The organism is Mucilaginibacter sp. 22184 (assembly GCF_052045695.1).
GTDB lineage: Bacteria > Bacteroidota > Bacteroidia > Sphingobacteriales > Sphingobacteriaceae > Mucilaginibacter.
In genome coordinates, this window is sequence record NZ_JBQEPI010000012.1 from 115,344 (window position 1) to 173,014 (window position 57,671).

The window sequence follows — 57,671 nt, forward strand, 5'->3', positions numbered from 1 at the left end:
TTAACCATGCCTATTAATAAGGCTGCCTGGTCTGGTGTAAGTTTATCCGGGGTGGTATTAAAGTAAGTACGTGCAGCCGATTTAATACCATAAGTATTATAGGCACCAAAATCAACCGTGTTGAGGTACATGGTCAGGATCTCTTCTTTGGTATAATGACGTTCCAGCTTAACGGCGGTTACCCATTCCTGCATTTTTTGGACAATACGTTTAAATGGATTGGCCGCTCTCTCTGAGAACAGGTTTAGCGCCAATTGCTGAGTAATAGTGCTGCCGCCTTGTTTCTGCCCGATCAATAAATGCAGAAAGATGGTAAAGCTGCGACCAAAATCAATACCGGAGTGATCAAAAAAACGCTTGTCTTCGGTAGCAACCAACGCGTTAACTACATTGGGTGATAGCTCTGCATAGGTAACGTTCGACCGGTTTTGTATGTAATAGGTACCCAGTACCTTTTTATCAGATGATATTACTTCGGATGCCTGGTTACTCTTTGGGTTTTCCAGATCGCGGAAAGAGGGTAGCTGACCAAATACATCAAAAATAGTTAGTGCTATCATCAATCCAACAAATACAAAACCGGCTATTACGGTACGCCATATGTACCAGTTATATCTTCTTATATCCTGTTGTGTAAGCTTGGGCTTAGTGGTTCTCATTTCAATAATTTTTCTGGTAATAGTCAATATAACTATCCACCGCTTTTTGATCGGCTAATTTATCCAGATTTTCCTTGGTAATGATAAAAAAACTGTATTTATCCTTAGGTACCTTCATAATATCGGGTAATACCGGGATAATGCTCTTGGCATATTTGCGGGCATCACTCAGGGAAAAAAACCTTCCGATATAAATGATCTGGTCATCCGGTCCGGCAGTCATAAGCTCGTGCTTAAAGCCATAGCCAAAAAAGCGTATGCGGTTAAATTGTCCTATACCAAAACGTGATGAGGCCAGATTAGTTGTACCCGAGGTTACATTTATAGCAAAATAGTAATGGGTGCTATCTCGCTTTGAAAATATGGAGGCAATGTTTTGTGCTACAATTACAGGCGGGGCTATTGTTGTAGTCACACTATCGGGGTTGGCCTGGTTGGCTTGCTGCAATACATAGGCAGGTTGTTGGATATGATTATCACTCAATTTGCCTTGTGGTGCAGTTAGCTGCGTGTTGATTTTTGTTGTAACTGAGGTCAGCCCATTCAGAGGCGCGTTAACCGGGTGGCGATATTCTGGTGCCTGTGGCGATGGAATATAGGTTTTTCGATACTCTGTTTGTTTTTGATAAGCCACTGGCGGGGTGAACGGGATCTCATTCGGATCTTCGTTATTAAGTACTATAGGTCGTGCGGCCACTTCGTCGATGTTGGCATGAATGTAAGCCAGGTGTTGCTGGGCCAACGGGGTTATCAATATGTCATCCGGGTATTTTGCAACTATTTCCTGCATATCAGTTAAAAATGGAGGCAGTTTTTCCTGGTGACCCGCAGCTATGGCCTTTAAGTAAAATAACTGTGCCGAGAAGCGATTGTCCGGATATCTTTTTAACAGATCCTCCGCGGCGCTAACCACCTGCGCGTATTGTTTTTGTTCATAAAGGTCATATACCTGGTTATAAAACACATTAAACCCGGCGTTGGCATCGTTTAGTTTTTTGCTGTACTCCGGATCAAGAATTATTTTGGCAAATGCGGTTTGCGGGTAGTCCTTCAGGATAAGGTTTTTATACATGTCGGATTTGGTCGCGTCGATATCCGTATATAAACGGTACAGATTATAATATATAGCGGGTTTATCCGGATTGTTCGGAAAGCGGGCCAGCATTTTCTCAAAGGCTGCTATGGCCTCTTTTTTATCTTCCAGCACATCGCGATACAGGTTGCCCAGGTCGAGATAAGCATTGTAGATCCGGATATTGGACTGACTGATCAGATCGGGCGTTAATGGCAGATCGTGAATGAGCTGTTGTTTGTACTCCACGTTTCTGACCGAATCGGCAGCTTTACCCGTAAGGCCCGCGAGTTTGTCGGTAGTGGTATTAGGGCCTGTGGTAGGACCGGCGTTGGTAGGCATGCCCGCGTTTGAGCGTTTACTACGGCGCCAGTTATCTTCCAGTTTACGGTTGCCCCATTGGCGCTTAAAGGCAGTATAGCCCTGGCTTACCGCGTTGGTGTTATAAAAATAGAATGAACTCACTATGTTTTGCCCATTTTGCCCATTCTGTCGGTTCTGCCCATTTTGCAGCATCTGCGCGTCTGGGTTACTTAACGTAAAACTGTTACTAAATGGATCGCCGTTATTGGCGCTGGCTGCTGCTGCCGCGGCTTCTGCCGCCGCTGCTTTTTCTTTGGCGGCTTTACGGGCAACCATCGCGTCAATATGCGTCATTCGCGTTTTTTCATCGAGCCCAGCCAGCATCTGCAGGGTATCTTCCCGGGCTATGGTTTGCAGCAGACCTGTGAGTATTTGCAGGTTGTTGCTCTTTTTAACAATAAGCTGATAACCGGGATAGCTGGGCGACAGATCATTAAGCGTGCTGTCGTAATATAATTTAGCACCCTCGTAATCAGCTTTGTTTTTAAAGTCGATATCGGCAATGCGTAAATAAGATACGCCCCGTTGGTTTTGGTTTTTGGTGCTATGGCGTATAGAGAGCTTGTAGTTTTTGACGGCATTATCAATATCGCCTGTGGCATAGTATTGCTGCCCGATGTGGTAATATATCTGGTCAAAAAAGTCAATGTTGTCGTGGTTCTTCAATAATTTACGCAACTGGTCTATCTTGCTTATCTTAATACCATCGCGGTTATCCTGTATCCTGATGCGATTTAAATTGGCGTTGAAGGCCATCTCAAACGATGCGTTGCTTTGCACAATACGGGTGTAACTATTGTAAGCCTCGGCGGGTTTTAGGTTAAGCTCCTGCAGTTGGGCCAAAATAAAGATCCAGCGCAGCTTTAGCCTGCTTACCGAACAAAATTCTATAGCCTGCTTGGCATCTTCCTCGGCTTCGGCATAATTTTGCGTGTTGATGTTGTACTGCATGCGGGTAGCATATACATCGGCCGTGAAACTTTTGCCAGGTTTTTTGGGGTTGATGTTTTGTACAGCCGAATCAATAACGAGCTTGGCTTTGGGGAGATTATTGAGATATAAAAGCGAGCGCCCTTCCCAAACCATGGCTTCCTGGGCCAATGGGAAATTATTTCCGAATGAACGTACTACGTAGCTAAAATATTCCACCGCGTCAAAATAGCTGCCCTCCAAAAAGCGGGCTTTGCCCAAAACCAGGTAGGCATTGCCAATGTAATGGCTTTGCTCTTTAATATTGATGATGGTATTGGCTTTGGTAATGGCCAATTCCATATCCTTATCCGGCGAACCACTCTGGCTGGTAGTATCGGGATAGACATTCAATAATTCGGTATAGGCATCAGGGAAGGAGGCTGCATAACTTTCCTGCTTGCGCCGTAGCAATTCATTGGCATTGAATAGTATATTATAATGCGCGGTGAGATTTTGCATAGAGCGGTTAAGACCGCTTTGCTTTTCGAGCGAGCACCCCGCGATAATAATGATAAGGGCAAACAGTAAAAAATTACTGTTTTTGTACATGGAAGATATAGGTAGTTGCCTCAAAATAAGTTGTTGGTTTTAAAAGCATCGCTAAAATACTAAACATTATACGATTTCGGATTTAGGATGTTCGATTTTAACCGTTGTTAGTTTTTGATGATACCGATAATTTCAGGTGTTAGATCTCAGAATGTCGTAACTCAGATTCATTATTCTGTTAATTCTTTAATTCCGATAATTCTGGTGCAGACCACCAGCTTTTTATAAATTTGCACATGGCTAAAAAAGAACAGCAGGACGATGAATCCGGAATTGGTAAAGAGATGAACAGCTATGCCAAATTCAGCGGTGTGGCTTTTCAGATGATAGCCGTTATTGGTCTGTTTGCTTTTGCAGGCTATAAAATTGATGAGTCCATGGCGCACCAGGTAAAATGGGTAACAGCTGTGCTATCGCTTATCGGGGTATTTATTGCATTGTATATTGTTATCAGATCTGTAAAAAGTTGAAAGTACTACCTACTGTATTATCCTACTTATCGTTTATTATTATCATAGCGGCGCCCCCATTGGTATTGCCGCACCTCGGCTACGGTAACTTACTCACGCCAAAGTTTTGGCTTATGTTTTTTTTCTTTTCGGCGCTTACCTTTTTAACGGTAATTGCTATCCTGATGGTGGCCAAAATCAATAAAGAAATGTATGCACAGGCGTTTTTGGCCGCTACAACGGTTAAACTGTTGGCTTGTATGTTTTTCGTTCTGATTTTTCTGTTAAAAAACAAGGTAAACAAGTACGTTTTTGTGGCCGATTTTTTTTATATATATTTCTTAAATATGGGTTTTGAAATTTATGGTTTGTTACGTAACTTGCGCAACCAAAAAATAAGGTAGAAAACTTCATCTAGATGAATAATAGCTCGATTTTGAACTCAAAAATATTTAAACCATTACTGATTTCCGCGCTTTTTTTGCTTTTCTGTGTTAAGCCAACATTATCTTTTTCACAAGAAAAGGCTGCTGAAGCAAGCGAAAAACGATTTGATCCTAAAGAGTTGGTATTTGAACATATCGGCGACTCTCACTCCTGGCCGGTATCTGTACCGTTTATGAGCGAGCATTTTGTTGCTTTGCCAATTATTCTGTACACAGATAAGGGTCTGGAGATTTTTTCTTCTGAAAAATTAGGCTTTCATCATGGCGAGGGTCACGAAGCCCCGGTTTACAAAGGCGAACATTACAGCTATAAACTGGAAGGTAAAAAGGTAGTTGCTGTTAACGAAACAGGCGAAATTAACAAAGAAGCCAAGGTATATGATTTTTCTATCACCCGTAATGTGATCAGCATGTGGATGGGGATGATCGTATTATTGATCATATTTTTCGCTGTGGCATCAGCTTATAAAAAACGTTCTGGTAGGGCTCCAAAAGGTTTGCAGTCATTACTGGAGCCGGTGATACTTTTTGTAAGAGACGATGTGGCTATACCTAATATAGGTGTGAAGTATGCTAAATACATGCCTTTACTGTTAACCATCTTCTTCTTTATCTTGATCAATAACTTATTAGGTTTGGTTCCTTTCTTCCCGGGAGGTTTTAACTTAACTGGTAATATTGCGGTAACATTGGTATTGTCTTTTATTGTTCTGATCGTTATTAACTTTAGCGGTAACAAATATTACTGGAAACACATTTTTGCGCCGGGTATTCCATTGTGGTTATATCCTATCATGGTTCCGGTTGAGATCATCGGTATTATTTCAAAGCCATTTGCGTTGATGATCCGTTTGTTCGCCAACATTACAGCCGGTCACATCATTGTATTAAGCTTAATATCTTTAATATTTATCTTTAAAACCGCATGGATGTCGACAGTTTCTGTTCCGTTCGTGGTGTTTATGGATTGTATTGAATTGCTTGTAGCGTTTTTGCAGGCCTTTATTTTCACGATGCTTACATCCCTGTTTATCGGGATGGCTGTTGAAGAGCATCACCATTAATCTGAATTAATTATAATTATATACACGTTAAATTATCAAACAATGATTGGAATGATTGGAACAATTGCACAAGCAGCCGCTGCTTCTGGCCTTGAAAAACTTGGTGCAGTTGGTGCAGGTTTAGCTGTTATCGGCGCAGGTATTGGTATCGGTCAAATCGGTGGTAAAGCCGTTGAAGGTATCGCCCGTCAGCCAGAAGCTGCCTCAAAAATTCAAACTAACATGATCATCGCTGCGGCCCTTGTAGAAGGTGTTGCTTTGTTTGCTGTGGTAGTTGCTTTGCTCTAATATTTATTAGAGAAAAAGAAAAAGAACAACCCGGGGCGATTGGCTCCGGGCTTGTTTTAATCTGCTGAAAAAAGAATAAACATATAAAGTAAATATCTATACAGAATTATGGAATTAGTTACACCCGATCTTGGTTTGGTTGTCTGGACGACATTATCATTTTTGATCCTGTTATTCATATTAGGAAAATTTGCCTGGAAACCTATTTTAGGAGCCCTTAATGATCGTGAACGTTTTATTGAAGATTCATTGTCAAAAGCCGAAGCTGCTAAAGATGAAATGGCCCGTTTAACCAACGAGAATGAGTCGTTACTGAAACAAGCCCGTGCCGAGCGCGATCAGATCCTGTCTGACGCCCGCAAAGTTAAGGAGCAAATGATAGCTGATGCTAAAGAGCTTGCCCACAAAGAAGGTGCACGTATGATTGAATTGGCCCGTGTGGAAATCAACAATCAGAAATCAATAGCTATGGCTGATGTTAAAAATCAGGTAGCTACACTGTCATTACAAATTGCTGAGAAAGTATTACGCAAGCAATTTGAAGATCACCAGAAACAAGACGAACTGGTAAGCCAACTATTAAAAGAAGTGAAATTATAGTGATTTCGAATTTCGGAATTGTTATTTCGGATTTTTGAAATTGTTATAATTTATATAAAGAGTGAATTTGAATTTATCCATCGGGCAGAAATCCGAAATCGAAAATCCCAATTCCCAAATAAAAAAGATATGTCAGAATTAACAGTAGGAACCAGGTACGCCAAATCATTGATTGACCTTGCACAGGAACAAGATATTGTTGATGTGATCAAGGCCGATATGGATCTGTTTTTACATACCCTTAAGGCAAGCCCCGAACTTAAAGCTGTTTTAAGTAACCCGATCATCGCCCACATCAAAAAAATAAAGATACTGGACGAGGTATTCGCGGGAAAGGTGAACAAGGCTACTATCGCGTTTTTTAAACTGATGGTTAATAAAGGCCGTGGTGAGGTTTTATATACTACCGCGCTTGAATACATTAACCTGTATAATATCAAGAGGCATATCACCAAAGCAAAAGTTGCTTCGGCCACCGAGCTTTCTGCAGCTAACAAACAAACGCTGGTTGCCGAATTGCAAAAGACAATTGGCGGCACAGTAGAACTGGAAGCTAAAGTTGACCCATCACTGATTGGTGGCTTTGTGCTAACCGTTGGCGACAGGCAGGTAGATACCAGCATTGCAGCCAGCCTGAGAAAATTAAAGAAAGAATTTGCCGAACAGGCAGTTTAATATTAACACTAAAACTCTAAATAAATTTTAAACAATGGTAGAGGTAAGACCAGACGAAGTATCGGCAATTTTGCGTCAGCAATTGGCAGGCTTCAAGTCAGAATCTGAATTAGAAGAAGTGGGTACTGTACTCCAGGTGGGTGACGGTATTGCACGCGTTTATGGATTGACAAAAGTACAATCAGGAGAGCTTGTAGAATTTGGCACAGGATTGCAAGGTATCGTGCTTAACCTTGAAGAAGATAACGTGGGTGTGGTATTGTTAGGTAAATCTGACGATATTAAGGAAGGTGATACCGTAAAACGTACCAACCGTATCGCGTCTATCAACGTAGGTGAAGGTATGTTAGGTCGTGTTGTGGATACCCTGGGTAACCCAATTGACGGTAAAGGCCCAATCACTGGTCAAACTTACGAGATGCCATTGGAGCGTAAAGCACCTGGTGTAATCTATCGTCAGCCGGTAACTGAGCCTCTGCAAACTGGTATCAAAGCTATCGACGCGATGATCCCTATCGGCCGCGGACAACGTGAGCTGGTAATCGGTGACCGCCAGACTGGTAAAACCGCTGTTTGTATCGATACCATCATCAACCAAAAAGAATTTTATGATGCCGGTCAGCCGGTTATCTGTATATATGTAGCTTGCGGTCAAAAAGCAAGTACAGTAGCTAACATTGTACGTACACTGGAAGAAAATGGTGCTATGCCATACTCTATCATTGTAGCTGCAAACGCTTCAGATTCTGCAACAATGCAGTTCTTTGCTCCGTTTGCTGGTGCTGCTATCGGCGAGTACTTCCGTGATACCGGAAGACCAGCTTTGATCATCTATGATGATTTATCAAAACAGGCTGTTGCTTACCGTGAGGTATCGTTGTTATTACGTCGTCCACCGGGCCGTGAGGCTTACCCGGGTGACGTATTTTACCTGCACAGCCGTTTATTAGAGCGTGCCGCTAAAATCAACGCTAACGATTCTATCGCGCAGCAAATGAACGATCTTCCTGAGTCTATCAGGGGTATCGTAAAAGGTGGTGGTTCATTAACCGCTTTACCTATCATCGAAACACAAGCTGGTGACGTATCTGCTTATATCCCAACCAACGTAATTTCTATTACAGATGGTCAGATATTCCTGGAATCAAATCTGTTTAACGCGGGTGTTCGTCCGGCTATTAACGTAGGTATCTCGGTATCACGTGTGGGTGGTAACGCGCAGATCAAATCCATGAAAAAAGTAGCCGGTACCTTGAAACTGGATCAGGCTCAATACCGCGAATTAGAAGCATTCTCTAAATTCGGTTCGGATTTGGACGCTTCAACCAAAACGGTACTGGACAAAGGTGTGCGTAACGTAGAGGTATTGAAACAAGGTCAGTTCTCTCCTGTATCTGTTGAAAAACAGGTTGCTATCATCTATTTAGGTACTAAAAACCTGATGCGTAGTGTACCTGTAAAAGATATCAGGAAATTTGAAGCTGAGTTTACCAGCCAGTTAGAAGCTCGTCACCCAGAAACATTAGCTGCACTTAAAGCAGGTAAATTCGACGATCAGATCACCGGCGTATTAGAAACTGTAGCCAAAGAACTGGCAAGTAACTATTAATTAGTAGTATCAAGTAGTTAGTATCAGGTATCAAGTACTTTTGAAAATTTGATACTAACTGCTTGATAAAAAATATAGGTACCATTAGTAAGCGTGTTCAGGTACAAAAATCTTGATACTCGATACTTGATACTAAAAAAGAAGAATGGCTAATTTAAAAGAAGTAAGAAACAGGATAACATCTGTATCATCAACCCAGCAGATCACCAAGGCCATGAAAATGGTTTCGGCGGCTAAGTTGAAACGTGCTACAAATGCTATTGTACAATTGCGCCCTTATGCCAATAAGCTAAAGGAATTACTGGCTAACTTATCTGCAAGTTTAGAGGATGGCTCATCACCTTATTTGCAGGAGCGCGAGCCCGTGCGTGTATTGGTGGTTGTAGTAACCTCAAACCGTGGCTTGGCCGGTGCCTTTAACACCAACGCGATAAAAACAGCTAACAATCTTATTGCCGAAAAATACAGCAAGCAATTGCAGGCCGGTAATGTTTCGATAGTGGCTATCGGTAAAAAAAGCCAGGAGTATTATGAGCGTCGTAAGTACAACGTAATTGGTAACAATAACGATCTGTACAATGAGCTTAACTTTGAAAATACTTCCAAAATTACCGAAAGCATTATGGCAGGTTTTGTTAATGGCAAGTATGACCGTGTTGAGCTGGTGTATAACCACTTCCGTAACGCCGCTGTACAGTATTTAATTGCCGAGCAACTGTTGCCAGTGCCAAAACCTGAGAAAAAGGACGAGGTAAAAGCAGCTAATGTTGATTATATCCTGGAACCTTCGCAAGAAGAAATTGTGGAGCAACTGATACCTAAAAATATCAAGATCCAGTTATACCGTGCTGTGTTAGACTCTAACGCATCTGAACATGGTGCCCGTATGACCGCTATGGATAAGGCTACCGAAAACGCAGGCGAATTGTTAAAAGCCCTTAAGCTTTCCTACAACCAAGCCCGCCAGGCAGCCATCACCACCGAGCTTACCGAAATTGTGAGCGGTGCCGCGGCTTTATCTGCACAATAATAGTTTATAAAAGAGTTTATAGTAAAAAGGCCTTCTTGTTTAAGAAGGCCTTTTTTTGTTGCCTGTAAATTTCTCTTTCGCCTTACCCGCTCATTTGAATTAACGTGAGTTCGATATAAGAAAACCTCCATGTCATTTCGACAAACAGCGACGGACAAAGTGATGGGGTGAGGAGAAATCTTTTACTCAATGCCTTTTAAATCAGTGTATCGCAAAAGATTTCTCCTCGTACCTCGTTTGAAATGACATTTTTTTATTGGTATTGCGCTACATTTCTTATATCGAACTCACGTTTAATTATGAAGAATACATGTATTTTACTTAATCATGATTACTAACATTTTAAGGCTTATATCTTTTATCATACCTTTGCCAATTCAATTTTCAGGATATTAATGCAGGAAAGTAATTTAAATAACACGCAGGCCCCGGTAAACTATAACCGCCCCGTTATTTATTTTTTATTGCTTTGGACGGCATTGAATGTATTGCAAGCCGCTACCCTGGAGATACACGCCGACGAGGCCTATTACTGGATGTACTCGCGGTTTTTGGATTGGGGTTATTATGATCACCCGCCCATGGTGGCCCTGTTCATCAAAGCCGGCTACAGCCTCATGCATAATGAATTTGGTTTGCGGCTGTTCACCGTACTCAGCAGTTCGATATCATTATACCTGATATGGCTGATGCTGAAAAAATACAAGGTAAGCGCCAAAGCCTTTATCCTGGTAATACCCGGGATATTTGTTTTCCATATCTACGGCTTTACCACCACTCCCGATGTGCCGCTGTTATTATTTACTACCCTGTTTTTCTTTTTCTACCAGCAGTATGCCGAAAGGGATAGCTGGCCGCTCGCGCTGATACTGGCACTAATTGTTGCAGGCTTGCTCTACAGCAAGTATCATGGTGTTTTGGTTGTAGGATTTACGCTGCTATCAAACCTGAAGTTATTAAAACGGCCATCATTCTGGGGTATTGTAATATTAGCTGTGGCTTTTTACGCACCTCATATTTTGTGGCAGGTTAACCATGATTATCCATCCATCAAATACCATCTTTCCGAACGTTCGGCCGAAACTTACGATTTTTCCTACTCCTATCAGTACCCTTTAGGGCAACTGGTGATGGCCGGACCGCTCATCGGTTGGTTTTTATTTTATAAAAGCTTTACCGTACGTATTAAAGATACCTTTATGCGCACCCTGCTGGTGAACAGTATAGGCATATTGCTTTTCTTTTTCCTCACCTCATTTAAAGGCGAGGTACAATTGCACTGGACACTTATTGTATATGTGCCTATATGTATGCTGGTGCTTATTCATTTCGCGCAAAGCGGCTGGCCTACATGGTTCAATCGCCTGGCTATAGTCAATATGGCTTTGATCGTAACGCTTAGGTTGCTGATTGTATGGGGGCCTTCATTTATAATGGAAGTTGGGGCTATCAGAAGCTTTTTCGGTTTTAAGGACTGGGCCAAAACTGTACGCGATAAGGCTGGCGATAATTATGTGATATTTTGTGAAGGCTTTCAGAATCCGTCGAAATATAATTTTTATAACAATACGGTCAAGGGACTCAATTACGATGCGCGCTATTACCGCCGTACCCAATATGATATATGGCCCATTGATGATAGTATACAACATAAAAAGGCATACCTGGTGATGGAAGATCGTATACCAGGAGTAACTCCCGATACCATTAAAACGCCGGTTGGCAACTGGTATGCCGGTTGGGTAAATAATGTGCGTACCTACCAGAAAATTGATTTCAAACCTTCGTCGTATAAGGTAACCGCGTCGCCGGGACAGCGGCTCACCTTTGACCTGTCGTTTAAAAATACCTATAGCTTTCCCATTAATTTTGGAAATGGACCTGGCGAGCCGCCTGTTTATTTGGAGGCCTGCTTTTTTGAAAATTCAGATCTGGTCAATACGCAGAAAGCCAGCGACAGCTTTTATCATATTGCCTTGCAGCCAGGACAAACCACACCATATAAATTTACACTTACGGCGCCCCTTAAAAAGGGGCGCTATGATCTGCTATTTTCGTTACGCACCGAGCCCTTTGCCGGAGGACGAAACAGCGGTATGATCACTTTTACTGTTAAATAAATCATCACCCCATGTTTAAAAAACTATACTTAGTTGCAATTATTATCTTCATAGGCAGTACCGCTGCCCGGGCACAAAATAGCCTCGACATCCATTTTAACGGGATGGGTTTTCTTGATAACCGCGAGTATAAACCTTTTACAGAGCGGTCACACACCTACTCTGGTGTGCGTACCGAGCTTGATCTGGGCTTGAATATCGATAGCGTACATCATTTTGTGGTAGGTGCCAACGCTCTGCATGATTTTGGCGGACAGTCTTATTTTGCAAAGGTTAACCCTGTGGCTTACTATAGCTATACCGGCAAAAGCTGGTTGTTTAACGCCGGTGCTTTCCCGCGCGAAGGCTTGCTTGACGATTATCCCCGTGCTTTGCTGAACGATACCCTGCGTTATTATCGCCCCAACGTAGAAGGCTTATTGGCCCGCTATCATAACGAGCACTTTACCGAAACCGGCTGGATTGACTGGGTGAGCCACCAAACCGATACCCAACGTGAGGAGTTCCTGTTTGGCTTTTCGGGTAAATACCGCCCATCACTTTTTGGCCCTTTTTATGTATCGCATTACTTTTTATTGTTGCATGATGCTGGTCCCGGTGTGCCTATCCCCAATGATCATATCCAGGACAATGGCGGTGGCCAGATCCGTTTAGGTTTAGATTTCAGTCATAAAACCTTTTTAGATTCGTTATCAGTAGAAGCAGGCGGCATGATGTCGTTTGAGCGAGTTCGTGGGGTTGATGGTTTTCAAAAACCAGCAGGCTTTATAGCCAACGCTTATTTTGGCTGGCATCAGTTTGCTTTGTATGATGAATTTTATAAAGGCCAGGGCAGCCACATTATGTACGGCGATTCGTTTTATCAGTTCAAAACCTATAACCGTTTGGATATTATTTATACCGCGTTTTTAGCTAACAGGATAAAAGGGCAGTTTATTTTGAGCCTTCACCAGGTACCAGGGTTTCAGATGAGTAATCAGGAAGCCTTTAGGGTAACGTTTGATTTGGGCAGGAAGGTTCTGGCCAGATTCAAGGATTAAAGAGAAAGAAATTAACCTTAGTTAGGTATCAAGTAGCTAGTATCAAGTATCAAGACCGAAGTAAAATCTTGATACTAGCTACTTGATACTAATTTTAACACAAATCACATATACTATGCAATTAAAGCACAAATTACTGGTTCTGTTGGTGTGCCTGTTTATAGCACCTGCAAGGCTATTGGCACAAGAGAATCAATTTTCGGGCTGGGCAGCCTGGTTTCACAGCCAACGCCTGTCTGAACACTGGGGCTATTCGTTCGACGGACAATTTCGCTCGCATGACGATCTGAGCTATTTAAAACACACCCTGTTGCGCCCTTCGGCCAACTATTACTTTGCCAATAACAAGGTAGCCGCTTTGGGTTATGCCTACATCGCTACTAACGGCCGTACCGCTGATGGTAGCAAAACCTTCAGGCCTGAACACCGGATATGGCAGCAGTACACTTACTCGCACAAGTTGGGTAAACACATTGCCGTAGCACACCGTTTCCGTTTGGAGCAACGCTTTTTGGGGCAAACTGCCAATAACAAAAACGACGATTACTTTGCCCAGCGTTTCCGGTATTTTGTAAGAGGAATAATTCCGTTTAAGAATGATTCGGCGGTATTTGCCAAAGGTCCCTTTCTGGCCTTGCAGAACGAAATATTTTTTAATGTTCAGAACAAAAACAGGGTAAACAAACATTTCTTTGATCAAAACCGGGCATACGTTGCACTGGGCTACCGCGTGAGCAAAATGTTTGATGTGGAGGCCGGTTATTTAAACCAATACATTAACCTGGCCGAAGCCTATACGCTGAACCACGTGGCTCAGATAGCTTTTTATACGAGGTTTTAAAGCCTCATCCTGCCCTCTCCAAAGGTGAGGGTTCTTTACTTGAATATTGGCAAAAAAAGAGCGATAGCATTAATGCTATCGCTCTTTTTTAATTTTTAAACTCCGTGCTAATCAGAAATTCTCTCCTTTGGAGAGGGCAGGGTGAGGTTACAGTCTTGAAATATCGCCGCTGCCTGCTTTGGAGCTGCTGATATTTTTGGCGCCGCCGGTATAGCGAATATCGCCCGAGCCACTTACAGAGGCATCAACTTTATTGCTGGCATTTACGGTGGCATCGCCAGAGCCTGCTACACGTACCGCGGTGCTTACGGTTACCAGATCGCGGGCCTTAAAATCACCAGAGCCAACTACGCTTACGCTGGAGTCATCGGCACGGCCCGACAGGCTCATATCACCAGAACCTGATATTCTGCTTTCCAATTTCTTCACATTCACTTTGCCCTGTATATCGCCCGATCCGGTGATGTTTAATTTTAAGGAGTTGGTGCTGATACCATCTTTAAAAAAGATATCGCCCGATCCGGTTACCGAAACGCCATTCAGGTCCTTCGCGGTTACATAGATCACCATTTTTTTATTGCCGAAGCTCCAGTTATTCCAGTTGGAATCTTTTTTACTGTGTATTTTTAATACGCCATCTTCTACTTCGGTAACAATACGATCGATAACGTTAGCCGGTGCTTCCACCTTTACCGACTCTGTAGAGCCCTGGGTAATATAAACATCAAAAGAACCAGCCAGGTCAATAGCCCTGAATCCTGATAAATGACGATCCTGTGTACTTTGTTGTATGGTTTTAACAGTAGTAACAGGTGCAGCATAAGTATAGCCGGTAGTGCCTGTTGCTAAAGCTGCAAGTAGTAATAGTTTGGTTAGTGATTTCATGGTTAACGTTAATTATTTGTTTATAAGACGCAACATGCGCCGATTGGTTGCACTGTTTTTGAAATAAATAAGCTTTTACAACTTATTTGTCATCCTGAGGAACGCATGATCTATTATAGATCATGCATTTCCACTAACAGATCCTTCGCTATCGCGCAGGATGACAAACAATATTTTAACCTAATACAACTTAATTACGTGCTACCCCTATGTAATAATTAAAAGTATCTACTTCGATATTATCTTCGGTAGCACCCTCCAGTTTTAGTGGCGTTAAGCTGGTTGTAGGGGTAATGAATTTGTAATCGCCCCCCTTTACTTTAACCTTTACCGGCATGTTGAACTTCTTGCTGCTTACATTTATCCAGCGGCAAAGTATTCTGCCTTTGATGCTCACAAACTCCAGGATAGGAATGTTTTTATAATGCAGGTACTGATCGAATATAGGTGCCAGGTTCATGCCGCTTTGTGTGGTGATATAATCAACCACCTGGTCGTAAGTAACGGTTTGATGGTAGAACGTTTTGTTGAGCCCGCGCAGAATATTGCGCCATTTTTCATCGTCGTTAATCACAGTGCGGATCATGTTGAGCAGGTTGCCGCCTTTATAATACATATCGCCAGATCCCTCGCGGTTTACGCCGTATGGGCCAACAATGGGCCTGTCATTTTGTATAGCCAAACGGGTGCCATGTACATATTCCTGCCCGGCCTGTTTTCCGTAATAGGTTTCTATAAATAACGATTCGGAGTAATTGGTAAAACTCTCATGGATCCACATATCGGCTACGTCTTTGGAGGTGATGTTGTTACCAAACCACTCGTGCCCGCTCTCGTGAACCACAATAAAATCCCATTTTAAACCCCAGCCCGTACCCGAAAGGTCGCGACCGAGGTAACCATTCTGATAATGATTGCCGTAGGCGGTACCGCTTTGGTGTTCCATGCCCAGATGCGGGGTTTCTACCAGTTTATAACCATCCTCATAAAACGGATAAGGGCCAAACCAGTACTCAAATGATTTGAGCATTCTGGTAGCATTTTCATTCCATTGTTTTTTAGCCTTGTTCAGGTTATAGCTTAGCGGCCAGTAGTCCGTGGTCAGTTTACCTTTTTCTCCTTGATAAACGCCATCGTAGTGTACATAATCGCCAATGTTGGCTTCAATATCATAGTTGTTGATGGGATTGGCTACAAACCAGTCAAACCGGGTATAGCCATCTTTTAATTTGGTTACCTTACGTAAACGGCCGTTTGATACGTCTTTTAAACCTTTAGGTACACTGATGCTGATGAGGGCACTGTCCACCTCGTCATACTGATGATCTTTAGTAGGCCACCAGATGCTGGCGCCAATACCCTGGCAGGCAGTAGCCACCCATGGTTTGCCTAAAGAGTCGGTGGTATATACGATGCCGCCATCCCAGGGAGCGTGTTTGGCAATGGTAGGGTTACCGGAGTAAAATACGGTAAACTCATCGGCGGTGCCTTTGGTGATGGTTTGCGGGAAAGTGATAAACACGGCGTTAAATTCGCGGGTATAAGGCAGCTCCTGACCTTTATAAACTACCTTGTCTATTTTGAGATTCGCAAACAGATCGAATTGGAGTTTGGTAAAATCCTGGGTGGCTGTAAACTTAAACTGGTTACTGCCGCTGATATATTTTTGATCGATATCAAACTTCACATCCAAGTGGTAGTAATTGATATCGTAACAAGTGCGTAGCGGTGTTAAACTGCCGCGCAGGCTATCGGCACGGGTAAAAGTTTCGCGGTTTGCACCAAGTTGGGCACGGACAGGTAGAGTAAACGCGGTCAGCATCAAGACAGCCGACGCGATGTTATATAAATATTTTGTTTTCATGTTGAATTACTGTGCGTATAAATTAATCAACTCGCGGGCCCCAGATATTCCTTCTCCAAAGCTCCTGGGCATATTTTCTGAATAGCTCGGGACCTGTTTTGAAAGCCTCATCAAAAGTATATTTGCCGCCATCATAATCGCCAGGGCCCACTTTAACTTTGTTTTGCCCTCTTATGGCATATTTGTTACCGCCCTCATGCATAATGATCTTCATTTCGCCGGGGCTGATATCACCGGCGCATAATGTTTTGTACATCAGCCATACTTCGGCCTTACCATTCCTGTCCAGGTCGGTAACCGCAAATGACCCCGGAATATATATCGCTTCCAGGTCGACCTGGCAATCCTTCACAAAATCAACCATTTGCCAGTTTAGCTGCAGGCTGCCAGTGCTTTTTACAGTGTATTGATAAGCATAAAGTGCCGCATCGCGTCCATTGCCGTCTTCGCTGTCACCTCTGGGGTCGGTTATTCCTGTTTCGGTGGTGATTAGTAAATGCTCACCTTCGTTGTCTGTAAAGCGTACCGCGTTAACAATATCTCCTTTATATTTAATTGACGCGGGTATCGATCTTTTATTAAGCTTAACCACGCTGACCTGTGCCATAGCCATTTGCACTGCAGATAAAAATATCAGCAAGGCCATGATTTTGATGTAATGCATGCTCATACTAATCTTTCAGGATACCGATATAGTAGTTAAATGTATCAACTTCAATATTATCAATAGAGGCACCTTCAATAGCAACCGGGCTAAAGCGGGTGGTAGGCGTAATAAATTGATATTCGCCGCCTTTAACCCTTACCAATACAGGCATGGTAAAGCCAGTGGCATCAGCTATCCAACGACTAAGCAGTTTGCCATCCCTTATAGCAAACTCCAGTGTAGGCAGGTTTTTATAATGCAGGTACTGATCAAACACAGGCAATAGTTTTTTACCCGATTGTTCGGTGATGTAGTTTACTACCTGGTCATAAGTCACTGTTTGATGATAAAAAGTTTTGTTGAGGCCACGCAATATCCCTCGCCATTTTTCATCATCGTTGATGATAGTGCGCACCATATTAAGTAATACCGCGCCTTTGGGATACATATCGCCGGAGCCTTCTTTATTTACATTGTAAACTCCTACAATAGGGCTGTCATTACTGATGCCCGACCGAAGGCCTTTATTGTATTCCTGGCCGGCTTTTTTGCCCCAGTTGTTTTCAATGAATAATGACTCGGAATAGCAGGTAAAGCTTTCGTGGATCCACATATCGGCCAGGTCTTTACCGGTGATGTTGTTGCCAAACCACTCGTGCCCGCTTTCATGAACGATGATATAATCCCATTTAAGTCCCCAGCCGGTGCTTGACATGTCATAACCCAGATAGCCATTCAAATAGTGGTTGCCATAAGCGGTGGCGCTCTGGTGCTCCATACCTAAATGCGGCGTTTCTACCAGTTTGTAGCCATCCTCGTAAAAAGGGTAAGGGCCAAACCAGTGTTCAAAAGCTTTGAGCATGGGTTTCACGTTTTCGGTAAATTGTTTTTTGGCTTTGGCCAGGCTGGCGGGCAATACCCAGTAATCTAAAGTGAGTTTGCCTTTTTCGCCATCATAAGTATCGCTGAAGTGGGTATAATCGCCAATATTGGCGGTCACATCGTAATTGTTAATAGGATTGGCCACAAACCAGTCAAACCGGGTATAGCCATCTTTAAGCGGGGTAACTTTACGCAGCCTTCCGTTGGATACATCTTTTAATCCTTTAGGCACGCTGATGCTGATCATCATACTGTCAACCTCATCGCTCAGGTGATCTTTATTGGGCCACCAGATGCTGGCGCCAATGCCCTCGCAAGCCGTAGCCACCCAGGGTTTGCCCAGGGAGTCTTTTTTAAATACCAGGCCACCATCCCAGGGAGCGTTAACCGCTACAGTTGGTTTACCCGAATAGTACACGGTGAACTCATCCTTGCTGCCTTTGGCAATCGGTTGCGGGAAGGTAACAAAAACGGCATTAGCCTCGCGGGTATAAGGCAGGGTTTTACCTTTATACACCACTTTATCTACATTCAGATTAGCAAACAGATCGAACTGTAGTTTGGCGAAATCTTCTGTGGCCGTAAATTTAAATTGATTGCTGCCGCTGATAAATCTTTGATCGATATTAACCTTAACATCCAGATGGTAATAGTTAATATCATAGCAGGAACGTAGAGGTGAGAGACTGCCGCGCAGTGTATCTGCATGCGTATACTTTTCTTTTTCCTGTAAAAGCTGGGCTTTGGTAATAGCCGGGAGACATAATAAAATTGCCCCCACTATAAACTGAAAATTCAGTTTAATAAATGATGAGTTGTTCATTGTAACGGATCAGTCAATGTTTAAATGAACCTAAATCTACAAATATCTTATGATTAAGTATATTTTTAGAGATAAGTTGACTTTAAATTCACCCTAAAAGGGGGGCGTTTTAATAAAAAAGCCCCTCTCCGTAAGGAGAAGGGCTGGGATAGTGTTTTATTTCAATACTTGCACATCAATAAAACTATCGTTATAAACAGTTTCGGTGGCTTTGATGTAATCGCTTTCGTCGGCCTTGTAAGGGTTTTCCACAAATTTTTGCGGGTTACGTGCTATGATCGGGAACCAGGTGCTTTGTACCTGGATCATGATGCGGTGACCTTTTTTAAAGGTATGCAACACATCCTGCAGGCGGAAGTTAACATCCGTTTTTTGATTAGCTACCAAAGCCTCTGGTTTCTCGAAGCTATTGCGGAAACGTGCTGGCATCACTTCCGAGCGTACCATTTGCCAGTAATTGCTCAGGATGATATTCTTGTTGGGCATGTACGGGTTGTTGGGCTCATCGGCAGGGTACACGTCAATCAGTTTTACGATGAAATCGGCATCGGTACCGGTGGTGGCTATTTTGAGATGCGCCATGATCTCGCCGCCAAGGGTTACATCGTCATTCAATACGTCGGTCTGGTAAACCAGCACATCCGTGCGCCTGCCGGCAAAACGCTGATCCTCGCTCATATAGTTGTGCGGGGTAAAGCCCATAGTGGTAGTATTATCTTCGGTATAAGGAACCGGTTTCAATGGATCGCTCACAAATGATACCGAGCCTGCTGTGCCTGGTTGCGCATCAGCCAGTTTACCATCGGCACCTAAATACATTTTTTGGTGAACCGCGTTTGGAGCCGGCCATTTATCAAAAGTGGCCCATTCTTTTTTGCCGGTATTGTACATATAGGCATTTGGCAGACCAGAGTTTTTATCGCCATTACCCTTCAGGAAATGGTTAAAGAATTTGGCCTCGATATTTTTCTGATAAAAAGTAGCTATGCTATCGCCAAAGTAAACGTTGCTGTGCATGGTGTGCCCGGTTTCGCGCGACCAGCGGCCATGCCCGAACGGACCCATCACAATGGTATTATAAGCATTGGGATCGGTTTTGTTGATGGTTTTGTAAATAGCCAGGGGACCGGTCAAATCCTCCGCATCAAACCAGCCACCTACCAGCATTACCGCAGGTTTTACTTTACCAAAGTGTTTTAACAAGCCACGTTTTTGCCAGAATTCGTCATAATTTGGGTGGTTGACGGTTTCCTGCCAGAAGAAATTATCATGGTAAAATTTATCGGCATTTTTTAGCGGACCCATATCCAGCAGATATTGGTAGCCGTCTTTGCTATTAGGCTTAAGCATGGTGTACCAGGGTTTGCTGGTGGTATCGGTTTTTTGAACACCAAAAACCGGGAAGGTGAAAAAGTAACCTTCAATAAAAGCACCGTTATGATGAAAATCGTCAAAAAAGAAATCAGATATAGGAGCTTGTGGTGACGAAGCTTTGAGGGCCGGATGGTTTGACAGGATACCTGCCGCGGTGTAAAAACCCGGATAGGAGATACCATACTGACCGACTTTGCCATTATTGCCGGCTACATTTTTAACCAGCCAGTCAATAGTGTCATAAGTATCAGAACCTTCGTCAACATCGGTTTTGCTTTTTTTGTTATCAATAACCGGGGTCATGTTGGTCCAGGTGCCTTCGCTTTTCCAGCGACCGCGTACATCCTGGTATACAAAAATATAGCCCTCTTTCATGGTGATTTCCGACGGGCCCAAACGTGCCGGGTATTTATCCTCGCCGTATGGCGCCACGCTGTAACAGGTACGCTGCATCAGGATAGGATACTTGTTTTTGGCCGAAGCATCTTTGGGTGTGTAAATGGAGGTGAAAAGCTTTTTACCGTCGCGCATGGTGATGTACACGTCTTTTTTGGTAAAATGTTCTTTCACATAATCGCTTTGAGCAAAAGCGTTAATGCTGCACATCAATAACAGTGCAAAAAGTGAGTAAACTTTTTTCATGAGATCAGTCAAATTAAACGCCTAATTTAGCAAGTAAATCGTTAATTCAATTTATTGTTGCATCATTGTTGCAATAAATTTAAATAAAAGCTGGTTACTATCTCTTTTTTATAATTATCAACCTCTGCCATGACACCATTTCCCGCCCAGTATTCCACATTATCGGCCCTTGCCTTAAAAGATTATATAACGGCGGCGTATGGTATAAACCTGGTAAGCTGCAAGTATTTACTGCGTGGCGTAAGCGATACCTATGTTTTAACCGCCGCTGATGCCCGGTATATTTTAAAAATTTATCGCGACCAGCACCGTTCACTAAGCGAGATACAGGGCGAAGTGGAATTGCTGAATATGCTGAAAGAGTATGGGGCAAAAGTATCGTACCCACTGGTTGATATTTTTGGTGGGCAGATACAAAAGTTTGATGCCGCCGAAGGCACCCGTTATGGCATTGTACTTTCCTACGCGCAAGGTAAACCCGTATTGGATCTTGATGATGAACAACTAAAAACCGTTGGCCGCGAAATGGCCGCGGTTCATAACATCACCGCGGTGGTGAAGCTAAACTATGCCAGAAAAGCTTATACTACGGATACCACGCTAACCGTTCCTTTGAACGTTCTGGAACCGGCTTTTGCCGATCTTCCGGATGAGTACAATTATTTAAAGGAGACAGCCACGCGGGTAATTCAAAAGCTGGATACGTTTGATACGGAAAAATTTAGCTATGGCTATTGCCAGTATGATTTTTTGCCGAAGAATTTTCATTTTGACGACAAGGGCCAGATCACCTTTTTTGATTTCGACTTTGCGGGGCAGGGCCATCTGGCAAACGATCTGATGTCGTTTTTTGTGCATTTTTTTATGCATGTATTTACGGGTAAGCTGACCGACGAAGAAGCCGACCGTATGTACCAGGTTTTTATAGCAGCTTACCGCGAAGTGAGGCCGGTATCAGTTGAGGAGATCAATGCCATTCCATACCTGGGCGTAGGCTTCTGGATATTTTACCTGGGCTTTCAGTACGAAAACTTCGACGATTGGTCGAACCTGTTTTTCGGTCCTAAATTTATAAAGGACAGGGTAGCGCTGATCAAAGTGTGGGTAGATAAGTATTGCGAATTTTAAGCATGATAAAATATATCTTTAGGGTCAACAACTATGAGGAAATTTACCTTAGCTCAATTGGAAATACGGCGTTTGGATGGGTTAGATATTTTATTGCTGTTGCTTTATGCGGCTTTGGTTGCTTTAACATATAGTTTAAAAACACAGCTTCGATCTTATTTTTTGTTAGAGTTGATCACCTGTACCTTTTGCACGGAGCTAATTATTCTTTTACCCATTGGCCTTAGATTAAGGAGTGTATACTTCTCTATGGTATGGTTGTTATTAAGTTTGCTATTTATGTTCAATATACATTCAATAGCTTGGATCCCGATACTTGACTTTCTGTTATATCACATGATAAGGTTAGTCTTTTGGACTAAGTATGATCGGGAATTTATACCTTTTATAGCTGGCCGGGGTTCATTACACCGGCATATCAGTAAAATTGAACACATGGGAGGCTCATCCATTGATAAAGGATATATGAAGCTATTAGTAACGCTTGGTGTAATAGTTAATTTTATATGTCTTATGGGGTTGATAGGCGTAAAAACCTGATAAGGGGCAGTGATAATTTTGACCATTAATCTATAAAATAATAGCCTAATAACCATTAACTTTGCCAACCACAAAATAGACTACTATGCAATATGATGTTATCGTTATCGGTTCGGGCCCGGGTGGCTATGTAGCCGCTATACGTTGTGCCCAGCTTGGTTTAAAAACCGCGATTGTTGAAAAATATAATACCCTTGGCGGTACTTGTCTTAATGTAGGCTGTATCCCATCAAAAGCTTTATTGGATTCGTCTGAACATTACCATAACGCTTCCCATGCCTTTAAAACGCATGGTATCAACCTGGATAACCTGAAAATTGATTTCGGCCAGATGATCAAACGCAAGCAGGAAGTTGTTGATGCCAATACCAGCGGTATCACTTACCTGATGAAAAAAAATAAGATCGATACCCATCATGGTGTTGGATCTTTTAAAGATAAAAATACCATCATCGTTAAAAAGAGCGATGGCACAGAAACCGAGATCACCAGCAAAAATGTGATCATAGCTACCGGTTCAAAACCATCGGCGCTGCCATTCCTGAAGATCGATAAAAAACGCATCATCACCTCAACCGAAGCTTTAACCCTCACCGAGATACCTAAACACCTGGTGCTGATTGGCGGTGGTGTTATTGGTTTGGAGTTGGGTTCTGTTTACGCCCGCTTAGGCGCTAAAGTATCTGTAATTGAGTTTATGGATGGCATTATCCCAACTATGGATAAAGCTTTGGGTAAAGAACTGCAAAAAGTATTGACCAAATTAGGCATGGAGTTTTACCTGAACCACAAAGTTACCGGCGCTACCGTAAAAGGTAAAGAGGTGACTGTAACTTTTGATACGCCTAAAGGGGAAAAACAGGAGCTTAAAGGCGATTACTGCCTGGTGGCTGTTGGTCGTGTGGCTTATACCGATGGTTTAGGTTTGGATAAGATAGGCATCACTGTAGAAGAACGCGGCAGAAAAATTACCGTTAACGATCACCTGGAAACCAGCGTGAAAGGTGTATACGCTATTGGCGACGTAATTAAAGGCGCCATGCTGGCCCACAAAGCCGAAGACGAAGGTACTTTAGTTGCCGAGATCATTGCCGGTCAGAAACCACACATTGATTATAACCTGATCCCGGGCGTAGTATATACCTGGCCCGAAGTTGCCGCCGTTGGTCAAACAGAAGAACAGCTGAAAGCAGCCGGTGTAAAATATAAAACAGGATCGTTCCCATTCAAAGCCAGCGGCCGTGCACGTGCCAGCGGTGATCTGGATGGTTTTGTGAAAGTACTGGCTGATGCTACTACCGACGAGATCCTGGGCGTTCACATGATTGGCCCGCGGGCTGCTGATATGATAGCCGAGGCTGTTGTAGCGATGGAATACCGTGCCAGTGCCGAAGATATTTCGCGCATGAGCCACGCCCATCCAACTTACACCGAAGCTATGCGCGAAGCCTGCTTAGCCGCTACCGACAACAGGCCGATACATATGTAGTTTATTTGTTGTAAGGTTGGAATGTTTTAATGTTGTAACGCTGTTTGAGTAAGTTTCAAAAGTTTGAAGATTTAGATATCTGGAATTTAGCTGTTTCAATTGCAGTTGAAGTTTATTCACTGTGCGATACTGAGCCTCTGAAATCTGATTGGGGAATGAAAGATCAGATAAGAAGAGCAGCTTGTTCTATGTCTGATAATATTGCAGAAGGGTTTGAGTATAACAACAACCCTGATTTTATCAGATTTTTAAACTATGCAAAAGGTTCATCCGGCGAGTTTAGAAATAAATTGGTGATTTTATACAGATCGGGTAAGATCAATGGTACGGTGTATAATGATTTGTATGCAAAAAGTATTGAATTCTCGGGTAAAACGAAATCACTAATTGATTATCTAAAGAAGTTTGAGGCCGAAAAGAAGAAAAAGTAACATTTCAACCTTGCAACATTTCAACTTTACAACGGTATTTTTAAACATTGGTATCGTGTTGCTTACCATAGTCCTGATGGAATTATTATCCTGGGCTATGCATAAATACCTGTTTCATGGGCCGCTGTGGTTTATTCATAAAACGCACCACCAGGAAAGGCATGGCTGGTTTGAGCTGAATGATCTGTTCAGCATTGGTTTCGCCGCCTTTGCTTTATGGCTGATGTGGATAGGGCACATTGATCTGGATTATCGTTTCTGGATAGGCACAGGCATCAGTATATACGGTATCATCTACTTTATTTTTCATGATTGGTTTATCCATAATCGCTTTAAAGCATTTAAAAGCAATAACCGCTACCTGGCAGGTATTCGCAGAGCGCATAAAATACATCATAAATCCACACAGAAAAATCCTTCGGAAGAGTTTGGTTTGCTGGTGGCGAGCAGGAAGTGGTTTAGGAAATAGTATCTGAACCATGATTTTTAGGATTTAAAGATGGGCATGATTATTTTTAAAAAAATCAAGGTAATCCTAAAATCCCCAAAATCAAGGTTCAGAAAATCTTACACCGCTATCACATGTTTCCCTTTCTTATACCCAATAGCGGCAAAATAAAGTATGAACAAGTAAATAGGCAACAGGATCCAATACGAGGTTTGCGCTGCTTCTTCGGGGCCGAGGCTTGTTTTAAAGCTGTCGACCAGGAAGCCATAAATAGGTGGGAAAACCGCTGCGCCTGCAATACCCATCACCAGTAATGACGAACCGATCTTGGTGAACCGGCCTAGGCCAGACAAAGCCAATGGCCATATAGCAGGCCACATTAATGAATTGGCCAGCCCCAAAAGAGCAATACAAGCCACAGAGGCATATTTAGGAACAATTAAGGCAACCGCGGTTAAAATCACTCCCAACACGGCCGAGTATACCAGCGCCTTTTGCTGTGAAATGTAACGAGGGATAAATAAAATACCCGCTATATAACCTATAACCATACAAGCCAATGTACCAGAAGCAAAATATTTGGCGGTAGATAGTGGTATATGATGCGCAACACCATAGCTGATGATAGAGTCGCCGGCTATAACTTCGGCACCTACATACAGGAACAGGGCAATTACACCCAATATCAAATGTGGAAACTCGAATACGCTGGTTTTGCCCGAGTTGGCAGCCGCTACAGTTTCGTCTTCATGATCTGTATCAATTTCTGGCAGGCCCGAAAAATAGATCAGCACGGCCAATACTGCCAATACAATAACAATAAGTACATAAGGCAAAATTACCCTGGAAGCCAGTTCATTCAATTCGGCTATTTTTTGAGTGGCATCCAATTTGGCCAGGTTAGCTGTAAAAGCGTCGATGTTTTTTAACACTACGGCACCTAATGCAATTGGCGCCAGCACACCGGCAAATTTATTACAGATACCCATAATGCTGATACGTTTGGCAGCGCTTTCGGGCGGGCCAACTATAGTGATATACGGATTTGAGGCAGATTGTAAAACGGCCAATCCCGAACCCTGTACAAATAGGCCGATCAGGAAAATAGCATAAGTGCGCGTTAATGCCGCTGGGATAAATATGAGTGCGCCAACCGCCATAATGAGCAAACCTACAGCCATGCCATTTTTAAAGCCAAATAGTTTAAGCAGCCAGGCCGATGGGTTGGCCATTAACAAATAGGCAATGTAAAAAGCACTCGCAACTAAAAATGATTCGATGTTATTAAGCTGGCAGGCAATTTTTAAGTAGGGTATCAATACCGAGTTTAACCAGGTTACAAACCCGAAGATGAAAAATAACGCGCCTATAATAATGATAGGGTTGATCCCTGAGCTTTTTACTGCCGCTTTTTCGGCTTTGATAACAGAATCCATTTCTTTTAGTTGAATTGTTAAGAACTTAATGAAGTTTCTAAAATAATTAAAAAAGTTGGGAGATTATATTGGTAATGTGAAAATTAGTAAAATTAAATGAAGATATATCTTCCTTATTTGGATGATTTACGTCATTTGTGTGGTTTTTTTGGGTAAATTTTCTTTAAAAAAAGAGTTGATAACCTATTTTATTGATTTATCAAACGTTTGCGTAGTGGTTTTTACATGCATTGCTTATAAAACTCAAGATTTATAAATAAAATTCAATTTATTGCAAGGTTTTAGCGCACACGGCGATTGATGTCGGAAATTTCCAATCCAAATTAAAATTCCGAAATTCGGGCGCTTACATTCATCGCCTGCATGAAAATATTAATCGTAAACAATACTGTGATACCGGCTGCCAAATATGGTGGTACCGAAAGGATGATCTGGTGGCTGGGCAAAGAGCTTAACCGCCTGGGCCATGAGGTTACTTACCTGGTGAGTGCGGGCTCCACTTGTCCCTTTGCTAAAGTATTGGTTTATGACCCTGCTGTGGATATGAACCAACAGGTGTCGGATGATGTGGATGTGGTGCACTTCCATTTTCAGGTTAGCGGATTTACAAAAAAGCCATACCTGGTTAATGTACACAACAATCCCGGCTACGGCCAGACACTTGATCAAAATTCAGTATTTGTATCGGCTAATCACGCTGCCCGCCACGGGTCATCCATGTATGTGCACCACGGTCTCGATCCTGATGATTACCCTACTCCTGATCTGCAGCAAAAACGCACCCATGTCCACTTTTTGGCTAAAGCGGCCTGGCGCGTTAAAAACGTAAAAGGAGCTATTGATATAGCCACTCAAAGCCACAGCAAGCTGGTGGTACTGGGCGGCACACGTTTAAACCTGAAGATGGGGCTGCGCTTTACGCCAAATTTAAATGTACGGTTTAAGGGCATGGTTGATAATGACCAAAAGTCGGTAGTGTTGAATGCTTCCAAAGCTTTGCTGTTTCCTGTTTTATGGCATGAGCCTTTCGGTTTGGCCATTATCGAAAGCCTGTATTTTGGCTGCCGGGTATTCGGCACACCTTATGGCTCGCTGCCGGAATTGGTACCGGCGGAGGTTGGCTTCCTGAGCAATAGCAAAACTGCGTTAACAACAGCGCTTAAGGATGTGGATTCTTTTAATAACCAGCATTGCCATGATTACGCCATGGAATATTTTACCGTTCAAAAAATGGCGCAGCGCTACCTGGAGTTATATGAAAAGGTACTCAACGGTGAAACCCTAAACCTGGTTAGCCCAACTTTGAAAGAAGCATCACCCAAGTATTTGCCCTGGAGGGAGTAAAAGCCTCTATTGGGTTGTTTACAACATAAGCATTTGTCATGCTGAACGGAGTGAAGTATCTATTATTGAACTTTTTAGTTGTAGAGATAGATCCTTCGTCCTTCAGGGTGACAATGTTTATGATATATTTTTAATTCCCTCCCCTCGGGCGGATGGTTGTGATGTGATTAAGTTAGGCTTTTTTGTAAACCCCATCGGGGTTAAAGCTTTGTAGGGAAATTTCGATAGCAAAACCAGTGCCGTAGGTACTGTACTTCGGTTGCATACCTACGGCATGCTAAATACTTATTCTTTGTTTTCTACAAAGCTTTTACTCCTACGGAGTAACCTTAAATAATGACATTGTTCCTTTCTGAGGGAAGGAATCGCACATGCCCCTGCCTTTAAAAAAACGATAAAGTAGAGCGGGTAAAAATAATTGTCATCTCGAACGGGGAGAGATCTTATACGCGGATAAGCTCATCGTAAAAGATCTCTATCTGCGATCGGGACGACTATGGTTTTCCTTTTCGTTTTATAATGTGTTATTTTGTACCCTAAATATCCCCTGGTGAACAGTTCAGTAAGCACTTTATCTTCCGCGTATAAAAAGCCATACATCGTAGTATTGGCATTGGGCATACTGGTGAATATAGCCGGCATTGGCATCAAATACTTTACCGATGATCCCAGTTTGTACAGCGTACTGGCCCGTGGTATGGCCCAAAGCAATAATTTTACTGATATTATTTATCATGGTAAGGACTGGCTCGACAAACCGCACTTCCCTTTTTGGATGGCTGCTTTGAGCTTTAAGATCTTTGGCATCAATACCATAGCCTATAAGTTACCCGCCCTGTTGTTTTTCCTGATGTCGGTGCTATATACCTATAAACTGGCCCGCAAGTTTTACGATCAGGAAACTACCCTTATTGCGGTACTGATATTGCTTACCGCGCAGCACGGACTCATGTCGAACACCGATGTGCGGGCCGAGCCTTATATTATGGGTTTGCTGATGGGGTCCGTATATCACTTTTATCAACTCAAAGAGCGCTTTGGCTGGGCCGATATTTTACTCGGCGCCCTGTTTACCGCCTGCGCCGTGATGACCAAGGGCATTTACCTGCTCATCCCCATTGGCAGCGCCATCATTGGCGATTACCTGTTTAAAAAAGATATTAAAAGCCTGTTCCACTGGAAATGGCTGCTGGCCTTTGTACTGGTTTGCGTGTTTACCCTGCCCGAAATTTATACCTTATATATACAGTTTGATATGCACCCCGAAAAAGTGGTGTTTGGCAAAACAGGCATATCGGGTATTCATTGGTTTTTATGGGATAGCCAGTTCGGTCGTTTCAATAACAACAGTTTTATCCGCAACAGTCATGGCAGCGTGTTCTTTTTTCTGCATACATTATTGTGGGCCTTCGCGCCGTGGATGCTGGTGTTTTATTACGCGCTTATCAGGCATATCGGCAAAATGATCAAAGGAGTAAAGCTGCCCGAGTATATCAGCATCAGTGGTTCGGTGGTGATGCTGCTGATATTTTCGATATCCAAGTTTCAGCTGCCCTTTTATACCAATATCCTGTTTCCCTTTTTCGCTATCATCACAGCTGGTTTTGTTAGGGAGGTGATCCAGAACAAAAACAAGTTCTTCACCATCGCTCAGTATACTATTGTGGTATTGCTCATCATCGCGGTAACGCTGCTCAACTTTGTTTTCGCACCCGAGCGCTGGCCCGTATTTGTAGCGCTCAGTATCTTGCTTATTGGCATTACCTTATATATTTATAAAAACAGCGGCAACCGGGAACGGGCCTTGTTTTTATTAACGGTGATAATAGGTTTATGGGTTAACGCTTACCTTATAGGCGTGGTTTATCCAACACTATTGAAATTTAAAGGCGATGTGCACGCTGCCGAATACATCAACCAGCATTATCCTAACGACGAAATCATCGCCGCTTTTGATGTGCCCAATGCCTTTGATTTTTACACCCACCAGCCGGTAACTTTTATGAGTATGGCCCAGGCGGCCTCGCATAGCAAAGCCCTTATTCTTATTGACGATGGCCTAAAGACCGAACTGGAAAAGAACCATACCGATTTCCGGATAGTACAGGCATTTTACAACTATCCCCGCGAAAACATTATCCTGCCATTCATCATCAAAACCAGCAGGTTGGGTACTTTGGAGCGGTTTTATTTGGTGAGGATAGGTAAGGGGTTATAAGTTTCTGTTAATGGTGCGGTGATAACACCGACCATGGGCTAAATTGAACAGTTTTGTCATCCTGAACGGAGTGAAGGATCTATTCTGCGATTGGAAGGTTTAATGATAGATGCTTCGTTCCTCAGCATGACAAACGTGTTTGGGTTTTTATGTAAAGACCCGGCAGTCGCTCGGCTCCAGCCCAAAGGTGTTGGGAAGATGAAAAAGTTGTCATTTCGACGAGGTACGAGGAGAAACTATCTCTTGAGCGCAGCGAAAAATCTTATACGTCGAGATAAGCAAATCGTACAAGATTTCTCTTCGCCCTCCCGCCCAGGCCTCAGCTTCTGCTCATCGAAATGACAACGTTCGGTATAAATTTATGTCTTCCCAACACCTGTCGGCTCCAGCCGAGTGACCATTATTAACTGGCCTCCGGCCGCTGTAGAAGACAAAGTGATATTTAATCGCGGGCCAGAGGCCTGCAAATAGTTGTCACGCGGCAGGAGCCGAGCGGCCGCGAAAAGCAGGGCGTATGAACCCCTCCCTGCCACCGCTCCGACCAGCCGCACCCCTCCCGTGGGGAGGGAACTTTAGCTTCGTCTCGGGGGACAAAAGCCATAAACAAAAAAAGCCCGGGGTATGTGCGATTCCTTCCCTCGGGAAGGGGAGGAAGGGGTTTCTTTAACAGATATAAGAATTCATCGCTTGACATCCCATACTATTATACCTACATTGCACTTGTAATTATCATTATCATGTTACCATTCAATTCGGTACTTCCTCCACCAGTTGTTGTTGCTTAAGCGGCGCAACCGGTTATTGCTGTAACATACAGCTTTAGCATATTCCTGCATCAGGCGGTTGTTTCGCGCTATCTCATTTTTTAGCCATTCTATTTTCTTATTTCAACCGCAACAATGAACAAATATATGTTTATGGTATTTGCCGGGGCATGCAGCTACGGTATACTTTCTACTTTTGTAAAACTGGCTTACCAGGCCGGCTACACCATCCAGGAGATCAGCGTTACGCAGGCTTCCATCGGTTTTATCGTGTTAAGTACATTAACGTTAATCCAGAGGTACAATAAAAAACCAGGAGGCGCCTCCATACCGGCATCAACCTGGCTTTACTTATTGCTTACCGGGTGCTGCATTGGCCTAACCTCCTATGTGTACTATCTTTCTGTAAAATATATCCCGGCTTCGGTGGCTATTGTATTACTTATGCAATTTACCTGGATAGGTATATTTTTGGAGTGGGCGTTTTTTAATAAAAAGCCAACGGCCATTCAATTGCTGATCATCGGTGTTATCTGGATAGCCACCATTATGGCCAGCGGGATGCTGGGCTCACAAAATGGCCATCTGCCGGCTATAGGTATATTGTATGGTATGTTATCCGCCTTATTTTACGCTGGTTTTATTTTGATCAACAGCAGGTTAAAATATGAGGGATCTTCTTTAACCAAAAGCTCAGTCATGATCCTTGGCTCGGCTGTTTCGCTGATCATTCTTACCGGTCATCAATTATTGGCCGTTCACCATTTTAATATACAACTGCTCAAATGGGGTGCGTTCCTGGCTCTTTTTGGTACTATTATCCCGCCGCTGCTATTTGCCGCGGGCATACCCAAAACTGGTCACTTTAAAAGCTCGGTGCTCATGACCGCGGAATTCCCGGTGGCCATGTGCTGTTCCTGGCTTTTCCTGGGCGAAAAGATAAGTTTGCTGCAATGGGTGGGGGTTGTTGTCATGCTGATGGCTATAGTGGCTATAAAACGGAAAAAAACGTAGTTTTTTTGTTGCCTGACTTGACTGTAGTTCTCCTTGGGGTAAAGCCCATGATCAGACCTTCGTGGGTAATAACATGACGCAGAGTCGACTCATCCAGTCTACGCTTCGCTATACCACCCTATCTTCGCCTGCGGCGGAAAGAAACCTCACCCCGACCCCTCTCCAAAGGGGAGGGAGCTAAGAAACTTTTAAAGCTAAGTCCTCTCCTTTGGAGAGGACTTAGGTGAGGTCTTATGCGCGAAGCGGAGAGAGGGGTTGACAAGCGCAGCGATGTCGGGGTGAGTCGATGCCATGCGCTGTGGTGAAAAAAATCCGTCGCTTGTCCTATTCCCCAAATCCCGATCGTCATCGGGGTAATAACATTAAACAACATGAAAAACTTTGTATTAACCCTATCAAACCCATTATTAAAATGAAACAGATACTTCATATCCTATCAAGCGCGAGCGGCCAGGCTTCTGTAAGCATTCAATTGGGAAATGCCATTGTTGAAAAGATCATGCAAACCTATCCCGGTAGCGTGGTAAAAAAACGTAACTTATTGGAAAGCGAACTTCCGCATTTGGCAGAAAACCATGTTATCTCTTTTTTTACACCACCCGAAAACAGGACACCCCAAGATCTGGAAGCCATTATTCATTCTGATGAAGTAATAAGGGAAGTGAAAGAGGCGGACATCATCGTGATCGGGGCCCCGATGTATAATTTTTGCATCCATTCAAACCTGAAAGCCTGGATAGATCATTTAGTTAGGGTGGGACTTACTTTTAGATACGATGATAAAGGAAACCAGATAGCCCTGATAGAAGGGAAAAAAGTTTATCTGGCCCTTACGTCTGGTGCTGTTTATTCTGAAGGCCCCATGCGTCCGGCCGATCATGTAGAGCCCTACCTGAAAACCATCCTGGGCTTTATCGGCCTGACCGATATTACCTCTATCCGTGTGGAGGGATTAGCCATACCAGGTATAAAGGCCACTGCGCTGCAAAAAGCTATCGGCAGTATTTGTATCAGTTAAAGAGTACCTCAAGCCATTCAGGGTTTGGTTTTGCCTGTTAATTTGTTCAAAGCATCACCGCTTTCATGATCATTGGGATTCAGTTCAAGGGCCTTTTGATAAGCGGTGATGGCTTTTTCCTTTTGACCATATTCGGCAAGCGTTAAAGCATAATCTTTAAAAGCTCCGGTGCTTTTAGGGAATAGTTTGATGTGTGTTTCGGCAATTGCCAAAGCCTGGCTTTTTAAGCCTGCACGGCGAAACTCTAATGACGCACGGTTAAGGTCACTCTCGGTTATAATATAGTTTGTAGTATCGGTACAAAGTTTTTCAAGTCGGTCATCTGCATATACCCGGCCGTTTTTATACAGGTCTTGCGCGTAAGTAAATGCCAGGGAACTATGATATGGAACAGCTTTTCCGCAAAGCATATCCAATGCTTTCAAGTCATTAAAAGAGTTACACTTTCTGTTACGCAGCACAATCATGCATTGGTTTTTGTTGATATTACTGGCAAAAAAACTGATGGTACCAGGGTTGGCGCCAGAGCCCCAGATGATCTTTCCACAGGAGGTATCCTTAAAAATAAACCATCCCAATCCGCAGTATGTTAAATCAAAGGGCTGCGCCGGTTGCCCATTGTTCAGCCGGTAAGGGGTGCAGGCTTCTTCAAAGGTTTTTTGTTTTATTAATTTTCCTGCTTTCAGCGCCTTATCAAAGCGGAGCATATCTTCGGTAGTGCTGATGATGCCGCCACCGCCCGTTTCGAGGGCAAGGTTATAGGTCCATTCGCGCCAATCGCTCAGGGTGTCTGCCCATTGAAGTTTCATCTCAAAATGGTTGTTGTACTGGTAATTTTTAGCCCGGTTGGCTTCACTTTTTTGTGCCATCGATGTTTGTACATAACTGTGTGCCATACCAGCCACTTTAAAGATATGATCCCGGGTATAGTTTGCCAGGGTTTGCGCACTGAGTTTTTCTACCAGCAGGCCCAGCAGGTGATAGCCCAGGCTCGAATAGCCCCATTGTTCGCCTGGCTGAAACTTTAAATCATGATTACGACTGTACAGCAACACATTTTGCAGATCGTCATGAATGGTGAATTGCTTGTCGGGATTGGCTGTAAGCAGGGGATCTATCACACTCTCGATGTCGGGCAAGCCGGAGGTATGCGCCAGTAAATGACGAACGGTAATGGTAGGATAAGGAAACTCCGGGAAGTAATGTGCGAATGGTGTATCGAGATCAAGTAAGCCCTGTTCTTTTAATTGCAATATAGCTGTGGCGGTAAATAACTTCGAGATGGAGGCTAATTCAAATTGTGTTTGCTCGTTATTGGGCTTTTGGTTAGCCTCATCGCGTAAGCCGAAAGTTTGTTGATAAATAACCCTGCCTTTTTCGGCCACGGCTATATTTCCGTTCATTTCACGATCATGATAAAGGGCTTTATAATAACGGTCAAAGTTTTGAGATATTGACTGAGCCGAAACGTTTAAGGTTACTGCTTGTGTAAGGATAACGATGGTAACCAGGACTGTAATAAGACGCATAGTTTATCAAGTGAAGGTTTACTTAAATATAATTGGAGACATCAAACAGCGCTTAATAGTTACAGTTTTGTAAAGCGGTTAGGGTTAGTGTAGTTTCCTTTTTGAATGTCAGCAGATTTTCGTATATTTATATCAATCAACAGCCCGGTTCTCTTTAATCAGAGAACCGGGCTGTTTGGTTAAGGATAAAACAGATCAAAAATAGGCTGTTTTTTATTTAGTTATTTGACAATCAATTTTTTAAAACTTTTTAAAGTTTTTAAAACCCATCAAAAATTTGTTAAAAAGTGTTAAAATGGAGGTTTTTGAATAATTTTTAAGCTGTTTTGGGCCTGTTTTGATCCGTTTTTGAGTAATAATTTGTTAAAATTCAGGGTTTAAAAAGTTTTTTATATTGTTCGTCGGGTCATTACTTCAGTGGTTCGTTAGTATAAGTTCAGTAATAAAATAAAATTCCGAAATTCGCCCCCAATAAATCCGACATCGAACATCCGATAGCTGACATCAAAAATATGCTGCAAATACAGGAAAACGTATCCCTTAAAAACTTCAACACTTTTGGCATTGATGCTTATGCCCGTTATTTTGTGGAGATAAGCCACGAAGATAACCTGGTTGAACTGTTTGCCGATCCGCAATGGCAGCAAATGGATCGCCTGGTATTGGGCGGTGGTAGTAACCTGCTGTTGGTGAACAATTTTGAGGGCCTGGTGATCCGTATGAATATAAGGGGGATAGAACACCGCATTAGTCACAATGATGTTTTTGTAGAAGCCGGCGCTGGCGAGGTGTGGAACGACCTGGTAAACTTTTGCGTGGCTCGCGGATATGCCGGTATCGAAAACCTGAGCCTGATTCCCGGTTCGGTAGGGGCATCGCCCATTCAAAACATCGGTGCCTATGGTGTGGAGCTAAAGGATGCCTTTTTAAGCTGCCGCGCTTTTGAAATAGCCACGGGCACTTTTAAAATATTTACCAAGGCCGATTGCCAGTTTGGTTATCGGGAAAGTGTATTCAAAAATGAACTCAAGGGTTTATATATTATCGTGTCGGTCAAATTCCAGCTATCGCTTATTCCTAATGTCAACACGCAGTATGGTGCCATAGGACAGGAGTTGGCTAACCGGGGTATTACCGCGCCTACCATTAAAGATGTTTCGGAAGTAGTATCGTACATCCGGGTATCCAAACTGCCCGATCCATCTACTATAGGTAACGCCGGTAGCTTCTTCAAAAACCCGTTGATCACCCAGGATGAATTCAGCACGCTGTTGGCAAAATTCCCGGATGTGGTTAATTACCCGGGCGGTGATGGTTTGGTTAAACTGGCGGCAGGCTGGCTCATTGAGCAATGCGGCTGGAAAGGAAAAGTGGTGGGAAATACGGGTACCTGGAAAAATCAGGCGCTGGTATTGGTAAACCATGGCGGTGCCACCGGAACCGAAGTGTACAGTTTTTCGTCGCAAATCATAGACAGTGTGTACACTAAATTTGGCGTTATGCTACAACGTGAGGTGAATATTATTAGTTAAATAATTTTATTCTAACTAAAACTTCGCTTTCGTTTTACGTTAACTGTATAACATTCTTGTTACAGAAATAAATTTCATTGCTTTTTCATTTAGTTGAAAACTTTCATTTAATCTTCTGTTTTTCAGGGTATTGATTGCATTAATAGTGTAACTTTTACACTGTTGTGTTTTTTATTGAAAATCGCCTTCGTTGAAGTTTTGGCAAAAAAAACAATTTTTAAGTGGCATCATGGTTGCCTAAGTGTTGATACAAAACTTTAACAAAATGACAAAGATTGAGTTTAACACCCTAGTACTACGTCAGGCAAGTTCATTAAGGTCTTATGCCCTTCATTTTACTCATGACGCAGATGATGCTAACGACCTTGTCCAGGATACAATGTTGAAGGCCATAACTTATTACAATAAGTTTAAAGAGGGTACTAATTTAAAAGGATGGTTGTATACCATCATGAAAAATACATTCATCAACAATTATCGCCGTTTTGTTAAAATGAGCACTTTTGTTACCAAATCTGACGAGATCTCTTCTCCAAACCTGGTATACAGCTCGACAAAAAATCAAGGCGAGGCGAAATTTGTGATGGACGACATCAAAAGAGCACTTGACCGCTTACCCGAAGATTATTATGTACCCTTCACTATGTACTTTGAAGGTCATAAATACCACGAAATTGCCGATCACCTGGATATCCCGATCGGTACTGTAAAAACCCGCATCCACGTAGCCCGCAAGTTATTGAAAAAGAACTTGAAAGCTTATGATAACGGTATTGCCAAACCCGTTTACGCAGAGAATTAATACGATTAAACTCAAATATATATCATAGAAAAACCCGCTTTTTAGGCGGGTTTTTTGCATTTTTTGAACCTGGTGAAGAATCGCTATACCGGGAGCCCCGTTTGCAGATCATAAGTATAGGTAACACCGTTAATCACTATTTTTACCCGGTGGCCGCCCATGAACTGGATAGTGCCCTTATAATCCCACATACCATCGGCACCGCTGCCTTTGGTGGCAAAGCTGGCCGAGCCGCTGATAATATCCCCCTCTTTTGTAGGATCAATAACGAGCGCGTTAAACGAATAATTATAGCTGGAAATACTCGTTTTTTCTGCTTTTGTTTTGGCTTGTAAGTTGGCATAAACATTCATAGAGCCGGTCATGGATAGCTGCGAGTTCTTATTGCCTGGTGTTAACAGCTTCATGTTGAGTGTTTCGCCGCTTTTGGTTAGTGCGATGTAATCGTTGGAGGTAATGGTAACATATAAACTATCATACACACTGATGCCCGAAAGCGTACCGCCCGTGCATTGTACGTTATATTTGATCTTGTTCCAGATGTTGAATTTGGCGGTGTCGCTCAGATCCAAACCGAACTGAAATGCCGTATCTATCTTAAAATCGCAATCCGGACTTTGAGTGGATTGTACTTTAAGGCGCCCCTTGTGGTTTTGATCCATATTTTGGGGCATATTGGCACCATCAGCAATATTGAAGGAACCATATTCACCGTATAGTATCTGTTTAAGGTTCATCACTACGTTGCTGCTTACCACTTTGGTGCTTACCGTACTGGGATTGCTTTTGTTATTAATATTGGCCGATTTGATACAAGCCGAGTAAGTAATAGCGATGCAGGCAAGTGATAAAAAGGTGAGTTTGGAGTATTGTTTCATAATAAAGGTTTGGTATTCTGTGCAAATTTAACTTATTATCAATGAATTAAGATAAAGGGAAAGCAAATTAATTTGCGCGGATAATGAAATGTAAAACTATCGCCAGGAGAATATTATCCGCAGAACATAACAAACAAAGCATCAATATACTACCAAACTAATAGGTATTTTCTTAATTTCGCAACCTCATACGTGTAAACAATAAAATGGACTATCAATTTAAAGATATAGAGCAAAAGTGGCAACAGTTTTGGGCCCAGAACGGAACCTTTAAAGCTGAAGATAAAAGCGCCAAACCTAAATATTATGTGCTGGATATGTTCCCTTACCCATCGGGTGCGGGGCTGCATGTGGGCCATCCGCTGGGTTATATTGCCTCTGATATTTTTGCACGCTATAAACGTTTAAAAGGTTTTAATGTGCTGCACCCCATGGGTTACGATAGCTTTGGCTTACCGGCCGAGCAGTATGCCATACAAACCGGTCAGCACCCTGCTATTACTACCGAAGCCAATATTGCTACTTATCGCCGCCAGTTAGATCAGATCGGTTTTTCGTTTGATTGGAGCCGGGAAGTGCGTACCAGCTCGCCCGATTATTATAAATGGACGCAGTGGATCTTTATGCAGCTGTTCAACTCGTGGTATAATAAGGATGCCGATAAGGCCGAATCCATTGCCAAATTGGTAGAACATTTTGAGCAAAAAGGTTCAGCAGGTATTAATGCTGTAAGTGATGAAGAAGTTTTAAGTTTTACTGCTGATGAGTGGAAGGCCCTGGGCAACCGCGAACAGCAAAATGAACTGTTAAAATACCGTTTAACCTATCTGCGCGAAAGCACTGTAAACTGGTGCGCCGCTTTGGGTACCGTGTTAGCTAATGATGAGGTAAAAGACGGCTTTAGCGAGCGCGGTGGCTACCCGGTAGAACAAAAGAAAATGATGCAGTGGAGCATGCGCATCACCGCCTATGCCGAACGCCTATTGCAAGGCCTTGACACTATTGACTGGCCCGAGCCACTGAAAGAAATGCAGCGCAACTGGATAGGCAAAAGCACTGGTGCAAGTGTGAAGTTTCCGATTGAGAAAGCCACTCACCACTCATCGCTCACCACTCACGAATTCATAGAAGTTTTCACCACCCGTGTGGATACCATTTTTGGGGTTACCTTTTTGGTGATCGCGCCGGAGCATGAATTGGTGGCTGCTTTAACTACGCCTGAACAAAAAGCTGATATTGAAGCCTACATCGCTCAAACTAAAAAGAAATCGGAGCTGGACAGGATGGCTGATGCCAAAACCGTATCTGGTGCCTTTACCGGTAGCTACGTATTGAACCCGTTGAATAACGAAAGGATCCCGATATGGATAGCTGATTATGTTTTGGCGGGATATGGTACCGGGGCCGTAATGGCCGTACCATCGGGCGATCAGCGCGATTATCTATTTGCCAAGCATTTTAACCTGCCGATAGTACCTATTATCGACATACAAAATATTGAAAACGAAGCCGACCCAACCAAAGAAGGTAAGTATATCAATTCCGACTTTATGAATGGCCTGGCTTACAAAGAAGCGACAGCCGCGGTGATAGCCAAACTGGAAGCCATTGGCGCCGGTAAAGCCAAGGTAAACTTCAGAATGCGCGATGCCATATTTGGCCGTCAGCGTTACTGGGGTGAGCCTGTGCCGGTATACTTTAAAGATGGACTGCCTCATTTAATTGAAGAACAGCATTTACCATTGTTATTGCCCGAAGTGGATAAATACTTACCAACCGAAACCGGCGAGCCGCCATTAGGTAGAGCAGAAGGTTGGAAACATCCAGAAGGCGAATATGAATTGAGCACCATGCCCGGCTGGGCTGGTAGCAGCTGGTACTGGTACCGCTATATGGATGCCCACAATGATCAGGAATTTGCATCCAAAGAGGCCATAGCTTATTGGAAAGATGTCGACTTATATATCGGCGGCAGCGAGCATGCTACCGGGCACTTATTGTACAGCCGTTTCTGGAATAAGTTTATGAAAGATTTGGACCTGGTAATTGAGGAAGAGCCTTTTAAAAAGCTCATCAATCAAGGGATGATACAGGGCCGTAGTAATTTTGTATATCGTTTAATTGATGAAGAGGGGCGTGGAACCAACACTTTCGTGTCTCATGGATTGATCAAAGACTACAAAACTTCACCATTACATGTGGATGTGAATATTGTAGAGAACGAAGTGCTGAATTTGGAAAAGTTCAAAAAATTCAGACCGGAGTTTGAAACAGCTGATTTTATATTGGAAAACGGCAAATACATTTGTGGTGTTGAGGTTGAAAAAATGTCAAAGTCCAAGTTCAACGTAGTTAACCCGGATGACATTATCAGCCGTTACGGCGCCGATACCCTGCGCATGTACGAAATGTTCCTGGGCCCATTGGAGCAAAGCAAACCATGGAATACCAATGGTATCGAAGGCGTGTTTAAATTCCTGCGTAAGTTCTGGCGTTTGTTCCACAATGAAGCCTGGGAGTTTAGCGTATCTGACGCAGAGCCTTCAAAAGCAGAGTTAAAATCGTTACACAAGATCATCCGCAAGGTAGAAGAAGATGTGGAGCGTTTCTCGTTCAATACCTCGGTATCCAGCTTTATGATCGCGGTAAACGAGCTCACCGATCTGAAATGTAACAACCGCGCCATTTTGCAGGATATGGTGATCGTATTGTCATCATACGCGCCGCACATTTGTGAGGAATTGTGGACCTTGTTAGGTAACCCTGCCGGTAGTTTATCCTATGCGCCGTATCCAAAATTCAACAGCGCTTACTTGGTTGAGGACGAGTTTGCTTACCCGATCTCTATCAACGGTAAAACAAAAATGAACCTCAATATATCATTAAGCCTTGAACCAAAAGCTATTGAAGAATTTGTGTTGGCCAACGCCGATGTACAACGATACCTGGACGGCAAAGCCCCTAAAAAAGTGATCGTAGTAAAAGGCCGGATTGTGAATATGGTGGTTTAAGCCCCGGCCCTAAAGGGGGAGTGATAAAAGCTGTAGAAAACCCGTTTTCGCCTTAGGCAAAAACGGGTTTTCTAATAACAAACGCGTCATTGCGAGCGTAGCGTGGCAATCCCCAATTAGCAGGGCCGCTCTGTAAATAGGGGATTGCCACGTCGTTCCTCCTCGCAATGACGTTAGGAGGGGGAATACCAGTCCAACAAAGTTCCTTCACTAAAGTTTACACAGAATTAATATCTTCTTAGTGTAACATATACATGACAATTGCTATTTTCCTAAAAAAATAAAAGTTTGGGGTGTAACATTTAATCTATTTTCGCCTCCAATTACGAAAATCCTTATAAATGAAACGTTTTTACATACTTATAGCACTTTTTTGTTTTGCGCTTTCGGCAAAGGCCCAGTTTGGTGTGGGGGGAAGTGGTCCAACAACTACGGGCCGTATATCGGGTACCGTAATTGATTCGGTTACCAAAAAACCAATGGATTACACTACAGTAGGTTTATATCGCAGCGGTGGTAAATCGCCCATAACTGGTGTAGTTACCGATGAGAAAGGTAATTTTAAACTGGATAATGTTAAACCCGGCAGTTATAAACTGGTGATATCATTTATCGGTTACCCGGCAAAAACTATTGATCCGGTGGTTACTACTGCGTCAAAGCCGGATAATAAAGTGGGCAATGTGCTTTTGTCTCCGGGTGCTCACGCGTTAGCACAGGTTAACGTAGTTGGCCAGGCTCCGCTTATCGAAAATAAGATCGATAAAATTGTTTACAATGCCGAAAAAGACCTTACCGCCGCGGGTGGTAATGCTACAGATGTGTTGCAGAAAGTACCTATGGTTTCGGTAGATATCAACGGTAACGTAGCAGTACGTGGTGACCAAAACGTACGTGTATTGATCAACGGTAAACCATCTGGCGCTACATCGGCCAGTTTATCAGATGTGTTAAAAACCATCCCTGCCGATCAGATAAAAAGTATTGAGGTGGTAACCTCTCCGTCGGCCAAGTATGATGCCGAAGGTTCTGGTGGTATAATTAACATCATCACTAAACAAAAAAATGTTTCGGGTATAAGTGGCTCCATAAGTGGTGGTGTTGGTACACGCCAAAATAACGGTAACATGAATCTAAACTATAATAAGAACCGCTTTAGTTTAGGCATCAACGCGGGTGGTAACTTAACCTGGCCGCAAACTTCACTCACTAACTTTGATCAGGTATTGAAAGATGATAATGGCAATGAGATAACACATAACTTTAATAAGTCAACCAGCCGCATAAAAAGGCATGGGGCTATTGGTTCTGTTACAGTAGGTTATGAGTTTAACGCGTTTAATAGCATTAACTCTACCTTCAGGCTTAATGATGGTGGTTTTAATATCGATGGTAGTGGTGTTAATAATGCCAATTTGCTACAATATACAAGCCAAAGCATGTCACATAACCATTTTGGTGGTTTCGACTGGAGTTTAGATTATACGCATAAGTTTAAAAAAGAAGGTGAAGAGCTGACCGTATCCGGGCAATGGAGCCACAGTAATATTACTACAGATTATACCAACTTATTCACCGCGCTGAACCCAAGCCAAATCGGTGATAATAATGGTAAAAATAATGAGTATACTTTCCAGGCCGATTATACCCTGCCGGTAAATAAGTTGTTGAAGATAGAAGCCGGCGGTAAAACTATTCAGCGCCGTATTAACAGTAACTATGATATATTCAATACGGATGATCTGGGAAATGGCGCAGTACGTGATTCACTGAACTCCAATTTGTATGATTATACCCAAAATGTATATGCTGGTTATACCGTGTTAACTTTTACACTGCCTAAAAGCTGGTCGATATTAGCTGGTGGCCGTGTTGAGAATACCCGCATTAAAGGCGATCCGCAAAATCCTTTCCAGGATGCCAATAGCAACCTGTTCCAGAATTTGCAGCCGTTTAGCTCAAGCTATACTACCTATATCCCAAGCTTAACTGTTCAAAAACAAATTGGTAACCAAACCATTAAATTATCATACAGCAAACGTATACAAAGGCCAAGCCTGCAGTTCCTGAATCCGTTCATTAATCGCAGCAATATCCAAAACCAAAGCGTAGGTAACCCTAACCTGGCGCCTGAGGTATCGCAAACTATCGAGTTAGGGTATAATACCTTTATCAAATCGTCGGTACTGAACTTTTCGGTTTATTACAAAAGAACCAATAACCTGATAGAGGGTATCGCCGAAGGCTTGCCAGCTACCGAAATAATCAGCGGTGATACCGTTAGAGGTACACGTACCACCTACCGTAACGTTGGTCGCAATAATTCATTCGGTGCTAGTTTCTTTGGATCTGTAAGCCCGGTAAAAGCGTTGACTATAAGGGCAAGCATCAATGGTTATACTTATAGCCCAACTATATTTGATCAGTTTGCTGGCAGCGCTTCAAAAGTGGGTACTTATTTTCAATACACCGCTTTCGCCAGCGCTTCTTACCAGTTTGAACATAACTTCCTGGTGGAGCTGTTCGGGTTTAATAACTCGTCACGCAGAACTATACAGGGTACAAACCCGGCCTTTGGCATCTACGCGTTTGGTGTTAAGAAGCAGTTTATGAATAAAAAACTCGCTGTTGGCTTCAATACTGTACAGCCATTTGCCCGCGATAAACATTTCGACCAAAACATCAGCAGCCCTACATTTACCCAAACCAGCTCAACGGCATTTCCATTCCGCTCATTTGGTTTAACGTTTAGCTACAGCTTTGGTAAAACTACCTTCAGCAACCCTAATCAACAGAAAAAAGGCGTTAATAACGACGACCAGAAACAAGGTGATCAAAGCGGAGGCCAGGGTGGCCCAGGCGGCAGATAAGATGCTGGAGTCAAGAAGTTAGAATCAAGAATGAAGACTTTTTTAAAACAAAGAAAGCCCCCGATTAATCGGGGGCTTTCTTTGTTTGTAACCCATCACGTCATTGCGAGCGTAGCGTGGCAATCCCAAACTATACAGAGCGGCTCTGCTAATCGGGGATTGCCACGCTACGCTCGCAATGACGGTAGTTTTATCAGTAGCCCCTGCATCTATTCCTCTGCTTCTACATTGATACCTATCTGCTTTAGCAGCAGCGAAGCATTAAAAGTTTTACACTCGCCATGTTTGATCTTGTAATCAAACAGCATTTCGCCGTCTTTAACCTGGATATCAAAATAAAAATTGCGTACATAATCGGGGTATTTGGTTTCCAGCTGGGCAATCTGCAGATCGTGTGTGGCTACCATACCTACCGCTTTTTTAGCTATTAACTGTTCAATGACCGCTTTTGAGCCCAGGTATTTATCAACTGAGTTGGTGCCCCTCAGCATTTCATCTATCAGGAAAAATATTTTTGGTTCATTTTGCACCGCGGCCAGTAGCATTTGCAGGCGGTCGAGCTCGGCCTTAAAAGTAGAGGTGCTTTCGTTCAGCGAATCTTTAATGCGCATATAGCTAATGATGGTAATAACCGATACCTGCATGCTTTTGGCACATACTGGTGCACCGCAAAGAGCCAGTATAGTATTAATACCAATGGTGCGCAAAAAAGTACTCTTACCAGCCATGTTTGATCCCGTAATGATATCTACCTTAAAGGCATCATTCAATTCATAGTCATTGGCGATGCGCTTGTTTACGTTAATAAGCGGATGGGCCAGGCCCTGTGCAGATAGCGTATACGCATCACGGTCATCAATTAGTGGGAAATTCCATTCCGGGTAGTTGATGGCCAGTCCGGCTAAACTCAATAGCGCCTCAAATTCGGCAATTACGTCAAAGGCAACTTCCAGGCTTTCATTATTCTGGCGTTTCCAGTTCTCAATGGCTATAACCTGGCGTATATCCCATAAAAAGAATAAATTAAGCACAAAGGCTATGATCATATTCAAATGGTAATTGAGCTTATTGATCAGTGTGGCTAATTCTTTTATTTTGTTGGATATTTGTCCGGTTTTAAGTTGCTCAGCCAGGTGAGTGTTATACGCAGCCTGCCATTTTTCATCTTCAATGCGTTCAAAAACATCGGCATAATTGGCCAGGGTATTGCCTATCTTACCTGCTATCAGATCGGCCTTGGTGATGTACATGGCTTTGGAAAAAACCAGGCCCATATTGATGACGCCCACCAAAACCGCCACTAGCCTTACTATGGGGAAAAACCAGGCCAACACTAAAAGCCCGGTGAACAGGTACGGCGCTATCCTGGTATAACGGTCGAGCCATTTTTCGCCCGGCATATTTAGTGGCATGTGCAGGTATTTAAAAAGATTGGGTAGCTGGTTCGCATCCTGTTTCAGGGCAAATAACAACCGGGTTTGGATATCCAGTTTCCAGTTGTTTTTCGCGGCGATCTCCTGTACGGCAGTCTGGCGTTGCAGGATAACCTCTTTGGGTGATGGCTTATCAAACCATTGTGCCAGCTTATTATTGCCGGTTGATGTAGCCGTACGGTTTACCAGTTGATAAAGGGAGGCATTGCCAAAAATGTCCAGATCAGCCGTGTAATAGTGTTTCTCGTTGCCAAACCGGGTGCCATCGTTATAAATACTGGCATGGGTTAATATGTTATCGATCTCGTTAAGATTCACCTTTTGCAGGTCCTCAAAATATTGTTTCTGGCGCTCATACTTGCTTTGGCGCGACACCAGCCAGGCAAAAGCGAAAACAAGTACCACAAACGCAACGGCTACAATACTAAAATTATCAAACTGTACAGCAATACAGATAGCCACTACAATAAGCGCGAAGATACTGAGCCGCAACAGGGAGTAGGTATTGGCCAGTTTTTTATATTTACCGGCTTCCTGACCGGCCGCGGCAGCACGTTGCTCATAATCGTTAATAATATCCTGTTGCATAATTGGTGTTAAAAAAATTGTGGCTAAATAAACACATATATTTTAAATAAACGTTTATTTGTTCAATATATGAAGATCACTTTTTTAACAGTTGGTAAAACCGAAGATGCTTATTTAAAAGAAGGTATCGACAAGTATGTAAAGCGCCTGAAGCATTACACCAAACTGGAATTGGTTGAAATTAACGAACTGAAAAACACCAAAGCCCTCAGTGCCGAACAACAGAAGGCCAAAGAAGCCGAGCTGATACTCAAAAAGGTAACCCCGCTCGACTATCTCATTTTACTGGATGAAAAGGGCAGTGAATATTCATCAACCCAGTTTGCTGCATATATCAATAAAAAAGAGATCAGCTCATCGGCCAATATGATATTTGTTATCGGCGGCCCTTATGGTTTTGATCAATCCGTTTATCAGCGGGCCAATGATAAAATATCGCTGTCGCGCATGACTTTTTCTCATCAGATGGTACGTTTGTTTTTTGTAGAGCAGCTTTACCGCGCTTATACCATTATTAAAGGGGAGCCTTATCATCATGAATGATTTTGTCTGAACCATGATTCATAGGATTTTAGGATTAAGGGATTATTAAAAAAATCGTGGTAATCCTTTAATCTGATAAATCACGGTTCAGACAAACCATGCACATTTTTTTCCAATTGTGAACTTCTGATTAAGACAAAAATCTGCATAGCTGATATTTGCATATCTGCACATCAAAAATCCTATCTTTGTTGTATGTCAGCAGGTCACGATCATTCACATGCAGGTCATCATCATCATGACCATGCTCCCAAACTGGATCATTTGAATACCGCGTTTATCGTGGGCATCCTTTTGAATTCCATTTTTATAGTAGTTGAGGTAATAGCTGGCTTAACAACGCATTCGTTATCGTTATTAACCGATGCCGGTCATAACCTGAGCGATGTGGCCTCATTAGCCCTGGCGCTTCTGGCCTTTAAGCTCACTAAAGTAAGTGCCAATAGTAAATACACATATGGCTATAAACGGTCTACCATCATCGTATCGTTTTTTAACGCGCTGATCCTGTTTGTGGCGGTTGGTTTTATTTTGTATGAAGCCGTGGTACGTTTCCTGAACCCCGAAGTAGTATCGGGCGGTACAATGGCCTGGGTGGCTTTTATTGGTATTGCCATTAATGGCTTTACTGCATGGCTTTTTGTAAAGGATAAGGATAAAGATCTGAACGTAAAAGGCGCCTACCTGCATATGGCGGTTGATGCCATAGTTTCATTTGGGGTAGTGATATCTGGTTTGATCATCTATTTCACCAAGATCTATTGGATTGATAGCGTAGTGAGCGTAATTATAGGCATTGTGATATTACGTGGCACCTGGAGCCTGCTTAAAGATAGCCTGCGCCTGGAAATGGATGGCGTGCCTGCCGAAATGGACCTGGAAAAAATCAAAGCCGAGCTGATGAAAGGTAAAGGCGTGGTTGATGTGCACCACATGCACGTATGGGCGCTGAGCACTACCGAAAACGCGCTGACCGCCCACCTGGTGATCAAACCGGAAGCCATGGCCGAGTTTGATAATATTAAACACGACCTGCGCCACCGCCTGGAACATCTTGATATAAACCACAGCACCTTTGAACCTGAGTTTGCCGACGAAAAGTGCAAACAACTGGAGTGCTTGTAAGAGATGAATTATCCATCTTCTTCGCGTCATTGCGAGAAGGAACGACGTGGCAATCCCCGATTTACAGAGCGCTCAAGTAACTAATATTATTCTTCAGAGATTATGCTGATAAGATATTGGTTCGAATTTCAATACAACCATTGTAGGGAGCTTCCTGGTGGATTAGGTTTGGGATGTGGTATAACCGCATATAATTATGAAGATGCGCTCTTTTTGTTAAGTACGGAGGTATTTAAAAACACCCCTTTAGCTCCTATAAAGAAAGTAATTGAAAATGTGGATGTATCAACCTTAGAGGCGGGGCATGTTTTGCCTAACATTTTGCCTACCAATTGGAGGGGTATTTGGTATCCTGAATTTTAAATTGATAGGCCTGTTATGCTGAGCCTGCCGAAGCATGGCGGGCAGGCCTATCCGCGCGATCCTTCGACAAGCTCAGGATGACAGGCCTTCCTTTTAATACTGGCGAAGTAAATAATTCTTGCTAATTTAAGGCCATTATTTAATCTGCCATGAAAACCAACAGACGCAAATTTATAACCACTACGGCAGCTTTGGCTGCCGGAACCGTAGCAACCTCAGCAATGACATTATCAGCGTATCAAAAAGACGAATTTCCGGTAGTTCACCATGTATTTTTCTGGCTTAAGAATCCTGGTTCAATTGAGGACCGTGACAAGCTCGTAGCAGGAGTAAAAACCCTCGCCAAAATTGAAACCATCAAGAAACTCAAAGTAGGCGTTGTAGCCAGCACCGAAAAACGCGACGTGGTAGATAATAGTTGGGCAGTATCCGAGCTGATGTTCTTTAGCGACCTGGCCGGACAAGCCACCTACCAAACCCATCCCATACACCTGGAATTTATTAAAAATTGTGGTCACCTGTGGGAAAAGGTTATTGTGTATGATGCGGTGGACGCGTAGGTACAATAAAACAACACGTCATTGAGCAATCCCTAACTACAGAGCGGCTCTACAAATCGGGGATTATTAATGCGTTATTGTTTTCTCAAGGTATTAATGAGCTCCCTTCGGTCGGTTGGCCGTTTCGTTACTCCTCGCAATGACGTGATGAAGAATATTGAATAAAGTATTGTAAAACAGCAACGCCCCAATAATTATTACCGGGGCGTTGTTATTTTAAAGCGTATAGCTTATGCTTTCTTGGCTGGAGCTTTTTTAGCTTTTGCCTTTGTTGCTGCAGCTGGTGCCGGTTCGGCAACTTCTTCAACGGCAACAGGAGCTTCAACAGCCGGAGCAGCAGCTTCTGCCGGTGCAACGGTGGGGTCTGGCTCGTTAAAAAGTGGCAGATCTTTTAACAGTTGAAACCATGATATCACTTTTTTCATGTCGGAGGCATAAACTTTCTCTTCGTCATGATCAGGAGCTACTTCAAAAAAGAACTCCCGTAATTTTTTACCGTCGGCTTTAGCGTCCGGGATGTTGGCAGCGCCTTTCATCTGCTCAAAAACATCAGTCAGTTTAATATCATCATCAACTCCAAAAATGGTGATCTCGCTTAGCGCCGCTAACTTAGCGGTTGACAGATTGGCTATCAGTTTGGTTTTTTGCGCATCAAGGCTTTCCAGCACATAACCATTTTTGTTTTGTGCCAGGGCTTTCCATAAACCCGGTTTGCCCGATACGGCTACAATTCCTTGTAAATTCATTTGTTTTATCAGTTGTGAGTTTTGAGTATTGGGTTTTGAGTGAGGTGTTAAACTCATCACTCAAAACTCCCAACTCTTTATTAATTAGTCTTCTATTACTTCGATAGTTAAAATTTTATCGCCCTGACGGATAGCATCAACCACTTCAACGTTTTCAACAACTTTACCAAAAACGGTATGGTTACGATCCAGGTGAGCAGTATTATCGCGGCTGTGGCAAATGAAAAACTGTGAACCACCGGTGTTACGGCCAGCGTGAGCCATTGAAAGCACGCCACGGTCATGATATTGGTTGTCACCGGTTAATTCGCAATCAATTTTGTAACCCGGGCCACCAGCACCTGTACCGGTTGGGTCACCGCCTTGAATCACAAAGTTCGGGATAACGCGGTGAAAGGTCACGTTGTCATAAAATTTTGATTTCGCTAATTTTCGAAAGTTAGCAACAGTATTTGGGGCATCTTTGTCGAAAAACTCAACAGTCATATCGCCCTTTTCGGTTTTGATAATTGCTTTGCTCATTTTATTTGTTTTTTGGAAAACAGTTGGCAAAGGTAATAATTTTGAGCTGAAAGGGAAAAGGATTTTAGAGAGGTGAAAGGCAAAAGGAGAAAGGTGTTCTCATTTCATTTTTTACCAACCGTAATACATTCTGTGTTTATTCGTTAAATTTGAAAATGAAGTATTTTAAATACCTTTTTGCTTTTGCCTTTTGCCTTTTGCCTTTTCTTACTCGGGCTGCTTCAATCCTGCTCCCGATGGATGATGAACAGAAGGATCACCTCAAATCATACGGCATTGCTTTCTGGACGCTGAAGAATGGCGAAGAGGTGGATTGGTTGCTGAACTATCGCGGCGGCAGCTTTATGATGAAGTACGATCAGAAGATTGAAGAGGAGTGTAAGGTACGTGGTGTAAGTTACCAGGTACTGGCTGATGCCAAAGTAAGCGAAATACTGACCGAAGTAAGCGATCCCTCGGTGAACATGGATGTGATCAAATTAGAAAAAGCACCCAAAATGGCGGTGTACTCGCCAAAGAGCAAAATGCCCTGGGATGATGCCGTTACCCTGGTGCTGAAATATGCAGAAATACCCTATGACGTGGTTTACGACGAAGAAGTAATTCGGGGTGATTTGCCTAAGTACGACTGGCTGCACCTGCACCATGAGGATTTTACAGGGCAGTACAGCAAATTTTATGGTGCTTACCGGTTTGCCCAATGGTATATTGATGATATGAAAGGGCAGGAAGAGCTGGCCCACAAACTGGGGTTTAAAAAGGTATCCAAAATGAAACTGGCTGTTGCCAAAAATATCCGTGATTTTTGTGCGGGCGGGGGCTTCTTGTTTGCGATGTGCTCGGGTACCGATACTTTTGATATTGCCCTGGCCGCGGCCAATACCGATATCTGCGAAAGTATGTTTGATGGCGATCCGGCAGACCCGGACGCGCAGTCGAAACTGGATTTTACGCAAACCTTCGCTTTTCAGAACTTTGCACTGGATATGAACCCTATATCGCACCAGTTTAGCAATATTGATGTAACCAGTACCCGCCAGATTGATCGGACGCGTGATTTTTTTACGCTGTTTGATTTTTCGGCCAAGTGGGATGTGGTACCCAGTATGCTTACGCAGGATCATGATAAGGTGATCAAGGGTTTTATGGGATTAACCACCGCTTTTAACAAAAGCATGCTGAAGCCCGGTGTAACCATTATGGGCGAAATGAAAACCGCTAACGAAGCCCGCTACATCCACGGCGAATACGGTAAAGGGCAATGGACATTCTACGGCGGTCATGACCCTGAGGATTACCAGCACGCGGTAGGTGACCCACCAACCGACTTGAAACTGCACCCCAATTCGCCAGGTTATCGACTGATCTTAAACAACGTATTGTTCCCGGCAGCCAAAAAGAAGAAACAGAAAACTTGATTATTGGAGTGAGTGTGGGGTGTGAGAGCGGGGCATGGGTGTGAAGAAGATCTCGTTGTTCAATTGAAAAACAAGGATCTCTTCTGTTTTTAAAAACAACGCTCCCGCACTAACACTGGCTCTCACACTCTAGTTATAAAACGTCCAGCTTACACCGAATTTGAGGAGGCGGTCCTGTTGTGGGTATCTGTTCACGGTGTAATATCCCTTGCTTGACAGGCCCTGGTTGGCATAATCATACATCAGGAATAAATTGGTACGTTGCAAGGTGGCCTTGAAATATACGGATGCTACCGGATACGATGAGAAGGTAACATTTGGTCCGTTATAAAACTGGCCTAAACCAACCGCGTACGATGGCGCCACATATTCTGAATTATAACGCACGCTTACCCCAAACGCCGATTGCAGTACGTTGAAAAATGTTTTGGTGAGATACAGGTTACTGTATGTATATATCTCCGGTGTGCGCAGGGTTGATTGATAGTCGGTTTTTTGATAAACCACAAAATTATCAAAATGCAGATTGCGCCATTGTAAACTTTTGCCAACGCTTATCTTCAATAAGTTAATATCGCTGCTGAGTTGTGTCGGGTGCGCGTCGTTACCACCATCCTGCGCGGTAAAGTACAGGTAATTAGATAGTAAAAAATACTCCACCTTTACATCAAACTGTAAGGGGGCATTAATGTAATTGAAGGATAAACTGGTTGTTTTTTGATTGCTGAAATCATTGTGGAAAATATAATGATTGGATATCCAGTTGGTATACACCAGTGGTGGCGAACTATTTTGGGTATAGGCTTCTAAAATAACTTTACCTACCCTGCCTCCTCCGGCCAGGTTGAGTTTGGCATCGTACAAATAGTTGCCAAAATCGCGGCCCTGTACTATCTGCCTGAAATCGGCATCTAAACCTATACGATCGCTAAAACGGTAACCCAATTTGGCCTTAAGGGTAATATCCTGAAAAGTAGTGTTTTGTACCTTATCCTGGTGAAGGTATTTGGCTCCATACTGGTTCAGGGCGGTATCGCTCACAAATTGGGCGTAATGCCAAAAATCGTGTACCAGTCCCAGGTCAAGTTTTAATTCGTTCTTAACAAACTTAACCGATTTGCTGCGCAGGTAAAAGCTATACGAAAACTCATTCTGAATGTGTGTATATACCGTCGAATCGCGCGAGCGATTATTGCTGTAGTAATAATCTGGAAATACGTTATAAGTATCAACGCCGCTTTCGATATAGTTATACCTGCCACTTTTAATGTTGAGCGTATGTGCCACACGCTGTGTAGGTAAAACCTTGGAATTCTCTTTACCCTTATTCAAACTGTCAATACGGCCCAGGTAGTAAAACTGTTTAATATATAAGCCTTTGTCGTTCCAGTTCTCGTAGCTGTTGGGTAAACGGACGGGGGCGTTCGCTTTAAAGAATACGGAGCCCGGAGCGCTTGTAAAAACTGAATCATTTAATATGGATCCGGTTTCGGGGGCTTTCAGGTTGTTAAACGTGGCGTTTGCCAACAAATTATAACGCTTGCTTTTCGACTCGTACCAGGTAAATATGGCCGCGTTTAAACCGCTTACGTTTTGCCCCAACACACTGCTGCTGCTATAATAACCTTTGGATCCGTTAAAATTTAAATTAAAGCCCACATTCCAGTTGGGTTTAATATTTTGGGTATGGATTACCTTAAATATCTGTTCGGCCGAACTGCCAAATCCGTTAAAAAGCGATAGGTTGGAGTAGGCTACCCGGGTATTGTAATAATTGATATCCTGCGGTTGAATGGTATAAATATCAAGAGCGTGCAGGCCTACATCAAACCCAATGGTTTTAGAGGGTTCAAACAAGAGGCTCCTTTGCGCAAGCCCGGTATAACCCAGGTGTATGCGTGGGTTCCGGGGATCAAGCAGCGGGCTGTAATACTCAAAACGACTGATACCTGTATCGATAGCAAATGTCTGGGTACTATCGTTAAGCATCTTTTCGTTGGTTACACGAATAAATTTTGAAGTGTAAATAACAGAGTCGTGCTTATTCTCTTCCTTTTTACGCAGACTATCCAATAACTCGTCATCGCTCACCGCCCTGGTTTGTTTGATGGTGTCCCGGGTAGGTAAGGGACGTTGCCGGCCGGTTTGGTTGTATTGCGCAAAAGCGCTATGTACCGATAGGCACAGCAGGAACAATAAAATATATTTGAGCGGCCTACGTGGTGTTAGAGTCAAGATATTAGCATCAGGAATCAAGACAAAAGCCTCCTCATGTAAACGATGATGCTGTAATGCCCTGTTGAAATATTTTCTTTTATTCACTTTAAAAACTCTTTTCTTGACTCTTACCTCTTGATTCTTATCTCTTGATTCTAATTACCGGCTATCAGTTCTTTAAGTATCAGTGTTAGTTTGGGTTCGGCCTCTTCGGCAATTTTTATAATATCTTCAACAACTACCGGTTCAAGCACATCAGTAAAACCTTCATCGGTTAATACCGATATCGCGAATACAGGCAAACCCATATGGTTGGCCACTATAACTTCGGGTACGGTGCTCATGCCAACGGCATCACCGCCAATAATTCTTAAATAGTTGTATTCTGCCTTGGTTTCCAGGTTTGGCCCGGTAACAGCTACATAAACTCCTTTATGGCAAATAATATTGTTGGCTTTGGCTATTGTTAATGCTTTATCTATCAACGTACGCTGATAGGGCTGGCTCATATCCGGAAAACGGGGACCCAGCTCATTGTCATTACGCCCAACCAAAGGGTTATGTGGCTGCAGATTAATATGATCGGCTATGATCATCAGTTCGCCTTTTTTAAACTCCGGATTAAGCGAGCCGCTGGCGTTTGAAACATACAGCGATTTAATACCCAGGTATTTCATCACCCTTACCGGGAAAGTGATCTGTTGCATGCTGTAACCTTCGTAATAATGTAAACGACCCTGCATGGCCACTACCTTTTTACCGGCCAGCGTCCCAAAAATCAATTTACCCGAATGAAACTCCAGCGTCGAGATCGGAAAATCGGGAATGTTGGAGTACATCAGTTGTTTTTCAACCTCTATTTCTTTTACCAGGCCGCCAAGACCGGTACCTAAAATAATGCCTATTTCGGGTTCAAAATCGCCAATGCGGTTTTTAATGTATTGGGCTGTGCTTTGAATATTTTCTAACATAATCTGTTACTAATTTATCAAACTGTTTTTGTTGGTTATTTAAAAACTCAATGCCTATGGGCAATACCAAAATATTAAGTTTTTTCACCACCTGCTGCAGATCCTGTTCCCCTAAACGCTGCGCGTCCTTTTCTGTTGTGATGATCAGTTTTTTTTGTGCAGTGCAGGCCAAAAAATCATCGGCAAGTTTACTGATATTTTTTAAGCTAAACTGGTGATGATCGGGATATTTATGATGGATAATGTGCTGAGTTTGTTTTTTTAAATGTTCCAGTAAAGGATAGGCATTGGCTATCCCCGTAAGCAGGAATATGGTTGTGTTAGCATCTATCACCGTATCGGTAGCTTTGCCGTCCATATCCTGAAGAGGCAAATAGCTTATCGATGTGAAAAAAACGTTTTGGTGTGTCAATGGATTTACTCTCTTTATAGCGGCTGCTTGTTTCTCCTCGCTCAAAACGGCCGGGCATTTACTGATCACGATAAAATCGGCACGTTTGCGCCCGGCGAAAGGTTCACGCAGGTTACCCGCGGGCAATAGTAAACGAGGCTCGCGGATGCGATTATAATCAAACAGCAAAATGCTGAACCCGGGTTTCACGGCCCGGTGCTGGTAGGCATCATCCAGAATAATGAGATCGTGTGATGATTGTAATTGCTCAATCCCTTCCACCCGTTTTTCGGCCACGGCCACGGTAACATGGGGGAATTTGTTTTTAAATTGAGCAGGTTCATCGCCTACCGTTGCAGCATCTGCAGGGTTATTTGCCAACAGAAATCCTTCTGTTTTGCGACCATAACCCCGGCTCAGGGTAGCCAGTTTGTGGTTGCCTTTCAGCAAACGGATCAGGTATTCTGTCATCGGGCTTTTGCCTGCGCCGCCTACATCCAGGTTACCCACCGCTATCACCGGCAGATCAAATTCCCTACTTTTCAATATACCCACATTGTAGCACCAGTTGCGGATAAGCACCACCAGGCCATACAATAACGAGAAAGGGAATAAAAGCCAGCGGAGGTATATCATAGGTAATACAAAGATATAAACGTTTGTATCTTTTTTAAGATACAACTATGACCGGTCCTGGGTTGCTGCTTTTGATATGTTTTTTTACGAGGGGAGTAAGTTTTGTTAACTCCTGGTAAGTATTAATTGGTGCAAAAAGCACAAATACTCTGATCGTGTAATGTTTGAAATTTTGTTGATGCTGTAAATTTTTATCAAAGGTTAACAACGCATCAAAATTTTCCTGCACCAAAAGTTTCAACAAGGCGCCATTTTTTACCCCGTTCCATCCTTTGTCTGTTACGGTATAAATTTCATGTTCAGTAAAATCAAGTTTGAGTTTCTTTGGCAGATTTTCATCAAGCAACAGCTTCATAGAGTTTGACAATGTCTTTTGAAGTGATGATCTTATTAGCAAGATCCAATAAAGCAACAGCTTGTTCTTTGGTTACAGAAGGAAAATCACCTAAAAAGTCATCTAAAGAAACGCCTGCCTCCAGGTGGTCAAAAAGAGATTCAACAGGAACGCGCGTTCCTGTAAAAACCGGCTGTCCACCTAAAATATCCTTATCGATATTGATAACTTTTTGAATATCCATAGATAAAGATACGAATATTTGAGTTGGTGAACATTACTTTGTCCGCCATTTATCAATCTCTTTGCGGGTTTGTTCAATAGTTGCAACTTGCTCGTCGGTAAAAACCGGGGCATCCAATAGAAATGACCTTAGATCTTTTTGTGGAGTATCTTCTGCAGATTCTTTTTCCAGCTCCTTTTTAAATCTTAATAACTGATCTTTAGGGAGCTGCTTTACGATCTTAATCAAATTCTCAAAACCTATGTCAACCTGAATTTGCATAATCAAATTTACAAAATTTATTTAAATTGGTTTTTATTACAACCATCCCTCATGAAGCTTAAACTACTTATACTTTTACTTGCTGTCACTTCAACCGCCTTTGTGCAAACCGATCGTAAGCTTACACAACAACTTAACGATGCGGTGAAGGGCTTTCACGGTCAGGTAGGCATTTATGTGCAAAACCTTAAAACAGGAAAAACGGCAGCTATTAATGCCGATACCTTGTTCCCAACGGCCAGCATGATCAAGGTGAGTATTCAATGTGGTTTGATGGATAAAATTGAAAAAGGCGAACTGCAATACAACCAGAAACTGGTTTACCGCGATTCATTGTTATACAGAGGCGAAGATATCCTGGGCTCCTTTAAAGATAAAGACACCATACAATTGAGCAAAGTAGCCCTGCTCATGATCACCATGAGCGATAATACGGCCAGCACCTGGCTGCAAAAGCTGGTGGGCGGCGAATATATCAATAACTGGCTACAGCAAAACGGGTTTAAGGTTATGCGGGTGAATTCGCGCGTACCAGGCCGCGAAGCTATCCGCAGCATTTACGGCTGGGGGGTAAGCACGCCGTTTGAAATGTGCCGCCTGTTCACCATGATCAGACAGGGTAAAGCGGTGAGCGCTGCCGCCAGCGAGCGCATGAGCCGTAACATGGCGCGTATTTATTGGGACGAGAAAGCACTGTCGCAGATACCTCCCTATATACAAACCATATCCAAACAAGGCGCCGTTGATGCCGCCAAATCAGAAACGGTATTGGTGAGCGCCCCGCATGGCGATTACGTATTTGCTATCATGACCAATCATAATACCGACCAGCGCTGGGTACCCGACAATGAAGCCAGCATGCTCATCAAAAAGGTATCGGCCCTGCTATGGCATTACTTTGAACCAAGGAGTAATTGGAAGCCTGCCGAAGGGATTGATAAGTATATGAAGAATGAGTAATTGTTAAGCCAGAAGTACTGAGCCGGGAGTTTTAAGTCCAGGTCAAATAAGCAAGCTCGGTTAGTACCGATAGATTTTGGTAAAAAGTGGGTTTACATGTAAACCCACTTTTTGATGATAAAATTTAAATAATTTTCTGATTATCAACATTTTAAATAAATGTTAACCTTAAAAAGTGTAAACCATGTAAACCCACTTTTTAGCCGTTGCCCGGCTCCAACCGGGTGACCACTATTCCCTGGCCTCTGGCCTACGAAAAGCAAGATCATTCCTCATCTTTAAACACATTTTAGTAATATTTCTCTTCCTCGCCTCCAACATGCAAAGCGTTTTATTATAATTGGAAAATATATCAATGTGTGTTTCTGACACCTGCCAATTGCTGCCTTTACGATGAAAACAATATTTACTTTATTAGTACTGTTCCTGTTTGCTGTTACTGTAAAAAGCCAAACCCGCCCCAATTTATCGGGTACTGTGACTGATGATAAAAGGCAGGCTATTGCCGGTGCTTCGGTTTACCTGCTCAATACCAATTATCATACTAATGCCGATAAAAACGGAAAGTTTGTATTCAGTAACCTGGATGCCGGTACCTATACCCTGCACATCAGCGCAGTAGGTTATGCTGCTAAAAACCAGGAAGTTAAAATTGGCGGCGGCAAGCAAACTGTTGATATCTCCTTAAAAGATGCAGCCAACCAACTGGATGAGGTTACCGTAACCGCCCAAAAATATGAGGAAGACGCACAGCGGGTGCCTATCAGTATTTCTACCTTAACGGCAAAACAGATACGCGATTACCGCCTGTGGGATCTTAAAGATCTGACAGCCATTGCCCCCAACCTTAACTCGGCCGGGCCCGGTGATAACCGCACCGTGAGCGGCATCAGGGGCATTGTGACTACTTCATATGACCCTGCGGTAGCTACCTATGTAGATGGCGTAAACCAGTACGGCCTCGATACTTATATCCCCCAATTGCTGGATGTGGAAAGGATAGAAGTTTTACGC

The 57,671-nt window shown here is 43.0% G+C and carries 48 protein-coding genes (2 of these 48 cut by a window edge); 29 read left to right on the forward strand and 19 right to left on the reverse strand.

What is annotated here, in order from left to right; all coding sequences use genetic code 11:
- A protein-coding gene (locus tag ACTJKG_RS24330; protein WP_172337750.1) for a transglycosylase domain-containing protein crosses the window boundary here: on the reverse strand, positions 1–659 show its 5' portion. The gene continues 1,591 nt to the left of window position 1, outside the view; 659 of the gene's 2,250 nt are visible here — the first part of the coding sequence; the start codon lies at positions 657–659; its stop codon lies off the left edge, out of view.
- Position 660: 1 nt separating this feature from the next.
- Positions 661–3,615, reverse strand: a complete 2,955-nt coding sequence (locus ACTJKG_RS24335) for a tetratricopeptide repeat protein (protein ID WP_440740638.1) — start codon at positions 3,613–3,615, stop codon at positions 661–663.
- A 236-nt stretch (positions 3,616–3,851) separates the two neighbouring features.
- Between ACTJKG_RS24335 and ACTJKG_RS24340 the strand changes: the two genes are divergently transcribed.
- The 11 genes from ACTJKG_RS24340 to ACTJKG_RS24390 all read left to right on the forward strand — a co-directional run bounded on the left by ACTJKG_RS24340 (position 3,852) and on the right by ACTJKG_RS24390 (position 13,777).
- Positions 3,852–4,085 carry an AtpZ/AtpI family protein gene (locus ACTJKG_RS24340; RefSeq protein ID WP_172337748.1) on the forward strand — a complete coding sequence of 78 codons (234 nt, stop codon included), beginning with the start codon at positions 3,852–3,854 and terminating at the stop codon, positions 4,083–4,085.
- Positions 4,082–4,468, forward strand: coding sequence for a hypothetical protein (locus ACTJKG_RS24345; RefSeq protein ID WP_172337747.1), 387 nt, complete (start codon positions 4,082–4,084; stop codon positions 4,466–4,468). The genes ACTJKG_RS24340 and ACTJKG_RS24345 overlap by 4 nt, the downstream gene beginning before the upstream one ends.
- 32 nt (positions 4,469–4,500) lie before the next feature.
- Positions 4,501–5,574, forward strand: a complete 1,074-nt coding sequence (gene atpB / locus ACTJKG_RS24350) for a F0F1 ATP synthase subunit A (RefSeq protein WP_440740639.1) — start codon at positions 4,501–4,503, stop codon at positions 5,572–5,574.
- A gap of 51 nt (positions 5,575–5,625) precedes the next feature.
- On the forward strand, positions 5,626–5,862 hold the full coding sequence (gene atpE / locus ACTJKG_RS24355) for an ATP synthase F0 subunit C (RefSeq protein ID WP_172337852.1): 237 nt from the start codon (positions 5,626–5,628) through the stop codon (positions 5,860–5,862).
- 108 nt (positions 5,863–5,970) lie between these two features.
- A complete protein-coding gene (locus ACTJKG_RS24360; RefSeq protein WP_172337745.1) occupies positions 5,971–6,462 on the forward strand; it encodes a F0F1 ATP synthase subunit B in 492 nt (163 codons plus the stop codon).
- A 129-nt stretch (positions 6,463–6,591) separates the two neighbouring features.
- Positions 6,592–7,137 (forward strand): ATP synthase F1 subunit delta, encoded by a 546-nt coding sequence (gene atpH, locus ACTJKG_RS24365; RefSeq protein WP_440740640.1) that lies wholly within the window; start codon positions 6,592–6,594, stop codon positions 7,135–7,137.
- Positions 7,138–7,171: 34 nt separating this feature from the next.
- Positions 7,172–8,746: a F0F1 ATP synthase subunit alpha gene (atpA, locus tag ACTJKG_RS24370; protein ID WP_172337743.1), complete on the forward strand. Its 1,575-nt coding sequence runs from the start codon at positions 7,172–7,174 to the stop codon at positions 8,744–8,746.
- A 145-nt stretch (positions 8,747–8,891) separates the two neighbouring features.
- The gene (atpG, locus tag ACTJKG_RS24375) at positions 8,892–9,776 is read left to right on the forward strand and encodes an ATP synthase F1 subunit gamma (protein ID WP_172337742.1); all 885 of its coding nucleotides are present in this window, start codon (positions 8,892–8,894) and stop codon (positions 9,774–9,776) included.
- 395 nt (positions 9,777–10,171) lie between these two features.
- The gene (locus ACTJKG_RS24380; RefSeq protein WP_440740641.1) at positions 10,172–11,896 is read left to right on the forward strand and encodes a glycosyltransferase family 39 protein; all 1,725 of its coding nucleotides are present in this window, start codon (positions 10,172–10,174) and stop codon (positions 11,894–11,896) included.
- Between the two features lie 11 nt (positions 11,897–11,907).
- Positions 11,908–12,936, forward strand: a complete 1,029-nt coding sequence (locus tag ACTJKG_RS24385) for a hypothetical protein (RefSeq protein ID WP_172337740.1) — start codon at positions 11,908–11,910, stop codon at positions 12,934–12,936.
- Between the two features lie 115 nt (positions 12,937–13,051).
- Positions 13,052–13,777 (forward strand): DUF2490 domain-containing protein, encoded by a 726-nt coding sequence (locus ACTJKG_RS24390; RefSeq protein ID WP_440740642.1) that lies wholly within the window; start codon positions 13,052–13,054, stop codon positions 13,775–13,777.
- Positions 13,778–13,924: 147 nt separating this feature from the next.
- Here ACTJKG_RS24390 and ACTJKG_RS24395 read toward each other — a convergent pair whose 3' ends face one another.
- The 5 genes from ACTJKG_RS24395 to ACTJKG_RS24415 form a co-directional block, all read right to left on the reverse strand.
- Entirely contained in the window at positions 13,925–14,662 is a 738-nt protein-coding gene (locus ACTJKG_RS24395; RefSeq protein WP_172337738.1) for a head GIN domain-containing protein, read from the reverse strand.
- 190 nt (positions 14,663–14,852) lie between these two features.
- Complete coding sequence (locus tag ACTJKG_RS24400) at positions 14,853–16,526, reverse strand: M1 family metallopeptidase (protein WP_440740643.1); 1,674 nt, start codon at positions 16,524–16,526, stop codon at positions 14,853–14,855.
- Between the two features lie 22 nt (positions 16,527–16,548).
- The gene (locus tag ACTJKG_RS24405; RefSeq protein ID WP_440740644.1) at positions 16,549–17,190 is read right to left on the reverse strand and encodes a M949_RS01915 family surface polysaccharide biosynthesis protein; all 642 of its coding nucleotides are present in this window, start codon (positions 17,188–17,190) and stop codon (positions 16,549–16,551) included.
- A gap of 7 nt (positions 17,191–17,197) precedes the next feature.
- A complete protein-coding gene (locus tag ACTJKG_RS24410) occupies positions 17,198–18,877 on the reverse strand; it encodes a M1 family metallopeptidase (RefSeq protein ID WP_440740645.1) in 1,680 nt (559 codons plus the stop codon).
- 156 nt (positions 18,878–19,033) lie between these two features.
- Positions 19,034–20,893 (reverse strand): CocE/NonD family hydrolase, encoded by a 1,860-nt coding sequence (locus tag ACTJKG_RS24415; protein ID WP_440740646.1) that lies wholly within the window; start codon positions 20,891–20,893, stop codon positions 19,034–19,036.
- Between the two features lie 129 nt (positions 20,894–21,022).
- Here ACTJKG_RS24415 and ACTJKG_RS24420 point away from each other — a divergent pair, with 129 nt between their 5' ends.
- The 4 genes from ACTJKG_RS24420 (at position 21,023) to ACTJKG_RS24435 (ending at position 24,950) form a co-directional block, all read left to right on the forward strand.
- Positions 21,023–22,021, forward strand: a complete 999-nt coding sequence (locus tag ACTJKG_RS24420) for a phosphotransferase enzyme family protein (RefSeq protein WP_440740647.1) — start codon at positions 21,023–21,025, stop codon at positions 22,019–22,021.
- A 625-nt stretch (positions 22,022–22,646) separates the two neighbouring features.
- Positions 22,647–24,050 carry a dihydrolipoyl dehydrogenase gene (lpdA, locus tag ACTJKG_RS24425; RefSeq protein ID WP_440740648.1) on the forward strand — a complete coding sequence of 468 codons (1,404 nt, stop codon included), beginning with the start codon at positions 22,647–22,649 and terminating at the stop codon, positions 24,048–24,050.
- Between the two features lie 44 nt (positions 24,051–24,094).
- Positions 24,095–24,481 (forward strand): four helix bundle protein, encoded by a 387-nt coding sequence (locus tag ACTJKG_RS24430; RefSeq protein ID WP_172337732.1) that lies wholly within the window; start codon positions 24,095–24,097, stop codon positions 24,479–24,481.
- A gap of 10 nt (positions 24,482–24,491) precedes the next feature.
- On the forward strand, positions 24,492–24,950 hold the full coding sequence (locus tag ACTJKG_RS24435) for a sterol desaturase family protein (protein WP_440740649.1): 459 nt from the start codon (positions 24,492–24,494) through the stop codon (positions 24,948–24,950).
- A gap of 98 nt (positions 24,951–25,048) precedes the next feature.
- On the opposite strand, the gene ACTJKG_RS24440 is transcribed toward ACTJKG_RS24435, so the two are convergent.
- A complete protein-coding gene (locus ACTJKG_RS24440; RefSeq protein ID WP_440740650.1) occupies positions 25,049–26,365 on the reverse strand; it encodes a sugar MFS transporter in 1,317 nt (438 codons plus the stop codon).
- A 363-nt stretch (positions 26,366–26,728) separates the two neighbouring features.
- Here ACTJKG_RS24440 and ACTJKG_RS24445 point away from each other — a divergent pair, with 363 nt between their 5' ends.
- From ACTJKG_RS24445 to ACTJKG_RS24460, 4 genes are all read left to right on the forward strand, one after another.
- Positions 26,729–27,709, forward strand: coding sequence for a glycosyltransferase (locus ACTJKG_RS24445; protein ID WP_440740651.1), 981 nt, complete (start codon positions 26,729–26,731; stop codon positions 27,707–27,709).
- A gap of 550 nt (positions 27,710–28,259) precedes the next feature.
- Positions 28,260–29,927: an ArnT family glycosyltransferase gene (locus ACTJKG_RS24450; RefSeq protein WP_440740652.1), complete on the forward strand. Its 1,668-nt coding sequence runs from the start codon at positions 28,260–28,262 to the stop codon at positions 29,925–29,927.
- Positions 29,928–30,826: 899 nt separating this feature from the next.
- Positions 30,827–31,705, forward strand: a complete 879-nt coding sequence (locus ACTJKG_RS24455; protein ID WP_440740653.1) for an EamA family transporter — start codon at positions 30,827–30,829, stop codon at positions 31,703–31,705.
- A 412-nt stretch (positions 31,706–32,117) separates the two neighbouring features.
- A complete protein-coding gene (locus tag ACTJKG_RS24460; RefSeq protein ID WP_172337727.1) occupies positions 32,118–32,723 on the forward strand; it encodes an FMN-dependent NADH-azoreductase in 606 nt (201 codons plus the stop codon).
- A gap of 17 nt (positions 32,724–32,740) precedes the next feature.
- Here ACTJKG_RS24460 and ACTJKG_RS24465 read toward each other — a convergent pair whose 3' ends face one another.
- The gene (locus ACTJKG_RS24465; protein ID WP_440740654.1) at positions 32,741–34,252 is read right to left on the reverse strand and encodes a serine hydrolase; all 1,512 of its coding nucleotides are present in this window, start codon (positions 34,250–34,252) and stop codon (positions 32,741–32,743) included.
- A 512-nt stretch (positions 34,253–34,764) separates the two neighbouring features.
- Between ACTJKG_RS24465 and murB the strand changes: the two genes are divergently transcribed.
- Both murB and ACTJKG_RS24475 read left to right on the forward strand, forming a co-directional pair.
- A complete protein-coding gene (gene murB / locus ACTJKG_RS24470) occupies positions 34,765–35,784 on the forward strand; it encodes a UDP-N-acetylmuramate dehydrogenase (RefSeq protein WP_440740655.1) in 1,020 nt (339 codons plus the stop codon).
- Positions 35,785–36,049: 265 nt separating this feature from the next.
- On the forward strand, positions 36,050–36,586 hold the full coding sequence (locus tag ACTJKG_RS24475) for an RNA polymerase sigma factor (protein ID WP_076376152.1): 537 nt from the start codon (positions 36,050–36,052) through the stop codon (positions 36,584–36,586).
- Positions 36,587–36,669: 83 nt separating this feature from the next.
- Here the strand turns inward: ACTJKG_RS24475 and ACTJKG_RS24480 are convergent, their stop codons facing one another.
- Complete coding sequence (locus tag ACTJKG_RS24480; RefSeq protein WP_440740656.1) at positions 36,670–37,464, reverse strand: hypothetical protein; 795 nt, start codon at positions 37,462–37,464, stop codon at positions 36,670–36,672.
- 206 nt (positions 37,465–37,670) lie between these two features.
- Between ACTJKG_RS24480 and leuS the strand changes: the two genes are divergently transcribed.
- Both leuS and ACTJKG_RS24490 read left to right on the forward strand, forming a co-directional pair.
- Positions 37,671–40,475 (forward strand): leucine--tRNA ligase, encoded by a 2,805-nt coding sequence (gene leuS / locus ACTJKG_RS24485; RefSeq protein ID WP_172337723.1) that lies wholly within the window; start codon positions 37,671–37,673, stop codon positions 40,473–40,475.
- 341 nt (positions 40,476–40,816) lie between these two features.
- Positions 40,817–43,345, forward strand: a complete 2,529-nt coding sequence (locus ACTJKG_RS24490; RefSeq protein WP_440740657.1) for a TonB-dependent receptor domain-containing protein — start codon at positions 40,817–40,819, stop codon at positions 43,343–43,345.
- A gap of 209 nt (positions 43,346–43,554) precedes the next feature.
- Here ACTJKG_RS24490 and ACTJKG_RS24495 read toward each other — a convergent pair whose 3' ends face one another.
- Entirely contained in the window at positions 43,555–44,256 is a 702-nt protein-coding gene (locus tag ACTJKG_RS24495) for a MutS-related protein (protein ID WP_440740673.1), read from the reverse strand.
- Between the two features lie 1,179 nt (positions 44,257–45,435).
- Between ACTJKG_RS24495 and rlmH the strand changes: the two genes are divergently transcribed.
- The 3 genes from rlmH to ACTJKG_RS24510 all read left to right on the forward strand — a co-directional run bounded on the left by rlmH (position 45,436) and on the right by ACTJKG_RS24510 (position 47,957).
- Positions 45,436–45,909 carry a 23S rRNA (pseudouridine(1915)-N(3))-methyltransferase RlmH gene (rlmH, locus tag ACTJKG_RS24500; protein WP_172337288.1) on the forward strand — a complete coding sequence of 158 codons (474 nt, stop codon included), beginning with the start codon at positions 45,436–45,438 and terminating at the stop codon, positions 45,907–45,909.
- Positions 45,910–46,104: 195 nt separating this feature from the next.
- On the forward strand, positions 46,105–47,034 hold the full coding sequence (locus ACTJKG_RS24505; RefSeq protein ID WP_440740658.1) for a cation diffusion facilitator family transporter: 930 nt from the start codon (positions 46,105–46,107) through the stop codon (positions 47,032–47,034).
- Positions 47,035–47,546: 512 nt separating this feature from the next.
- On the forward strand, positions 47,547–47,957 hold the full coding sequence (locus tag ACTJKG_RS24510; protein ID WP_440740659.1) for a Dabb family protein: 411 nt from the start codon (positions 47,547–47,549) through the stop codon (positions 47,955–47,957).
- A 230-nt stretch (positions 47,958–48,187) separates the two neighbouring features.
- On the opposite strand, the gene ACTJKG_RS24515 is transcribed toward ACTJKG_RS24510, so the two are convergent.
- Both ACTJKG_RS24515 and ACTJKG_RS24520 read right to left on the reverse strand, forming a co-directional pair.
- A complete protein-coding gene (locus ACTJKG_RS24515) occupies positions 48,188–48,703 on the reverse strand; it encodes a DUF5606 family protein (protein ID WP_440740660.1) in 516 nt (171 codons plus the stop codon).
- A gap of 84 nt (positions 48,704–48,787) precedes the next feature.
- Entirely contained in the window at positions 48,788–49,225 is a 438-nt protein-coding gene (locus tag ACTJKG_RS24520) for a peptidylprolyl isomerase (RefSeq protein ID WP_440740661.1), read from the reverse strand.
- Positions 49,226–49,461: 236 nt separating this feature from the next.
- Between ACTJKG_RS24520 and ACTJKG_RS24525 the strand changes: the two genes are divergently transcribed.
- Positions 49,462–50,643 (forward strand): asparagine synthetase B, encoded by a 1,182-nt coding sequence (locus tag ACTJKG_RS24525; RefSeq protein ID WP_216650661.1) that lies wholly within the window; start codon positions 49,462–49,464, stop codon positions 50,641–50,643.
- Between the two features lie 129 nt (positions 50,644–50,772).
- Here the strand turns inward: ACTJKG_RS24525 and ACTJKG_RS24530 are convergent, their stop codons facing one another.
- From ACTJKG_RS24530 to ACTJKG_RS24555, 6 genes are read right to left on the reverse strand one after another with little or no spacing between them, the layout of a single operon-like run.
- Entirely contained in the window at positions 50,773–52,965 is a 2,193-nt protein-coding gene (locus ACTJKG_RS24530) for a putative porin (RefSeq protein WP_371742475.1), read from the reverse strand.
- 50 nt (positions 52,966–53,015) lie between these two features.
- Entirely contained in the window at positions 53,016–53,831 is an 816-nt protein-coding gene (locus ACTJKG_RS24535) for a purine-nucleoside phosphorylase (protein WP_440740662.1), read from the reverse strand.
- Positions 53,794–54,858, reverse strand: coding sequence for a tetraacyldisaccharide 4'-kinase (gene lpxK / locus ACTJKG_RS24540; protein WP_440740663.1), 1,065 nt, complete (start codon positions 54,856–54,858; stop codon positions 53,794–53,796). Before lpxK ends, ACTJKG_RS24535 begins: the two co-directional genes overlap by 38 nt.
- A 34-nt stretch (positions 54,859–54,892) precedes the next feature.
- A complete protein-coding gene (locus ACTJKG_RS24545; protein ID WP_440740664.1) occupies positions 54,893–55,213 on the reverse strand; it encodes a DUF5615 family PIN-like protein in 321 nt (106 codons plus the stop codon).
- Positions 55,197–55,436, reverse strand: coding sequence for a DUF433 domain-containing protein (locus ACTJKG_RS24550; protein ID WP_172337279.1), 240 nt, complete (start codon positions 55,434–55,436; stop codon positions 55,197–55,199). The genes ACTJKG_RS24545 and ACTJKG_RS24550 overlap by 17 nt, the downstream gene beginning before the upstream one ends.
- A 33-nt stretch (positions 55,437–55,469) precedes the next feature.
- Positions 55,470–55,697: a hypothetical protein gene (locus ACTJKG_RS24555; RefSeq protein WP_172337278.1), complete on the reverse strand. Its 228-nt coding sequence runs from the start codon at positions 55,695–55,697 to the stop codon at positions 55,470–55,472.
- A gap of 51 nt (positions 55,698–55,748) precedes the next feature.
- On the opposite strand from ACTJKG_RS24555, the gene ACTJKG_RS24560 reads away from it, so the two are divergent.
- Both ACTJKG_RS24560 and ACTJKG_RS24565 read left to right on the forward strand, forming a co-directional pair.
- On the forward strand, positions 55,749–56,657 hold the full coding sequence (locus ACTJKG_RS24560; RefSeq protein ID WP_440740665.1) for a serine hydrolase: 909 nt from the start codon (positions 55,749–55,751) through the stop codon (positions 56,655–56,657).
- A gap of 393 nt (positions 56,658–57,050) precedes the next feature.
- A protein-coding gene (locus tag ACTJKG_RS24565) for a TonB-dependent receptor (protein ID WP_440740666.1) crosses the window boundary here: on the forward strand, positions 57,051–57,671 show its start. 1,740 nt of this gene lie beyond the right edge of the window; the window shows 621 of its 2,361 coding nt (coding positions 1–621); its start codon is at positions 57,051–57,053; its stop codon lies off the right edge, out of view.

Bases quoted from the DNA above. Each gene is read 5' to 3' on its own strand.
- leuS (WP_172337723.1), top strand. From the start codon at position 37,671: ATGGACTATCAATTTAAAGATATAGAGCAAAAGTGGCAACAGTTTTGG.
- murB (WP_440740655.1), top strand. From the start codon at position 34,765: ATGCTGCAAATACAGGAAAACGTATCCCTTAAAAACTTCAACACTTTT.
- ACTJKG_RS24420 (WP_440740647.1), top strand. From the start codon at position 21,023: ATGACACCATTTCCCGCCCAGTATTCCACATTATCGGCCCTTGCCTTA.
- ACTJKG_RS24505 (WP_440740658.1), top strand. From the start codon at position 46,105: ATGTCAGCAGGTCACGATCATTCACATGCAGGTCATCATCATCATGAC.
- atpE (WP_172337852.1), top strand. From the start codon at position 5,626: ATGATTGGAACAATTGCACAAGCAGCCGCTGCTTCTGGCCTTGAAAAA.
- ACTJKG_RS24440 (WP_440740650.1), bottom strand. From the start codon at position 26,365: ATGGATTCTGTTATCAAAGCCGAAAAAGCGGCAGTAAAAAGCTCAGGG.
- ACTJKG_RS24335 (WP_440740638.1), bottom strand. From the start codon at position 3,615: ATGTACAAAAACAGTAATTTTTTACTGTTTGCCCTTATCATTATTATC.
- ACTJKG_RS24415 (WP_440740646.1), bottom strand. From the start codon at position 20,893: ATGAAAAAAGTTTACTCACTTTTTGCACTGTTATTGATGTGCAGCATT.
- ACTJKG_RS24475 (WP_076376152.1), top strand. From the start codon at position 36,050: ATGACAAAGATTGAGTTTAACACCCTAGTACTACGTCAGGCAAGTTCA.
- ACTJKG_RS24400 (WP_440740643.1), bottom strand. From the start codon at position 16,526: ATGAAAACAAAATATTTATATAACATCGCGTCGGCTGTCTTGATGCTG.
- ACTJKG_RS24390 (WP_440740642.1), top strand. From the start codon at position 13,052: ATGCAATTAAAGCACAAATTACTGGTTCTGTTGGTGTGCCTGTTTATA.
- ACTJKG_RS24515 (WP_440740660.1), bottom strand. From the start codon at position 48,703: ATGAATTTACAAGGAATTGTAGCCGTATCGGGCAAACCGGGTTTATGG.
- ACTJKG_RS24560 (WP_440740665.1), top strand. From the start codon at position 55,749: ATGAAGCTTAAACTACTTATACTTTTACTTGCTGTCACTTCAACCGCC.
- ACTJKG_RS24385 (WP_172337740.1), top strand. From the start codon at position 11,908: ATGTTTAAAAAACTATACTTAGTTGCAATTATTATCTTCATAGGCAGT.
- ACTJKG_RS24460 (WP_172337727.1), top strand. From the start codon at position 32,118: ATGAAACAGATACTTCATATCCTATCAAGCGCGAGCGGCCAGGCTTCT.
- ACTJKG_RS24490 (WP_440740657.1), top strand. From the start codon at position 40,817: ATGAAACGTTTTTACATACTTATAGCACTTTTTTGTTTTGCGCTTTCG.
- ACTJKG_RS24395 (WP_172337738.1), bottom strand. From the start codon at position 14,662: ATGAAATCACTAACCAAACTATTACTACTTGCAGCTTTAGCAACAGGC.
- lpxK (WP_440740663.1), bottom strand. From the start codon at position 54,858: ATGATATACCTCCGCTGGCTTTTATTCCCTTTCTCGTTATTGTATGGC.
- ACTJKG_RS24455 (WP_440740653.1), top strand. From the start codon at position 30,827: ATGAACAAATATATGTTTATGGTATTTGCCGGGGCATGCAGCTACGGT.
- atpH (WP_440740640.1), top strand. From the start codon at position 6,592: ATGTCAGAATTAACAGTAGGAACCAGGTACGCCAAATCATTGATTGAC.
- ACTJKG_RS24445 (WP_440740651.1), top strand. From the start codon at position 26,729: ATGAAAATATTAATCGTAAACAATACTGTGATACCGGCTGCCAAATAT.
- ACTJKG_RS24380 (WP_440740641.1), top strand. From the start codon at position 10,172: ATGCAGGAAAGTAATTTAAATAACACGCAGGCCCCGGTAAACTATAAC.
- ACTJKG_RS24340 (WP_172337748.1), top strand. From the start codon at position 3,852: ATGGCTAAAAAAGAACAGCAGGACGATGAATCCGGAATTGGTAAAGAG.
- ACTJKG_RS24535 (WP_440740662.1), bottom strand. From the start codon at position 53,831: ATGTTAGAAAATATTCAAAGCACAGCCCAATACATTAAAAACCGCATT.
- ACTJKG_RS24465 (WP_440740654.1), bottom strand. From the start codon at position 34,252: ATGCGTCTTATTACAGTCCTGGTTACCATCGTTATCCTTACACAAGCA.
- atpA (WP_172337743.1), top strand. From the start codon at position 7,172: ATGGTAGAGGTAAGACCAGACGAAGTATCGGCAATTTTGCGTCAGCAA.
- rlmH (WP_172337288.1), top strand. From the start codon at position 45,436: ATGAAGATCACTTTTTTAACAGTTGGTAAAACCGAAGATGCTTATTTA.
- ACTJKG_RS24550 (WP_172337279.1), bottom strand. From the start codon at position 55,436: ATGGATATTCAAAAAGTTATCAATATCGATAAGGATATTTTAGGTGGA.
- atpG (WP_172337742.1), top strand. From the start codon at position 8,892: ATGGCTAATTTAAAAGAAGTAAGAAACAGGATAACATCTGTATCATCA.
- ACTJKG_RS24545 (WP_440740664.1), bottom strand. From the start codon at position 55,213: ATGAAGCTGTTGCTTGATGAAAATCTGCCAAAGAAACTCAAACTTGAT.
- ACTJKG_RS24555 (WP_172337278.1), bottom strand. From the start codon at position 55,697: ATGCAAATTCAGGTTGACATAGGTTTTGAGAATTTGATTAAGATCGTA.
- ACTJKG_RS24520 (WP_440740661.1), bottom strand. From the start codon at position 49,225: ATGAGCAAAGCAATTATCAAAACCGAAAAGGGCGATATGACTGTTGAG.
- ACTJKG_RS24410 (WP_440740645.1), bottom strand. From the start codon at position 18,877: ATGAACAACTCATCATTTATTAAACTGAATTTTCAGTTTATAGTGGGG.
- ACTJKG_RS24360 (WP_172337745.1), top strand. From the start codon at position 5,971: ATGGAATTAGTTACACCCGATCTTGGTTTGGTTGTCTGGACGACATTA.
- ACTJKG_RS24525 (WP_216650661.1), top strand. From the start codon at position 49,462: ATGGATGATGAACAGAAGGATCACCTCAAATCATACGGCATTGCTTTC.
- ACTJKG_RS24480 (WP_440740656.1), bottom strand. From the start codon at position 37,464: ATGAAACAATACTCCAAACTCACCTTTTTATCACTTGCCTGCATCGCT.
- lpdA (WP_440740648.1), top strand. From the start codon at position 22,647: ATGCAATATGATGTTATCGTTATCGGTTCGGGCCCGGGTGGCTATGTA.
- ACTJKG_RS24510 (WP_440740659.1), top strand. From the start codon at position 47,547: ATGAAAACCAACAGACGCAAATTTATAACCACTACGGCAGCTTTGGCT.
- ACTJKG_RS24405 (WP_440740644.1), bottom strand. From the start codon at position 17,190: ATGCATTACATCAAAATCATGGCCTTGCTGATATTTTTATCTGCAGTG.